The sequence below is a fragment of the Paenibacillus nasutitermitis genome, assembly GCF_014641075.1.
GTDB classification, from domain to species: domain Bacteria; phylum Bacillota; class Bacilli; order Paenibacillales; family Paenibacillaceae; genus Paenibacillus_Z; species Paenibacillus_Z nasutitermitis.
In genome coordinates, this window is record NZ_BMHP01000002.1 from 1,095,091 (window position 1) to 1,152,761 (window position 57,671).

Consider the following 57,671-nt stretch of genomic DNA (forward strand, 5'->3'; position numbering starts at 1 on the left):
CCTGTTCCGCCACCCATCCCTGCCGTGACAAATACCATGTCGGCTCCTTTGAGCGCGTTAGCGACGACTTCACGGGACTCCTCAGCCGCCTTTTTGCCTACCTCGGGGTTGGCACCGGCACCCAGACCACGAGTCAATTTATCGCCAATCTGCAGCTTCTGTTCGGATTGTGCCATATGCAGCGCCTGCGCGTCCGTATTGACCGTAATAAATTCAACACCTCTGACGCCGTTCTCAATCATTCTGTTGACGGCATTGCTGCCTCCGCCGCCAACCCCAATGACTTTAATCTGGGCCAGCTGTTCCATATCGAAATCGAATTCCAACATTCTATTAGTTCCCCCGATCAAATGAATTCACTGAACATATTTTTTAATCTTTCAAACAATCCGGGTTTATTAGACGAAGGAGCACTCGCTTTGCGTCCTGTACTCTTCTTCGGAGCCGATGAAATCCGGTTTCGCATATACTTTGAAACATACTGTATCATCCCTACCCCGCTTGTAAAGGAGGGATCCCGTACACCAATGAAATCGGGAACAGCAATTCTGACGGTGGATTCGAGCTCCAGTTGAGCCAGGGGAAGTGTACCCGGCATAATCACAGTACCTCCAGTCAAAACATAACCGTTTATCTTGTCACCGAATCCCAAACGGATCACTTCCTGACGGATCAGGTGGAAGATTTCCTGCATGCGGGGTTCAATAATATTAGCCAGATCGACTTGCGAGAATTCCTTCTCAACATTGCTGCCCATACGCATGACTTTGAACTTCTGATCTTCTGCTGCATCTTGAATAAGCGCACAGCCGAACTTTTGCTTGATTTTCTCAGCTTGTTCTGTCTGGGTACGTAATCCGTAGGAGATATCGCTTGTGACGTATTCGCCACCGATAGGTAATGTGGAGGTTGCAACCATGCTTCCCTGATCGAATATGGCAATCGTGCAGGAGCCTGCGCCGATGTCAGCAAGTACGGTGCCCATCATTTTCTCATCTTTGGTAAGCGCCATCTGTCCTGAAGCCAGCGACATGAGGATTACCCCTGCAATGCGCAGGTTCGCTTTCTCCACGCAGCGCACCAGATTATGGATGGCTGTTTTGGCCCCCGTTACGACTGTCGCTTCCACTTCAAGTCTTACGCCAATCATGCCGCGCGGATCGGATATTCCCTCAAGTCCGTCTACCAGATATTGCTTCGGAACCAGATTGATAATTTCCCGTTCAGGAGGCAGAGCGACCACTTTCGCTGCCTGCAGCACCCTCTCGATGTCCTCTTCGCCGATCTCCCTGTCCTCGTTGGATACGGCTACTACGCCATGATTAGTTTGAAGTGAAATATGATTCCCTTGAATGCCGACATAAACGTCGCTTATTTGAATACCAACCATGCGTTCCGCATGATCCACTGCATTGCGAATGGATTGCACGGTTTGGTCAATATCAACGATGGCCCCCTTGCGTATTCCTTCCGAGTCGGCAGATCCAACTCCAATAATATTAATGGCTCCATTGCTTACTTCGCCAATAATAGCACGAACTTTGGATGTACCGATGTCCAAACTAACGATGATATCGTTGCTGCTCAACCCGTGGCACCTCCGTTTCAAAATATTGTCTTGCATGTTTAAATTTTTCGATGTTCATCATCGAGAAGATTGGATCATTGGAATTATTGAACAACCTCGTCATAGATTCCATTATATAGAAACCGTATAAGGTCCATTCTCTTTGTGCATTTCTACTTATTCAACGTAGTTACTATTTTCCCTCTTTTTTCAACAATTTTTTCGGTGTATGTTAATATTTCCAGCTTGTGTTTTTCAGCTGGTGTTGAGCAAAGGAAATCTGTACAAAGATAAAAAGATGCATAATTAAAATTCTATCACTCTTTGAGTCTATTGAGTAGTATCTTTTTGGTCCCCGTCTTTATTTTCTCCCTCTTCCGGGCTAAAGGAAGTGTACGTATCAGCCAGAAGCATGGTAATCAATCCAGGCTCCTGTGTTTCAATCACCGCATTGAGTGCCGGAACCTTTTCCTGCAGCAGGGAAACCGCGGTAATCACTTCGAATCGCGTGCGCGTATAAATCTTTATCCGGTCCGGATAAGCCTTCGACGGCGTAGGTATTATTTCAGAGAAATCGGAAAGTTCCTGGGCGGACAGTTCAGAGAGCTGTTTGCAAAGCTCCGCTTTGACGGGATCATCCGTCTTCCATCCGGACAGCATAGGCTTGTCCACAATAATGTCTGTGCCGGAAGGAACGCTTGTCCCGTTCGATAACAGAGCGGTGACAACGCCCTGATCGGAAAGCTCGAAGGCAACACTTGGGAATTCTTGAACGATGATCCGTATGCTGCCGGGAAATGACTTGATCACCTCGACCTCGTCCACAGGGGAAAGCTTCTTGACCCGCTCTTCTATCGTACCGGCGCCCGTCCCCAGAAAGGCGTCCCCGACCCCGATTCCGGCTGCCTTTTGAACCTCTGAAGCTGTCGCAAACTTCTGCCCTTCCACGACCACGGAGGAGATTTTGCTTATATTCGAATTAAAAAACAAGACGCATAATATAACGATAAAGAGCAAAAAGAGCACTGCCAGCAGCTTTTTGCCGCCCCGCCGCCTTCGGACAGGTTCCTTTAGCACGGGCATCTTGTCTGGCATGACTTGTCCCCTCTTTCGTGCAGACGATAAACGGCAAGCTCGCCCGCCGTTCATGGTCTGTATGGCGCTTCATCCGTAAAAGGATGTTCAAATCATTCATGTTCATGGCAAGCAAGCTTTTTTTAGGAACTTCCTTTTATTAGACAATTTCAAACCTGGGAACCGGAAGATTGCCTTGTGATACGCGCCCCCAGACGGGAAAGCATCGTCTCAATCCGGTCATAGCCCCTGTCAATATGGTGAACCTGCTCTACGACCGTCTTGCCTTGCGCGGCAAGTCCAGCTATTACCAGAGCCGCGCCTGCGCGCAGATCCGTCGCTTCTACAGTAGCCCCGTACAATCTCGATACGCCACGGATAAACGCGGAATTCAAATCGACCCTGATATCGGCCCCCATGCGCGAGAGCTCGTCGACATGCTTGAAGCGCCCTTCAAAAATCGTTTCTTTCATGACGCTGACACCATCCGCCAAGGCCAGCAGCACCATGACCTGCGATTGCAGATCGGTAGGAAAAGCCGGATAAGGAGAGGTGACGATACGGTCAATCGATTTGCTCCGGCTCGAACTGCCGACTTTAATTATATCACCGTCAACCGTGATTTGAACACCTGCCCGGCGCAGCACATGAATGAGCGAGGTGAGATGGGACGGATACGTATTGTGAAGCGTGACCTGGCCGCGTGTAGCCGCTGCAGCCACCATGACGGTCCCTGTAACGATGCGATCCGGAATTACCTGATACCGGCATGGCTCAAGCTTCTGAACACCTTCAATGGTGATCGTATCCGTCCCGGCCCCGATGATTTTTGCGCCCATCGCACATAGAAACCGCTGCAGATCCTGAATTTCCGGTTCGCGTGCGGCATTGCTTATCGTCGTAAGCCCTTCCGCAAGTACGGCGGCCATCATAATATTTTCCGTTGCGCCGACGCTGGGAAAATCGAGATGGACCTCAGCCCCTTTCAGCCGGTCCGCAAAGCAGACAATCCGGCTTCCTTCTTCAACGATTTGTGCTCCGAGCGCCATAAGACCTCTCAAATGCAAATCAATCTTTCGTTCCCCGATCGCGCAGCCGCCAGGCTGATAAATCGTTGCTTTGCCAAATCGTGCTAGAAGCGGCCCCATCAAAAAAATGGAGGAGCGCATTTGACGCATAAGAGCTTCGGGAATATGCGAGGAATGCGCGATGGACGTATCAAGCATGACCGTTTCATCCACATGTTCCGCCCGGCAGCCGAGCTCGCGCAAAATGTTCAGCATGACGTCGATATCAAGAAGCATGGGCACATGATCGATCGTCACTTTTCCTTCTGCTAGCAGACTGGCAGCCAATATCGGCAAAGCGGCATTTTTCGCTCCTTGGATAACTATGGTTCCTGAGAGAGGTTTCCCGCCTTCAATCACCAATTTGTCCAATGTATCACCTCCGAATTACCGCTCACCCACCACCAGTACTTCCGGCACCAAATCGACTCCGAAACGGTCTTTAACGGTGCTGCGAATAGTTGTCATGAGGGTGAGGACGTCTTCGGCCTTCGCTTGACCGGTATTCACAATGAAATTGGCGTGCTGCGTCGATACTTCGGCATCTCCGCACCGCATTCCTTTAAGCCCCGCTTCTTCAATCAGCCTTGCGGCAAAATCATTCGGCGGATTGCGGAATACACTGCCTGCGGTATTCAGCTTGAGCGGCTGCGTGCGCAGGCGCCGCTCTTTGTAGGCGGACATCGAGGACGCGATCTGTTTACGATCTGCCAACGACAGCTCGAATGTCGCTCCCACTACGATTCCCGGCTGCTCGTGAAGAAAGGAATGACGGTAGGAAAAACCCATTTGTTCTTTGCCGCAGTGAACCAATTCGCCTGTTTCCAGTACAATGTCGGCCGATTTGAATATACGTGACACATCCGACCCGTGGGCCCCGGCGTTCATGTACACTGCTCCGCCGACCGAACCCGGAATACCCCCTGCAAATTCCAGTCCGGTCAGTCCTTCCTTGCCTGCCAGAACAGACAGCTTGATGAAGGAATAAGCCGCTCCCGCATGAACGAGCGTGCCATCAAATTGTGCATAATCGAATTCTTCTCCCGGCTGGATCACGACGCCCCGAATTCCCTTGTCGCTAACCAACAAGTTGGAGCCGCGTCCAAGATTTGTCCACGGCACTCCGTGTTTGTAGAGCAAACGGACCACGGATACCAGCTGCTCTTTATTTTGCGGAATAACCAGGATATCTGCCGGACCACCGATTTTCCAAGTCGTATAACCGGAAAGCGGTTCGCCAGACATCACGCTGCCTGAATCCAATTGCTTCAATTCCGCTAACAATTGCTCCATTTTTGCCCGTACCTCCTTTTGCTGTCAGCGATTGTCGAATGCTGGGGCGTGTTTCCTTCCAGCCAGGCAGCCCATCTTTGCAGAAATCCCTGCAAATCCAGGTCCCGCCAGGTGACGGTCACGATTATAGGGTATTCTATGCCTTCCCGCGCATGAGTGTGACAATCGCCTATATGATGCTTACCGTTTGTCCGTTAACCTCTTCAGCTCTTCTCCAATAAGGGCTGCCGACTGCGGCATTCCCAGCTTGAGGGCGGCAAGTCCCATCTTCGTCAACAAACCTTCGGCCTTGATCAATGCGGCGATCCGTTCGAACAGTACGCCCCCGTTTAATTCCTTTTCCAGAAAAATCTCCGCCGCTCCCGAAACTGCCAGGCTTCTCGCATTTGCTTCCTGATGATTATTGGTCACGTTGGGAGATGGTATAAGAATTGAAGGAATGCCCAGCGCCGTAATTTCGGCCAGCGATGAAGCTCCCGACCGGCTAACAACCAGCTTGGAAGCCGCCAGCACCTCGGGCATATTATGCAAATATGGCCGCACATGGAGATTAGCCGGCTGTTTGGGCAGCGCGTCCGTTATTCTCTTCGTTGTGCTTTCATAGTAGCTTTCTCCGGTCACAAATACAAAATGGACTTCAGGCAGCTGTTCAACCAGCCTCGCCATGTCCACCATCGCGTCATTTATCGCTTTTGCGCCTCTGCTGCCTCCGACAATTAATACAATCCGGCTGCCGGAGGGCAATCCGAGCGATTTGAAGCCATTCTCCCTGCTCGCGCGAACCACGTGGGACGCACAGGGATTGCCGGTATAAACGGCATGTTTCGATCGTTTGAACTGCGAGATTGAATCCTTGAAGCTAACCGCTACACAATCCGCATAACGGGTTAGAAACTGGTTCGTCAATCCGGAGACGGCATTCTGTTCGTGGATCAGTGTCGGAATGCCCAGTTTGGCCGCTGCATAGACAACTGGCCCGCACACATATCCTCCGGTTCCGACGACTACATCCGGCTTGAATTCCCGAAGAAGCTGCTTGGATCTTCGAACGCCTTTGAGAAATCGCATGATCGTCTTGACATTGTCGAACGACAGCTTCCTTCTGAAGCCCGTAATTTCAACCGGCTCGAAAGCGATACCCTGAGCGGGTACGATGCGGCTCTCCAATCCTTTGGGAGAACCGATATATAATACCGCGGATTCCGGGGCCTGTTCCGCCACCTGCTTGCCGATTGCGAGTGCTGGATAGATATGGCCGCCTGTTCCACCGCCGGTCAATACGATACGCATGACATGTTCACCTCGAATAACGGGATATATTAAGTAAAATGCCGAGTGCTGTAAGCAGCAGCGTCAGCGATGAACCGCCGTAGCTGACAAGCGGCAGCGTAATTCCCGTCACCGGCAGCATGCCAATGACGACTCCAATATTGATGAAAACCTGAACAGCAACTATTCCAACAATGCCCACTGCCAGCAGGCTGCCGAATGTATCGGGAGCCGATATCGCCGTCCGCATGCCGCGCCACAGCAAAATTGCGAATAGCAGAATAATAGCGCCCCCGCCGATAAAGCCCAGCTCCTCCGAAACGATAGAAAAAATAAAGTCCGTTTGCGGTTCAGGCAAATAATTGAATTTCTGCCGGCTCATCCCAAGTCCAAGCCCAACAAGTCCTCCTGGTCCGATGGCATAAAGAGATTGGATGATCTGATAGCCGGCACCCAGCGGATCAGCCCAAGGGTCCATAAAGGCGGTAATGCGCTGCATCCGGTAAGGCGCAGCCAGTATCAAACCCACAAACCCGGCGACCCCGAGCATGGCTAGCGACGCCAGATGCGCCATTCTTGCGCCAGCCGTATAAATGACAAGCAGGGAAGCGCCAACCATGACTGCTCCCGTCCCCAGATCCGGCTGCAGCATAATCAGGGCAAACGCTGCGCCCAGTATGCCAAGCGGAGGAAGAAGACCTTTCGTGAACAAGGTCACCGTCTGCTGCTTTTCGGACAGCATTTTGGCAAGGAAGATGACCATGGCAAGCTTCATGAATTCCGAAGGCTGAATGCCGAGCGAGCTGATGCCAAGCCAGCTTCTGGCTCCACCGCGGACAACCCCGATACCTGGAATGAGCACGATTACGAGCAGCCCGAAGCAGATAAACAGGGCGGGTCGGGACCATTTTTTCCATATCCCGTAATCGGCATTCATGGTCACGAGCATGGAAGCTATGCCAAGAACAGCGAAAATGGATTGGCGTTTGACATAATAGTATTTATCGCCGAATTCATGAAAAGCCAGCACTGCGCTTGCACTGTAAACCATCACAAGGCCGATGGCGAGAATACAGGATATGGAGACAATCATCCATACATCCGGGGCGGACCGGGCTTTTACCATAGCACAAACACCTCTTGCATGCGTAAGTAGGGACAAGCCCCCTACTTACAAGGTATGCGCCGATTGCTTAAACATGCGCCCCCGCTCTTCGTAAGACTTGAACATGTCCCAACTGGCGCAGGCCGGCGAGAGAAGTACAATATCTCCCGGCTCTGCAAAGGAGGCGGCTACGCGCACGGCTTGCTGCAGCGTCGCTTCGGCGTCCTCCACAGGTTCGACTGTTTTGACCTTCGTTAAACCTGCAAGCTCTGCAACCCTTGCGATCTTCTCGCGGGTCTCGCCCATTGCCACAACCGCCTTGACCTGATCTTTGAAGTGCGGCAGCAGTTCCATATAGTCGGAGCCCCGGTCCAATCCCCCGGCAATCAGCACAATCCGCGGCGGGAACGAGTGAAGCGCAATGATGGTCGCTGCCGGATTGGTCGCTTTGGAATTGTTGTAGTAGCGTATGCCGCCCCGCTCGCAGGTGAACTCCAGACGGTGCTCAACGCCGCTGAACGTCTTAAGCGGCTCAATCAGCGCCTCCAGCGGCGCATGGGCTGCCAGGCATGCGCCAATTGCGGCAAGCGCATTGGCTGCGTTATGCCTTCCCGGAATGCCGAGCTCCTCAACCGGCAAAATAACCTGTCTGTTCCCCTCTTTGTCCATCAGGACAATCTCCCTCGCGATTTCGTCCGGAGGAGCGGAGATATCCTCGGCATAAGGCGGATCAATAAAAAGACCATAAGGAAGCGTTTGGCATATCGCAAACGGGATGATATGGGCGATAATCCTGCCCTCATCGATCATTTGACGGCATATCGGATCATCCACGTTTATAACAGCAGCGTCATATTCCGTCTGGTTGGCGAACAGCTTGGCCTTGGACTGGACATAATCCTCCATCGTCCCATGATAATCCAGATGGGTCGCCGAAATATTGAGCAGCACCGAGATACGCGGACGGAAATGAACGGTGCCCTTGAGCTGAAAGCTGCTTAGCTCGGCCACCAGCCAGTTGCTGCCCTTTGCCGCCTGCGCCGCTTCGCAAAGCGGTGTTCCGATATTGCCTGCAACGATCGGATCGAAGTCTGCCGCTTCCAGCATTTCTCCGATCCAGGTTGTCGTCGTGGTCTTGCCGTTGGAGCCGGTAATGCCGATAATCGGCGCTTCGGAGATCTGATAAGCAATCTCGACTTCAGTGACGACCTTTATCCCCAGTTCTTTCGCCCGCCTGACCGGCGGCGCGCTATAGGGGATTCCCGGATTTTTGACAACCAGTGCGGTTGCTTGCGTAATCAGATCATCCGGGTGGCTGCCGCATATAACAGAAATACCCAAAGCGTCCAACTCATCCGCTTCGGGGCACAATTCGCGTTCCTTTTGATCATTGACGGTAACTTTTGCTCCCAGCTTGAGGAACAGCTTGGCGACGCTGACGCCGCTTCTGGCCAGTCCCAATATGACGATCTGCTTTCCTTGGTACAATACGGATTCCCTCCCTTTATAAATCCCCCCTAAATCCCCCTGAGGGGGACCCCGAGGGCCCCGGCCCTCTGGACACCCGGAATGGAATAACGTTGGCGCCGCCCACAAGCACACTAGTTACTGCCTGCTGAACTCGTTTACGTCCCTGTCGGGACCCACTTCCACTTTGGGCGCTCCCGAGGTGCCGGATGCCCCTGCCGGGACTGGAATAACGTCCGGGCTTCAGAGGCGGGTGGTATGATAGCGTGGCGTCTGGACCGCTTTCGTCCTTCGGACACGCTTGACTTTTGGAGCATGGCCGCCCCTTCCCGGGGCGGCTGTCGGCGCTTGTTGCGCCTTGTCCCTGGCGGGACCTTTTAAGGCTCGGCGCTTATTGCGCCTTGTCCCTTCCGGGACCTTAAAGGCTCGGCGCTTGGTGCGCCTTGTCCCTTCCGGGACCTTAAGCTATCGGCCCAGGACTAGGCCGATCGCCGCTAGAATGAGAGCGACAAACCAGAACGAGGTGACAACGCGCCACTCGCCCCAGCCGGACAACTCAAAATGATGATGTATCGGACTCATCTTGAAGATTCGCTTGCCCCGAAGCTTGAAAGAAGCGACCTGCAGGATCACCGACAGCATTTCAATAACGAATACGCCGCCGATCAAGACAAGCAGGATTTCAGTTTTCGTCAGGATAGCTACAGCCGCCAAGCCGCCGCCGATACCGAGCGAGCCGGCATCGCCCATGAATACCTTGGCCGGGTGAGCATTGAAGACCAGAAAGCCCAGCAAAGCGCCAATCATGGCTGCGGAGAATATGGCGGATTCATGCATGCTCGCATGTAGGGCCAGTATCGTAAAAGCACCGAAAGCAATCGCTCCCGTACCTGACAGCAATCCGTCGACTCCATCGGTAAAGTTGACGGCATTCGATGTGCCAAATAGCATAATGACTACAAATGGATAATAAAACCAGCCAAAATCAAACTGCAAGGTTGTACTTGGAATGCCGACTATGGTGCTGTGATTCATTTGATAAAGCAATATACAAACGATAATGGAAAAGACCAGTTGACCGAGAAGCTTTTGCCTGGCGGTTAACCCCAGGGAACGTTTGAATACGATTTTAATATAATCATCCAGAAAACCGACAATTCCAAATCCAAGCGATGCAACAAGCAGAACCCAGAAAGCCGGCGTAATCTCGGAAAATTTCAAAAAGCTCAGCAGCAGCGATAAAATGATGATAATACCGCCCATCGTCGGCGTGCCTTTCTTCTTCAAATGGCTCTGCGGTCCGTCCGTACGGATCTGTTGCCCAAATTTAAGCCTTCTCAGCAGCGGTATGAACAAAGGTCCAAGTAACACCGTGAGCAGGAAGGATGCGCCCATTGACAGCAAAATGACCTTGATGTCCATAAATCACCCCATCACACACGCTGCAGCGCGTGGACAATTTCTTCCATGCGCATGCTGCGTGAGCCTTTCACTAATACAAGATCCTCCGGCGATAATGAAGCGCGGAGGCACTCGATCAGTTCTTCTTTATCCTCGAAAGCGACTACGGCCGCTTCTGTTTGCGCAGATGATGGATCTGTCTTTGCCCCGATTTCCTCTGCCGCTCCCGGTTTCTTCTCAAATGACTTTGACGCAGCCGAGGCCGTATGGCGGGACAACGCGCCATACGTTAATACACGGTCCGCTTTATGCGGGGTAATGTAATCGCCGATATCGGCATGAAGCTCCGCATCCTGCGCACCCAGCTCCAGCATATCTCCCAGCACCAGCCATTTCCGGCGGTAGCCTGACAGCTGCGCTACCAGATCGACAGCGGCTCGGACCGCTGTCGGATTAGCATTGTACGCATCATTAAGGAGCATGGCTCCATTGTAGGCGCGAACCGGTTCAATCCGCATCCCTGTCAAACGCAATCCTTCAAAACCCTCGCGGATTTTCGCTGCCGGAATGCCGAGCGCCCTGCCCACTGCAATTGCAGCAAGCGCATTGGAAACATTATGATGACCGGGAACCGGCAGCGACAAGCTGGCGAAAGACTCGATCCCTTCCACATTGAAAGCCGACGAGATCGCGTCCACTTTGACATGAACAGCTTTCCAATCATTGTTTGCCTGTAAACCAAAGGTTTGGATGTGAATGGAACCGGGAAGCTGCAGGTTTTTCACTCCCGTATGAAGCAGCGGCTCATCGCCGTTGAATAGCAGCAGACCTCCGTCCCGCAGACCGGAGACAATTTCCAGCTTGGCTTTGGCAATGCCTTCGCGCGAACCCAATTGCAACAGATGAGCATCCCCGATATTCGTGATGACGACGATATCCGGCTTCGCAATGCCGGCAAGCAGCTCGATTTCGCCGAAACCGCTCATGCCCATTTCCAGCACAACCACGTCAATGGTTTCGTCCAGCTGCAGGACAGTGATCGGCAGTCCGATATGATTGTTCAGGTTTCCTTCGGTCTTGTGGACCCGGAACATGCCTGACAATACGGAAGCCACCATGTCCTTGGTGGTCGTCTTGCCGTTGCTGCCCGTAATCCCCACAACTTTCAGATTCAATTCCTCCCGGTAGGATGCAGCAAGGCGCTGCAGTGCCGTGAGCGGATCGTCGACCAGGAGCAGCGGCTCGTCTGCAAGTTCATCCGGTATTTGCCGGTTGGACTGCCAGATCAGCGCCGCGGCGCCGCTATCTAAAGCATTGCTGGCAAAATCATGGCCGTCAAAATTATAACCTGCCAACGGGATATAGAGCTGGCCTGGCTGTACATCGCGAGAATCCTTCGTAACGCCGGCTATGGCAATTTCGGCAAACCGGTCATCGGTCAACGTTCCACCGCACATATCGGCAATGGCGCCTAACGTTCGTTTTATCACAGTGTGAGACTCCTTATCGCTTCTTTGGCCACTACGCGATCATCAAAGTCATACGTATTGGAACCGATGATCTGATAGGCTTCATGGCCTTTACCCGCAATCAATATTACATCTTCGGGGCTGGCCATATCAACCGCTTTTTGGATTGCGGCGCGGCGGTCCTCCTGCAGCTCGTAACGGTCGCCCGGCACCCCATCCCCGATAAGCCCGACTTCCACATCCTTCAGGATTTGCTGAGGGTCCTCCGTGCGCGGGTTGTCTGAGGTGACGATAGCGTAATCGGCATAACGGCCGGCTATCGAGCCCATAAGCGGACGTTTGGTCCGGTCCCGGTCTCCTCCGCATCCAAATACACAGATAATTTTCCCGGTCGCTAACTCTTTGACGGCTGCCAATACATTCTCAAGTCCGTCAGGTGTGTGAGCATAATCGACGATAACAGCAAAGGGCTGCCCGGCTTTAACCGCCTCCACTCTGCCCGGAACACCATGCAGACTCTCCAGGCTTGCCTTGATCTGATCCAGTGGAACTTCTTCGATCAATGCGGCGCCCACAGCGGCCAGTGCATTATACACATTGAATTTCCCCGCCATCTGAAGGGTAATATCCGCTTCGCCTTTGAAGGTAGTCAGATGGAAAGACGTCCCGTGCGCCGTTATCCGCACATGGGTCGCACGAATATCCGCTTCCTGATCCACACCATAGGTTATGACCTCGGAAGATGTCGCTTTGGCAAATTGCTCCGAGATCTTGTCATCGGCATTCAGCACCGCATACGTGCGCTCAGCCTTGTTTTGCGCATAATCATTTCCCAGACGGGAGAACAGCAACTCCTTCGCCGCTGCATACTTCTCCATTGTAAAATGGTAGTCCAAATGATCCTGGGTCAGGTTGGTAAATATAGCAATCCGGTAGCGGCAGCCCTTTACCCGCCCCTGTTCCAGCGCATGAGAGGATACCTCCATGGCGCAATAATCGGTCCCCGCTTCCACCATCGCAGCCAGGCTGCGCTGAAGCACAAGCGCCTCCGGGGTTGTTCCGGACATGGGATATGACCGTCCACCATACCGTTGTTCAACGGTTCCAATGACGCCTGGCTTGAAGCCCGCATCAGCAAGGATCCGTTCTATCAGATAAGTCGTTGTCGTTTTTCCGTTCGTTCCCGTGACCCCGATCAGCTTCAGTTTGCGGCTGGGCTGACCATAGAAAGCATCAGCCAAGACGGCCATTGCCAGCCGGCAATCTTTCACCAGAATTTGCGGCAGCCCAATCGGCAGCAGCCGGTCCACCACAAGTGCAGCCGCCCCAAGCTCCTTGGCCTGAGGCGCAAAATCGTGACCGTCCTGGGTGTGGCCCGGCAGACATATGAAAAGGTCACCCGCCGACACCTTGCGGGAATCAATCTCAAGGCCACTGATTTCCGTGTTCTTATCGCCGCTCAGACGAGCGGTAAGCAAATGTTCAGCCAATTGTTCCAAACGCATTGGATCCGTCCTCCACCCCGGCCTGCTTTAGACAAGCTCCGGCCTAAAATTTATCATACATGAAATTGAAATCATGTCAGCCCTTCAAATATTGGAAGATTCAGCCAGACTCTTACCAGTATAGTCAAGGATGAGGGGTTTCATCATTTTCTTTTGCCAAATAAATACGGATCGTTGAGCCCCGTTCCACTCTTGATCCTGCAGCCGGCGCCTGCCGGATTACCGTGTCCCCGCTGCCCGCAGAAGTAAGATTGAAATTCATGTTCATGTCCTCATAGATATCCGATACTGTTTTTCCGACGAGATTGGGTACAGTGACAATCGGGGTCTCGCCATATTTGTATTGACGCTCTATCTGCTTCTCGCGCGGCCCGATCCCCATATAAGGCAGGGCGTCGGCAAGAATGTTATGCACGATCGGTGCGGCAACTACGCCTCCGAATTGAATGCCCTGGGGATTGTCGACTGCCACGTAGACGACGATTTGAGGATCGTCCGCCGGAGCGAAGCCGATGAACGAAACGATATGCTCGCTGGGCGAGTAACGGCCGTTGATTACTTTCTGCGCTGTTCCCGTTTTGCCGCCGACGCGGTAGCCGTCCAGAAAGGCATTGCGCCCGGTTCCTTTGGCTACCACGCTCTCCAGCGCTTGCCGCACCTGCTGGCTGGTTTTCTCCGATATGACCTTTCGGACGGCTTCAGGCTGGATGGTTTCCACCGTTTCGCCGGTTTCGGGATTGACCCAGGCCTTCGCCAAATGGGGCTTATACAAGGTCCCGCCGTTAACGGCTGCGGAAACCGCCGCGATCTGTTGGATCGGCGTTACGGAAACCCCTTGTCCGAATGCGGTGGTCGCCAGTTCTACAGGACCGACCTGACTCATTTTGAACATGATCCCATTCTCTTCGCCGCCAAGATCAATACCGGTTTTCGTGCCGAAGCCGAAGTCCTTGATATACTTGAACAAGGTTTCTTTGCCCAGCCGGTTGCCCAGTGCCACAAATCCGGGATTGCATGAGTTTTGGACAACCTCCAGGAAGGTCTGGGAACCGTGGCCGCCTTTTTTCCAGCAGCGCAGACGGGCTCCTCCCACCTCCACAAATCCGGGATCATAGAAATGGTCCGTGGCCAGATTTACTTTTCCTTCTTCAAGCGCAGCGGAGAGTGTAATAATCTTGAACGTCGATCCTGGCTCATACGTCATCCAGATCGGCAAATTGCGGTTGTACACCTCCGGATCGACATCCCGGTATTTATCCGGTTCATACGTCGGCCGGCTGGCCATGCCGAGAATTTCTCCCGTCTTGGGGTCCATGGCAATCGCCATAATATCATCCGCCTGAAACTTAACCATCGCCTGATCGAGCTCGCGCTCCATGATGGATTGGATCTGCTTGTCGAGGGTCAGCTTTAGATTTAGGCCATCCTTGGGCTTTAAAAATGAATCGGATGATCCCGGCATCTGGCGCCCTTTCGCATCGGATAGAAATGAAATATTGCCGTTAATCCCCGACAGCCTGTCATTGTATTTCGCTTCAATGCCCGTTAATCCCTGATTATCGATACCGGTAAAGCCCAGAACATGAGAAGCAAAGGTGCTCATCGGATAATAACGTTTGTTGTCCTCGGCTACCACAATGCCCGGCAATGCCAAATCACGAACCAATTGAGCCTTGTCCGTCGTGATTTTCCGGCCTCCCGGTTGAATGCGGACGATCAATTGTTTTTTCGTAATGGTTTTCAGTACGGGCTCTACCGTCATATCAAGGATACGGGCCAGCTCGGCTGCTGTTTTCTTAGGATCCTTGATTTGAGCAGGAATAGCCATTATCGTTGGCGAGCTTATATTATACGCAAGCTTGGTACCGTTTCGGTCCCAAATTTCGCCCCGCTTGGCCGAGAAAGGAATTTCCCGCCGCCAGGAGTTTTCTGCTTTGGACGCGAGCTCCTCGCCTTTCCACAATTGGACATATGCGAGCCTGCCTATGAGAAGCGCAAAAGAAGCAACTGCGATAATCAGCGCGGTAAACAAACGGCGCCTTACGGTAACATTCGAAATTTTCACCGGCAATCCCCTTTCGAATAGCACGTAAAACGGGAAATTACGCACATCCGTTTCCTAATCCCAGCCTATTCGATACAAAAAGGGGTTAGAACAAGCTATCTTGGCTCCATTTCGCTTACTCCGTTTTGGTTTCTTCCTGCTTTGACTCATCGCTGCTGTTCTGCGAGGATGGCATCGCGGGAGGAGAAAGCGTAAGCTTTAACACCTTCTCTCCTTTCAGCTTGGCGAGCATTTGCGAAGTGACATAACCCTCGCCTTCCGTGATGCATTTAATTTGCAGGAGCGAACAGATCTCCATTGCGTCGCGCAATGACAATCCGCTCATATTGGGAATCTCAATCTCGCTGCGGTTTTCCGTTATCAAATATACCCGCTGCGTCGGATTGACAGCAGAATCCGCTTTGGGAATTTGCTGTAAAATTTTATTGCCTTTGCCGACCACCTCAGGGGTCAGCGTACGGGCTGTAAGCTCGGCTTTCGCCTGGTCAAGCGTAAGATTGGTCAGATCCGGCAATGTGACCGTTACCTCTTTCTGGGCCGGCTTCTCCTTGTTCGGCTCTAACGTCGGGCTGACGCCCATATGGCGCAAGCTTTGCAGCACGATTTTTTTGAATACGGGGGCCGCTACCGTCCCTCCGCCCAGCAGTTTATTTTCCGGCGCATCCGCAACCACATACACGGCAATTCTCGGTTTCTCGACAGGCGCGTAACCGATAAAGGAGACGACATACTGATCGGTCGAATAAACCCCATTTACAACTTTTTGGGCTGTTCCTGTTTTGCCGGCGATCCGATAGCCTTCAATATATGCGTTCTTCCCGGTACCGATCTTCTGGTCCGATACTACCTGCTCCAGATACCCTCCAACCAGCTCCGAGGATTTCTCCGAAATCACCTGACGAACCATCTTGGGATCCGTCACTTTGGATGTACTGGTCACGGGATCTTCAACTTCCTTGATCAGATGCGGCTGCATCAGCTTGCCGCCGTTTGCTACGGCTGCAACGGCCGTAACCTGCTGAATCGGCGTAACCTGTACTTTACCTTGACCAAAAGTAGCCGTCGCTACCTCGCTATTGATGCTCGGGTTGAAGCTGATGGAACCTGTCGCTTCACCCGGCAGCTCGATCCCGGTTTTCTCATTGAAGCCGAATTTTTTGATGTAATCCATCAAACGGTCTGCCTTCAGTTTCTCAAAGCCAAGCTTGACGAAAGCGACGTTACTGGAACGTTTGAGACCTTCCAGGTACGTAATCGGCCCCCAGCCTCCCCGTTTGATATCACGGATGGGCGCTTTGCCTTTCGTCACTTGAATCGAACCGGACATGTACGTCTCGTTGGGGTCGAACATGCCTTCTTGAACTGCGCTCGCAAGCGTTACGATCTTGAACGTCGAACCCGGCTCATAGAGCGCCCTTACTGCACTGTTATAGAAATCCGGCTGCTGCGCTTTCCAGAACTCATTGGGGTTAAAGTCCGGCAGGTTGGCCATTCCCAAAATTTCCATCGTTTGCGGATCCACTGCGATCGCCGTAATACTTTTCGGGTGATATTCATCATAAGCTTCCTTAAGCGCCTGTTCGACATAATGCTGAATATCCGAATCAATGGTCAGCTTGATATTCTTGCCATCCACCGAAGGGTTGAATTTGACCGTCCCATTCTCCAGAATGACGCCATTTCCATCCCGCTCATAAATAATTTCGCCTTCCTGTCCGCTCAAATCCTTATCCAGGGATTTCTCCAGTCCCATAATGGGCACACCTTGTTTATCCACATATCCGATAATATGGGAGGCCATATTTTTTTTGGGATAATAACGTTTCTTGTCCTCAACCAGATAGATGCCGACATCCAGCTCTTTGGTCTGCTTCTTCAGCTCTTCTCTGTACTTATCGATCTTGTCCATGACTTCCTTATCCATCTGCCTGCCCTGCTGTTGGACCTCGCGGTTCACATAAAACTCACCGTTATTGTTCTTGGCCGTAATAATTTCCAGCAGATCGCTTTCCGATTTCCCCAGAATCGTATGAAGCTTGCTGACAATCTGGTCTTCCAGCTTGAGATCGTGGATCACCTTCGGATTAACGGAAAGATTGTAAGCCAGAACATCCATGGCCAGCACATTTCCGTCCCGGTCGGAGATCGTTCCCCTGGTAGGGATCAACTTCTCTGATTTGGACCAGACATCGCGTGCCTTATCCGCCCAATAATCGGCATTGACTACCTGAACCCAATAGATTCTGCCTACAAGGACAACAAAAAAGAGGGTAATGAACCCTCCGACCAGCAGCGTACGCAATTTTATCCTTTTTGTCATAGCTGATCACCTTATTCCTTATTCAATGCGGTTTCTGTCTCTTTGCTTCCTGTTTTGACTTTGATTGTATCGTTGGGGTCGTCTACCATACCCAGTTTTTTGGCCTGGTCCTGAATGGATTCCGGATTCTTCAGTGTTTCCACCTGCTTCTTAAGCTCTTTCATCTCGACTTCCATAGCCGAATAGCTGCGCGTCATATCTTTGATCTGCTTGTTCATTTCATAGATTTGCGCATAACGGAAAATAATGACCCCGGCAACAATAACACACAGGATAATGGTGAATAAATAGAGCAGCTTCTCTTGCACGGGTATTGATTTGCGTTTTACCTGAATCTTCTTCGTCTCGCGGAATGATTGCTTCGGATCCGGTTTGTGTTTCGGCTGAAGCGCCAGATTGCCATTTACATATGCCACTCGTGTTCCTCCCCATTGTCCCAATCGTGATTCTTGTGATCCCAACTTTGCAGCTGCAGTTCTATAATTTTTCCGCTATTCTCAGTTTTGCCGATCGTGACCTTGGGTTTTGTTCCAGCTCTTGCTCGCCTGGCAAAATCGGTTTGCGGTTAATCAGTTTCAAACGGCCGCTACGGCCGCATACACATATCGGAAAATCCGGCGGACAGGTACAGGTTTCTACATATTTCGCAAATATTTGCTTGCATATCCGGTCCTCCAGCGAATGGAAGGTAATGACCGATGCTCTCCCTCCGGATTTCAATACATTGATGGCTTGTTCCAACCCGGACTCCTCTGCACCCAGTTCATCATTGACCGCTATGCGCAATGCCTGGAAGGTGCGTTTTGCCGGATGCGGTCCGGTCCGCCTGGTTGCTGCCGGGATCCCGGACTTAATGAGCTCAACCAGCTCTCCGGTATTCTCGACTGGCTTGGTTTCTCTTGCCTGAATGATCTTGCGGGCAATGGAGCGGGAAAATCGTTCCTCGCCGTAAGTGGAAATAATGCGGGAAATCTCCCGTTCTTCCCATGTATTCACAATATCGCCTGCCGTCAAATCGCCTTGGCGGTCCATTCTCATATCAAGCGGAGCATCGTGATTGTAACTGAATCCCCGTTCCGCCTCATCCAACTGTGGACTGGATACGCCCAAATCAAAGAGTACTCCGTCAACCCCGTCAATGTTCAGCTCCGCCAGCACCTGCTCCAGGTCGCGGAAATTCCGTTTCACGAGCGTTACTTTATCCAGATAGGGAGCCAGACGGATTTTGGCATTATCATGAGCCCAGTCGTCCTGATCAAGTGCGATGAGTCTCCCGCCTTCACCAAGTTTGGCTGCAATACTTTCGCTGTGGCCGGCTCCGCCAAGTGTACAATCCACATAAATGCCGTTCTGCTTGATAGCCAGTCCATCGACTGCTTCTTCTTTGAGCACCGTTACATGTTGAAACAAGCTGCAGCCCTCCCGGCTCAAAAGGTACCTTTGCCGTTTAACTGGCAGGGGCCCGCATTTTTGGTGCATCCACTAAAAGTTAAAATCAACAAGCTTCTCCGCAATTTCATTGAAAGACTCTTCCGATTGCTGGAAGTAGCCTTCCCATATCGATTTGCTCCAGATTTCCACCCGGTTCGAAACTCCGATAACGACGCATTCTTTGTTAAACTTTGCATATTCACATAATGTATTGGGTACATTTACCCTTCCCTGTTTATCGAGCTCGCATTCAGTGGCTCCCGAGAAGAAGAAACGGGAGAACGCTCTTGCGTCCGATTTCATAAGGGGCAGCGACTTGAGCTTCTGCTCCAGTACACTCCACTCGTTCATCGGATATACAAATAAACAGTTGTCCAAACCACGTGTGATGATGAATTGATCGCCGAGGTTTTCGCGGAATTTGACTGGAATAATGATACGGCCCTTGTCATCAATGCTATGCTGAAATTCCCCCATAAACATGGCCGTTCACTCCCTTGGTCAGACATCACCACTTTGCCCCACTTTTCACCACTAGTGTTGTTCTATTCGCCACCTGAAATTGAATTCCTCTTTTTGCGGGCAATTATTAAAAATAATTTATGCAATTAAACTTGTTACACTTTTGAAACTATTTGCGAACCCGCTTCGTGTAAGCTAGAGCTATAATGTCCGCTTTAATGTCCACCATCTGAAAATAAAGGAGCGTCCGACGTAAAGCTATGATAAATAACGTCCATTACAAAATCGAGCTGTTACGCCCGGTCGAACTGCTCTGTTACCAAGTCGCCCACTATGTGCTGGGCAATGACTATGATGCGGCCGAAGCCAGCAAAGAAGCGCTGATCGAGCTGTATCAGATGCCCCAATTCGTCATTTGCAGTGAAGATGAACGACAGTCCCTTGCCAAAGCCGCCGCCGTCCGCAACGCCCTGCGTCATGCGGGCCAAAGGTCGACGGTCCAATAAAAATGAGCTGCACGTAGGGTCCCTATGGACCGCAATGCAGCTCAAACGCAAATCTTATGAAGACATCTTATTTACTCTTCCTTGTCCGGTATGCTTAGCTTTGATCCGCCTGCCGCTTGCAATTCCAGCGCCCGATGGCGTTTTCTCCGGTATAGGTAGTAAAGCGGAAGTCCGACGAGAAGAATCACAATCGCCACAGGAAGCGCTCCCGCAGCTACAACCAGCACACTCTGCACGAAATGTACCAAGAATGAGCTGCTTGCCTTCATCGCTTGAAGTGACCGCTCCCACACGGCCTCCTTCGGCTGAATAGCCGTATTAACAAGGCCGGCTGTCTGGTACATCCGCAGCTCGATGGTGGAGAAATCCACATTCTGATCCAGATAGCGCATTCTTCCCTTTAACCTCTCAATCTCCAACTGCACCGTACCCAGCTGTTCGGAATATTTCAGCAAATCATCCGCCCTCGTGGCTTTATCCATGAAACCGAGCAATCTCGCTTCCACTACCTGCCGGGCTTTAAGCCGGGATTCCAGATCCACATATTCCTCCGTCACATCCGTTCCCTTCATGCTGCTTTCATAATCCATATGCTTCAGCTTCTCCAATTGACTGAGAAAAGACTGGAACCCCGCGGCAGGAACCTTGATCGTGTACGTGCCTCCCAGTTCGTTTGCCGATTTCTGATCGCCGAACTGCAGAACATAACCTCCCGATAAATGAATGATGTTATTCAGCTCGGTTTGCGCTTGACCATAATCGGATACTTCCATTGTAACGTTCGCATGATAAATCAACTTGCGGCTGAATCCATCCGCGTCCGGCTCCGCGCCGCCAGGTATTCCCATGTCAGCGCTTTCACCATCCGCCGGCGCTTCGGTAGCGGTAGCTGCTGTTCCTGTGACCCTTTCATCCTTGGCTTCAAAATGGTCGGATACCGCTTCTGATTCGTTCATCGCCAAACTGCTTTTATCCGCTGCTTGTTCATCTTTGTTATTGGATGAGCATGCCGCCGACAATAACAGACTTACAGCGGCAGCAGCAGCAAACATCATTCTCAGCCATTTTTTCTTTTGCTTTACGCTCTTCATTCTCGTGCCCCCTTTTTTGAAAATTGTGGTTATTTTTTTGTTATTTTCTAGACGGCAGAACATTGAAATAGGTTGCACAGCGGGTGTGCGGGCGCCTCCTATTCCCCGGGGACTGAGAAACGATCACAAAAAAACCGTTTGCCGGATTCCGAGGAATCATGCAAACGGTTTTTTATTGAAGCTAGGCTTAATGCTCGGTCCAGCTTTCGAGATACGCCTTCTGTTCGGCAGTGAGCTTGTCGATCCCCATACCCAGAGCCTCCAGCTTGTACTGCGCCACCTGCTGGTCAAGCTCGTAAGGGACATTGACCACCTTCGCGCCGATTTCTTTATAGTTGTCGTTCACATATTTAAGCGAGATTGCCTGCAAGGCGAAGGTCATATCCATAATCTCCGCCGGATGTCCGTCCCCTGCGGCCAGGTTGACCAGACGTCCCTCCGCCAGGAGGTAAATACTGCGTCCGTCTTTTAATTTAAACTCTTCGATATTCCGCCTTACCGTGCGTTTGGTTGCTGTTAAGGCTTCAAGCTCAGGCTTGTTGACTTCGATATCGAAATGGCCGGCATTGCACAGAATTGCGCCGGTCTTCATCACTTCGTAATGCTCGCCGCGAATGACATCGCGATTGCCTGTGACGGTAACGAAAATATCGCCAACCTTGGCCGCCTCAATCATCGGCAGAACGGTGAAGCCGTCCATGTATGCTTCAACCGCGCGGATCGGATCAATTTCCGTTACCACGACATTCGCACCCAAGCCTTTGGCACGCATGGCGACACCTTTGCCGCACCAGCCGTAGCCGACAACAACGGCTGTTTTGCCCGCTGCTACCAGGTTGGTCGTCCGGTTGATGCCGTCCCAGACCGATTGTCCGGTACCGTACCGGTTGTCAAACAAATATTTACAAAACGCATCATTTACCGCGACGACCGGAAATTTCAGCGAATTTTCCTTTTCCATCGCCTTCAGACGCAAAATACCTGTCGTCGTTTCTTCTGCACCGCCGCGTACCTGCGCCATCAAATCAGGACGTTCCGCGTGGAGGATCGACACGAAATCGCCGCCGTCATCAATGATCAGATCCGGTTTGTTTTCCAGCGCCTTAACCATCAACGCTTTGTATTCCTTGGGATCCGGATTGTATTTCGCAAAAACGGTAATGCCATCCTCTACAAGCGCGGCACAGACATCATCCTGCGTGGACAGCGGGTTGCTTCCCGTTATCGTGACTTCAGCACCTCCGGCTTTGACAACTTTCGCCAGATAAGCGGTTTTGGCTTCCAGATGAAGCGAAATCGACACTTTAAGTCCCTTGAATGGCTGTTCTTTCTCAAACTGCTCGCGGATCCGGTTCAATACCGGCATATGAGCGGCAACCCAATCAATCTTCAAATGTCCTTCCGGCGCCAACGCCAGATCCGTTATAATGCTTGCTTTTTTTGATTCTACGGTCAATTTCTCCAGCATCCTCTCTATATATAAATAATTCGGTGTCCACCGCTGCGGTCCAGCGGCAGTTCAAGCAGCCGTTCAAGCCAGCTGCGGCCATATAAATTCCAGTATACCAATGCATTCACGACCCGCTCCTGCGGTTGTCCGTCCGGCCAAAGGCTTCCGGCTATCCGGTCCAACTGCCGGGTAACCGTTTCAAACCGCCTGGCATGAGCCTCTTTCGTTCGCTTCTCCAAATATTCGATCTGCTCGTTAATACGCCGCTTGTTGTCTTCGCCCAATACGGTAAGTCCCGGCTCAATGGAACCGATCGTGTCCAGTAAAGGATCGTACATCTCGGCAAAATATCGTTTCGCCTCTTCAAAACGGCTGTCAATATCGATATGATCCTGCTCTTTCAGCCATGTATTCTTCCTCTCCGTGAAGCGGAAGGCCACATCCTCCAGTGTTAAATCGAATTTCAACATATGCTTGGAGACGGCCCCTTCCATCAAAGTGAAGGACATTCGGGGCAATATTACCGGCATTTGCATATCCAGCAGGCTGAATGCCGGGGCTGTAACCGCCCAATAGGCAATTTCACCGGCCCCCAGCACCGCGGCCAGAACAGGCAGCACATAATCCTGCATCAGCGGGCGCGTCAGCACATTGTTGCTGAGCCGATCAGGCGTTTCATCCGCGATGGACAGCAATTCTTCACGCGAGCAGGAAAAGGTCCCCTTGCGGTTCTCAAATCTTCCGCCGCGTTTGTAGAGCAGGGTTCTCTCCGGATTGCCGGTATCTTCTTCTCCTTCCGGCACATCCATAAACAGGAATATATTCGCGCAGCCCTCCTGTGCATCCGCCTGGGGCGCGAAACCCAGCCCGCTGACGGTTTCCACACCGGCTAAATAAGCTTGCTCCAGCTCATCGTTGCGCTCGATCATCCGGCGGAACATCGGCGCCTCCAGCTCTCTGAGGGCAGGATCATCCGAATCCAGAAGAACCAGGCCCTGCTCTCCGAACATCCAGCCCATCATCAGGGCAAACAAATCCGTCATCGAGCGGGATTGTTCGCCAAACGCGGCCATTTTGCGGATCAGCTCGGGTTTGAAGGCGGTATCCGGCAAAGATTCTTTTAATTCTTTGATGAGTGCGTCCAAAGCTGCAGAAGTTACCTCCGTACGGCTGACGGATGTCCGCGAGCCCGAAGGACGGTCTACGGCGATTTTGCGGATTTCGTTCTCTTCATCATAAACAAAGGCATGATTGGCCTCATCCCAGTCATGATCTTCTCCCGCTATCCAGAAAACCGGCACCACTGTCTCACCCGTGAGTCGCGAGGCCTCCCTTGCCGCAGCCAGAATCGTAACCGCTTTATGTATGACCAGTAGCGGTCCTGTCCATAGCCCGGCTTGCTGTCCTCCCACGACGACGGATGCCCCTTTTGCAATAGCGGCAATATTAATCATTACGGAGCTATTCGCGTTGAATCTTGTATTATAGCGCTCCAGCATAACCGCCAAACGGTCGGCCGGAATTCGACGGGTTTCATGTGCTTTCAACTGGTTGAGCCTATTCGTCCATGCCTTGTCATCTATAGGGTGACTGCCGAATATTCCCTCCACTTTCGGGTTTGTCCGTTTCACATATTGTTCGGTTAACGGCTGACCGAAAGGCAGCTGCACCGATTCCATTTCCATGTACAGTGTCAACCTTCCCTCTATTCATCGTCTGTGTTCGTAATATATACCTGCAACTTAAACAAAGCACTATAGAAAAGAAAGCATTTTTTCTCATTGTACACAACCCGGAGCGCACCGTCAAAAAGAAAATCGCCTCCCGCTGACAGGGAGACGACTCACTTTATTATAGCCTCCAATTTAAGCGGTAAATAGACTTTTGCCTATTCCGATGCACATCAGCAGCACATATAAAATAGCCATCAGGAAAAATCCCAGCCGCCAGACCGCTCTGCCGACACGCTTGAAATCAAGGATACCTTTAGCCCTGTACTGCACATTGCCGAGCAGCCCTCCGCCCAGCAGGAAGACCAGAAGAATCCCATACAAACCGAAATTGCTGTGAAAGATCCGATTGAACAAAACCGCCACACAGCCGATCAACAACGCTGTCGTGGCATCCATGGCCAGACGGAGCGCCCGCTTGCGGTCGCCGCTTATGGACGCGTAGCCAAAATAAATGAGAATAAAAGGCACGACCGGAATCATGGCCAGCGCGGCATAGACATTTTTGACACTTTCCCAAAGCAATTGTATAACGGCCGACTCCTCTCGCCATTAGCTCATGGATAACGATTTGACCGCAGTCGTTACGGCATCATTTAAAGGAGAAGGCAATCCTTGCCTCCTTGCAATCAAGGAAATCCCTCCATTGATCCAGTCGATTTCCGTTGTCCGGCCGGCTTTAACATCCCGCAGCATGGAGGATTCATTTTCCGCCGTTTGCTTGCAGACCTGCAGCAGACGCTGCCAGGAATTGCTATCGGCTTTCATTCCCGATGCAAGCAGGATCTTCTCCGTTTCGGCATGCAAAGCTGCCATCTCTTCTTTCAATCGGCCATCCTCTGCCAGTGCCCCGTTACGAATACCATAAATCGCGGTAAGCGGATTTATAACCGCATTCATTAATAATTTCTCATAGACCCGATTACCCATGTCATTCGACAGTTCCGCCTCAATTCCTGCCGCATAGAGCGTTTTCAACAACATTTTTTGCGGATTGCGATCTTTTTCGGCCCCTTTTGGCCATTTGCCAAAAGTAATCACGCCATGTCCGGTATAACGCACATGCCGCTCATTCACACGCAGGGCGCCTTCTGTAGTCACCGCGGCATAAAGCGGATTGCCAGGGAAAGCGGCCTCCAGCCGCTCCATATGTCCAATACCATTCTGCAAAGCAAGCAAGGAGGCCTCTCCTGCCAGCAAGCCGGAATCTTTCAGCTTGTCCATAAACGCATCATTCAAATGCGCCTGCTTTACCGTAAGCCATATCCAATCTCTTGCAGACGGCTGCAAAAGAGAGCCTGCTTGATCCAAGCTTGCAGCGGGTACAGGACCACTTATGCTCTGGCGGTCTGCTTTGTCCAGGCAAATTCCGTCCCTGAGCGCTATTGCCTGCTTCTCCCCGCGCGTGATCATTGCCACTGAAGCTCCGCCGGCCGCCAGCCTGGCGGCATACATCAGCCCAAGCGAGCCGGCGCCTATAATTATGATTCGCATCGCTTTACTTCCTTCTCTGTTCATTGTACGTGTATCGTAACATCCCGGCAGCAAAAAATCCCGCCATTCCTGATCGGATAGGCGAGATTTCTTTGTCGCGGATATTGTGTTATTCAATACGCTCGAGATTGCCGTTGGCATCCATTTTAAACCTCGGCTTGGATTCATCATCCTCCGTCAATACGGTCAGCCTTCGGGCACGGTCCATAATCTGGATCAATGTTTTGTAATCGTCATTGACCGTCCGGTAGTCCGTCTGAGCGCTGTTGACTTCAAGCGACAGCTTTTGATTTTGTTCACGCAGGGTGTACAGTTCTTCATCCTTCTCCCGGACATCCCGCTCCAGCGTTTTAATTTGCCTTGTGAGCTCCTGATAAGTCCCTTTCCATTGACGAAGAAAACGAATGACCATATCAATGGATAGCGATTCTTCCGTCAGCGGTTCATTCTTGTACGTGCGTTCTTCCCCTTCAATCACGGCAACCGACGACACATGGGGAGCCGCCATAAACGTTTGTTTTTTCATATAGTTCCGTTTTTGACGCTGTTGTTTTGCAATTTGTATCGCTTCTTCATAACGCTTGCGGACGCAACTGTTCCAACGAAAACCACAGGCGGCTGAAGTCCGGGCGATCCGTTCACCCACTTCATCGAAAGCGGCCAGTTGTGTGCTGCCTTCGCGAATATGACGCAGGGTAACCTCGGCGAGGATGAGATCGTCATCCGGGCTCCATGCATCTTGTCTGACTGCTGTCATGCAACGAAAACCTCCTAACATTAGGCGCTTACTTTATCTCTATGCTCTTGGTAGAGTTCATAGAATCTATCGGATACTAAATTGTATATCCATTTTTTCAGGAGCTCATACATGTTTTTGCCGGATTTGTCTCAAACTAAAGACCAAGCATGACCGAAAGGTTATAAAGTTTGCCATTTCGTCACGGGTAACCGGTTTACAGCGGTTTCCCAAAACGATATAATGGGCAATAGAAATCGGGTCTTGTACTTGCGAGAGGGGGATGAAATCATGGCACGTATGTTTCGGGTGCTCGGCTTTTGGACGCTTGTCATTGCGCTGATGGCGTTTGCCGGCGACATGAACGAGATGGCGTTGTTGTTCTTTATCCAAACGGTCGTGTTTGTCCTGTTAGGCTATCTGAACTTTTCTGAAAAAACCTACATGCTGATGTTCTGGGGTTATATGTTTATCTCATTCGTCGGCTTCACGTATTGGACCGTATTCGTAATGGGCAACCCTTTCTAATCCTTCCTGTCGTGGGAAGACGAACCGGCTATTGCCATCTTGACGGAGGAATGTGTTTCTCCACCGATAATATCAGGCAAGGCGCAGGCCGAACGTAACCATCCTGGTATTCGATCCATAAGCAAAAAGGCTGCTGACGCCAGACAGGAAGTTCTGGGTGTAGCAGCCTTTTTTCTGTTTCTTTAATCCTTAACAAGCACCAGCACCTTGAAAATATCGCTCATCCCATCTCCCAGAAGAAGCTGTGCGATTGACCGGTTCCTTCTGGCTTCCTCGCCGAAGGGGTTGCTCCCGTCATGTGCAGCCAAATCATCCAGAATACCCTGATCGAGAAGGAAGCGTTTTTGCGTATCGTAATAGCCGACCCGCCAGCCTGTCCTGCCCGCAGCCCGCATAATGGCGGTAAAGTTCACATGGGCCGTGATATCCTGCTCTCCGACGGAATCAAAAGGATTCTCATGCGCGATATGATTCTTATAGCATCGCAGCGTCCCGTTCATCCGGTGCGGCGATTGAAGTTCAGCCGCCTCATGACCGTAATCCGCAATCACAAGTGCCCCCCTCCCGATGAGTGCGCCCATAACCGCAATCCAGCGCTCTGCGTCAAGATTGACTTCAAACACCTGTCCTTCCTCCAGCTCCACATCATCGCAGGCCAGCGATTGTGCAAGGAGCGGATCGGACAAGGGCATATAAGCGTATTGAAAGGCGGCGGTACTGCCACTGTCCGCAATCGGCTCCAAGCCCACACTAGCAGCACCCAGCTCCCACAGCTTCCCTTCCACCTTGACGAGCCGATGCACGGGAAACGCATCAAGCAGCTCATTGGCCGCAACAACGAGCGGTCTTGGCCCCCACTGTACCATTTCAGCTTCAATAGGAGTCATAAATTGCAGGCCGGAAAATACGTGTTGCACCTGCTCCATCTCTACCCTTGCCGCAGATAGGTGGACAGGATTCATATCCACGACCGTATATGTCATCTCCGCCAGTGGCAGCTGCCCGCTACGTTTCCAGGCATCTGCCATCTGACGGGATAATCTCCCCGTCCCGGCCCCCCACTCGGCTACATCGATACCGCCTCCAAAAGACTCCGCAAGACGGCCGATGAACGCCGCCAGCTTCTCCCCCATGACCATGCCCAGAAACGGGCTTGTATAAAAGTCTCCCGATTTGCCTACCCGTATGTCTCCGGAGCGGTAATAGCCCCATTGCCCGTCGTAAAGGCAAATCTCCATGTAATCGCGAAACGGGAGGCAGCGAACTGTCTTTTTGCTGCGGTTCCCGTTATCCCAGATCCAGCCCTGTACACCTTCGTTTTCGATTTTGCCGGCAATCCGCATTCGCAACAGCTCTTCTGCGTTCAATAGTGCTTACCTCCATGACCTCCATGAGAAGGACAAAATAGCCATTTCAAGATATAATAGAAAATTATACCGCATATATTAAGGCAGCATAAATACATTTGTTTGGTGCAGCCGTGTATAGATTCACAAAGGGGGAGCTTTGCCGTTGAGAGCAACAAAACGCCGCCGGCTCCTGGCTTTCGCCGCCAGCGCCTTCGCTGTCTGGCTGACCATCTTTCCCGTTCTCGCCCAGTCGCCGGAAGATGAAGAAATAAGGCGCATTATGGAGAAGAGCCTGTCCGTCGTTGAGCTGGACAAGGAAATCGCCCGCATTGCGGACCAGCAGAAGACGATTTCCGGTCAGCTGGATCAGACCCGCACGACGCTTGCGGACCAGGAGCAGGCGATGGACAAGCACAGGAAAGATGCCGGCGCTATACTGCGCGCCTATTATACGGGAGAACGCGATATTCTTATGAACGCCGTTCTGAATGCAGGCAATTTAACCGATCTGCTGACGATGCTGGACTATTTCAATTTTATTTTTTCGAGCGACAGGCAAACCATGAACCATTACAAGGAGCAATACCGCAGCCTTCAAAAAGGCGTTCAGCAGATGGATAAAGAATCCCGGCAGCTTGCGGATGTGGAAACGCGTTTGAAAGAACAGCGCGAACGCGTTCTCGCTCTCACCCGGGATGTGGACAGCAGCTTAAGCGGACGATCCGATGCCGACAGGCTGCGCCTGATGATTTCGGAAATGACGGATTTCTGGAAAAATGTTGGCCTGTTTGAGGTCAGAAAATATTTCAGCGCATTGGCCAAGGCGATGAAAAACTTGCCGGATTGGGTTCAAAATGACAAGGACCTGCTGCAAATTGACGGTTTTAACTATACGCTGACGATACCCGAAGAGAAGCTGAATGCTTTTTTACGCCAGCAAAATGAATTATTCCGCAACTTTGCATTTTCTTTTTCCGGCGGCGTCGTAACGGTTACCGGCCAGCGCGACGGACTGGAGGTCAAGCTCACGGGACGTTACACGGTAGAAGAAACGGATGAAGGGACCGCCATTTTGTTTCATGTTGAAGAACTGGTGTTCAACGGACTTGCCCTCCCTGATACAACCAGACAATCGCTGGAGGATGAATTTGATCTGGGTTTCTATCCACAGCGGATAGTCTCGTTTCTCAAAGCAAAATCCGTATCGATTGAAGATGGCAATCTCATCGTAAAACTGGCGGTTAAGCTTTAATTCCCTCCCTAACTCCCTCCATAGGAGGGACCCCAGAGGGGGCCGCCCCTCTGGACTCCCGGAAATGCAATAACGCTTACGACTGCAGAGAATCGGTTGTGAGTTACCTTTCGTGCTTGGATCGTTTTCGTCCTACGGACACACTACCTTTTCTCTGCTCCCGTGCCACCTGACTTCGTCCTTCATAACGTTATTGCCCAAAAGACGCGTTTTGCTTTTTGTTCGAGGAGAAAGCTTATTTCACGATGAGCAATCTTACTTGAATATGAAAGTTTACTTGATAAGTAAGTTCCTCTTCCTTTCACGAAGGAACACTCGTCAGATCGGGTGCGCAAAAGTGGGGAACTTTCCGATTTAGGGGCGAACTTAGGCCAATATATCAAAAAAGCAGCCTGTCATGACGAACCATTCCAATCCCGGATGATCCGTTCCATGTCCAATTCTTGAGCAGGCTGCTGCGCCGCCGCATTCCAGAGGCTGTTCCACTTCTCCCAGCGCCCGGACCAGGCTGGATCAGGCATAAAGGCTTTGTTCTTGAATAAACCTAGGACCCAATACGGCGGTTTGCTCTCTAAATTATCCGACTCGAATTCCACTCCATAAACAGATTTTCTGACAGGCAGCATGCCGAATTTCTCATAACGGTCCAGATTAGAGCCTTTAATAACCATTTCGTTCATCCATAAGCGCGCCTGCTCCGGCCACAGAGACTGCGCCGACAGGGCAAAGCTCCTGCCCCCTGTCCAGGACAAGGGGCTGTGTCGTGCTACACTGAAGTCCCCTTTGCCGGAAAGGATCATAGTCCGGTATTCCGACCAGGGCATAACCGCTGACAACAGCTTGCCCGATTGGAATTTAGCTGCTGCTGAGTCCCCCTTCACTCGCCCTTCTTCTGTGAGCGTTTTGCTGAACATGTCCAGGAAGAGGAGCTGGTCTTTCATTTCATTGTTCAAAGGCTGCAGGTTAGCCGCTGTCTGCGCATTGGGCTTGAATAGCCCCAGCCAGGCCACTACCTGCCTGGGGTCGGACAGCTCCAGATTCACGGGGCCAACCGCAGGCGAAGCAGCCTGAAGGGTTGCGAATCCTTTCACAAACGATGTCCATCGCTCCGGCGGCTCGCTGAGACCCGCCTGCTTCAACAGCTCATTCTGCCAAATGACGAGCATGGGGTCGCAGTCCAGAGGAACACCCCACATGGAACCATTCCATTTCAGTAAATCTGTTAACGCTTCCAATTGATCCGCCAGCGAATCCCCGGTAAAAATATCATCGGCGGGAAGCAAATAGCCCTGCACCGCAAACTCCCGGACACGATTGCTGTCCAGCAGCAATATATCAAAAGGCTCACCGCTGTGAGCCGTATCCTTCCACTTGGCATAAGCATCCGGCTCGGGGAAATTCGTCCATGCGACTTTGATTTGCGGAAACCGGGCTTCAAATTGTTCGTTGCCGGTCTGCCAATAATCGAACTCCTCTTCATTCATGGAGACGGCTATGCGGATAGTCGCCACATCCTCGCTCCCATTATCAATCGTTAAAGGCTGCTGCTCGGACGGCAATCCGCCGGAAACCGTTTTGGACGTTCCTGTCTTGCCAAGCATCGGAACGAGCAGCGCTGCGCATATTGTGCATATGCCCAGCAACAACACAACCTGTTTCCTGCGAGACACTTCTCCCACCCTCAATCAGCTTTGACTTCAACTCGAACCAAACCTTATACTACCTATAGTTTAGCAAGAAAGCGCTTCGTTGTCGCCTGTTGATTATATGCCATTCGCTTAGTATGGAGGAGACTGCCACTGATGAAAATTGTCCACAGCGTTGAACTTCACCTGCCGGAAGGCAAGCTGCCCGGTTTTTATGCGCAAATCGTAAAAGGCATAGCCAACATCGTCACCCTGCTGGACAGGGACAAAACCGTTCTGTTTGTATCCAGTGAAGCCGAAGCTGAAGCCATTGAAGCATTTGTCCGTCATTACCGCGTAGAAACGGACCGTGGGTTATGGGCTGGGCTTGATCAGCAGTGGCTTCTTGATGAGCGGAAATTCGGAGATTATGGCATTCAGAGCCGCTCCGGCAGCCGATATCTGGATCTGGGTCTATCCGCTATTATGGAAATAGCTGCCGCTGGTGAGAGCTCGGAGCTCGGACAAGCGCTAGAGCAATGCGAGGAACACAGCGTGGCCCGGCAAAATAAAGACGGCCGACAGCTGCTGGCTGTCGACCGTGAACAAACTGAGTTGATTGCAGGTATTGCCAGAGCATACCGCTGCCAGGCAGAGCTCCTGCTGTAAATTATGGTTCCACTGTTCTTTTGGAGCACCCTGCTGCCCTGCAGAGGCTTTACAGGAGATCGGCAGCCAGTTGGGCCAGCTTGGAGCGTTCGCCTTTCTCCAGGGTCATATGGCCGCTTATATTCTCCTGCTTGAATCGTTCCACAATATGAGTCAGTCCATTGCTTATTGAATCCAGATAGGGATGGTCAATCTGCTCGGGATCTCCCATCAGGACAATCTTGCTGCCTTCCCCCACACGGGAAACGATCGTTTTGACCTCATGTCTCGTCAGATTCTGGGCTTCATCGATGATGATGAATTGACCGGGAATCGAACGGCCGCGGATATAGGTCAATGCTTCCACCTGAATACTTCCGAGCCCCATTAATATTTTGTCGATATCGCCGGACTTCTTCGTGTCGAACAGAAACTCAAGATTATCGTAGATGGGCTGCATCCACGGACGCAGCTTCTCTTCCTTCTCACCCGGCAAATATCCAATATCCTTGCCCATAGGCACGACGGGCCTTGCAATCAGCAGCTTCTTGTATTTATGTTCGTCCTCCACCTTCATGAGCCCGGCCGCCAAAGCCAGCAGGGTTTTGCCGGTCCCGGCCTTCCCGGTCAGCGTCACCAGCGGAATATCATCGCACAGCAGAAGTTCAAGCGCCATCCGCTGCTGGGCGTTGCGCGCCGTAATCCCCCAAACCGGATCGTTGCTCAGATAAAGCGGCTCAAGGCGTACCCCATCCTGCGTGACCTTTAGCAGCGCGGATTTGGAAGTGCCCATCTCATCGCGGAGAATGACAAATTCATTGGGGTGAAGCCTGGTGCCAAGCTGCAGGTTCTTAATGGTCAAAAAACGATAGGTGTAGAACTCGTCAATAACGCTGGGATGGACAAAAAGTGTAAGATAACCCGCATATTCCTCCGAAGGCGACACTACACGATCGGACAGATAGTCCTGCGCGGCGAGCCCCAGCACATCCGCTTTGATCCGGACCAGCACATCCTTGCTGACGATCACAACCGCTCTCTTCTTCTCTTTGTTTTCCTCTTCCAGATGATAATTCAGAGCCACCGCCAGGATGCGGTTGTCGTTGGACATTTCCCCGAACATTTCCTGCACGCGGAGGAAGCTGCGGTGATTCAGCTCCACCTTCAGAAGCCCTCCGTTATCAAGCCTTATCCCCTCATGCAGCCGGCCCTTTTCACGCATTTGGTCAAGGATTCTGGAAACGGAACGGGCATTTCGCCCCAATTCGTCCGCCAGTCTTTTTTTCGAATCTATTTCTTCCAACACCACCGCGGGGATAATCACTTCATTGTCATCAAATGCGAAAAATGCTTGTGGGTCATGCAGCAGCACATTCGTATCTAACACGAATATTTTTTTCATCGTGAGCCCTCCTGGCGTTGAAATTCCGTACCCAAGGCATACATAGCGACACCTGATTTGGGCAAACTATGCTCGAACAGATGAAAGCGTGACTAAGAAAGGTCAGGTGGCGATAATGAGTAAGTGGCTGGCATCGGCTGTGATCCTTTGCTTGCTTGCAACAGGCTGTGGCACCGTCGCTCGCAATGAGACATCACCCTCTCCACAGAATAATAAAGGTGTCCGTGTGCAGCAGACCACGCCCCGCAAGGAACCCATCAACAGTCCAAAGGAAGTCGCTGCCCATCTGGAATCCTTGGCTAATCGTGTTCCAGGCGTTGATGGTGCCCACTGCGTCGTGTTTCAAAATACGGCCGTAGTCGGAATCGATGTTGCCGGGGATCTTGACCGCTCCCGCGTCGGGACGATCAAATATGCGGTGGCCGAAGCGTTCCGGAAAGATCCGTACGGTATCGATGCCGTTGTAACCGCAGATATGGATATCTCCAGCCGTTTGAAACAAATGGGTGCGGACATTAAACAAGGGCGGCCTCTGCAGGGATTTGCCGAGGAGATGTCCGATATTATCGGTCGTATCGTGCCACAGCTGCCGCGTGATATCCAGCAGCCGAACGAGGAACCCCAACGTACAAATCAAGCTTCGCAGAACCGTCAGCCGCATCGGTCCAAATAAAGACACAAAAAGCCTAGTACATGTTGCGCTAGGCTTTTTTCATGGCGTTAAACACCTGTATATCCAATTTGTCCGCAGCTCGCTTATCATAGGTTTTCTCATACTCCGGCATAACGGACAAGCGTGACCCGTAGAACATCGCATCACGGATGTGCATAATTTCAATATCGAAGCAGACCAGCTTGAACGGGACTTCATCCAGCGCTTCAGCTACCAGGCGGGCAGTGCCGTAAACCGTTTGAACGCTGCCGGATATGAAGACCGTAACGCTCACCTCTGCCTTGGCCCGCATATTCGCAGCCAGTCTGGATCTGCCGTCTATGGCAAACCGCAATGTGGAGTAATCGGCTGCATAAATCCATGAAACCGCGCTGGATGTCGGCGAACCGGTATCCGCGTCAATGGTATGCAGCAATACGAAGGGTTCCTTTTGCAGATGATTGTACATGGATTCAGAGAGTGCCGTAACGGTTTCGGTCATCCGCATAACCTCCTTCGGGGTGATGATGATGATATTGCGTATATGTCCATTATAACATAGCGATGAATGCTCATACCACCCGTCATTCCGCCAGTTTTGCCTCCAATGCCGCTTTGGCTTCAGCCAGCTTCGCATCGTTCAAATGAACATATGGACTCCTCCACTCACCCTCAAGCGGGATAAACTCAATATCGCTGCGGCCGATTCCAAAATACGTCGTCATCATGTTCTCTACTTCGTTCGAAGGAACATCCATACGCATATTGTTGCCTACCGCTTTGATTACCCCTCCGATCCGGGTTACACCGGAGAAAGACTTCATTTTATCCGCGATCTCACCCAAGACCAGGCTTTGCCTTTGGTTGCGCTCAAAATCGCTGGACATATTTTTGCCGTTATTGGATTTGCGGTATCGCACGAAATCCAGGGCTTTCTTGCCGTCCAGCACCTGCACGCCCTTAGACAAGTTTATGTTCGTGCCGTCCGCTTTATCCACATAACGCATATCGATATCCACGTCGACCTCAACTCCACCCAGCGCATCCACCACATCGGCAAATCCTTTGAAGTTGATCGTCGCCGTGTAGTCGATCGGAATGCCTAGAAACTCGCCGAACATCTTGCGCATTCCCTGCTTCGCTTTTTTCTCCGCTTCTTTTTGGGCAAGGCCTTCCTTCTTGGCACTGGACAGAAATGCCGCATAATAGCCGTTCGCCTTCCGGATCTTATAGCCGTCAACATTAATCTGCGAGTCCCGGGGAATGGAAACCACGGTCGCCGATTTGCTGGTGGGATTGAAGGAAGCAATCATCATTACATCCGTGTTGAGGCTTCCCGTCGCTTCTCTTGTATCAAAACCAAGCAGCATGAAGGTGACCGGCTTCACTTTGACCGATTCCTCAGCAGGGACCTCAATTCCGGGCTCTGCATCCGTTGTGATGCTGCCGAGCGTATCTTTATAAAGCCAATACAGATATCCGGCGACCGCTACCAACGCGAGCAAAATGACGATCATAATACGACGCATTATACGGCCGCGCTTCTTGGTTTTTTTTGTGCTGCCAGATTTGGGCTCGTCCGCTTTCCTTGAGCCTCGCGAAGACGATCTCGGCGGCAAAGAGGATTTGCTCATCGTTTCCACCTTCAATCAATTATATTTCGGGTTCTCGTTGATGTCATTCAGCAGCTGTTCACCCGCTTCACGAGGGATCATTTGAATTTTACTGCTTCCTTCTTTCCGGTAACGAACATGAATCATGGAATCATCCGTCTTCTCGATAACGATATCCGTAACATGGTGGTCTTCCGTCAAAATCTGCAAAAAAAAGTCTCGGGTATCGGCTGCTGCGCCATCATCTGGTCTTCCTTCCGCAACAAGCTGAATTTGCAGCCAATTAAACAAAGCATCTTCAAATCGCATGCGTAGCTGAACCTCCCATTCCTTCAGGGGAATCGGTATCGCGTTGCCTTTATGGAGTCTGCTTATTGCCAGCATCCGCCGGGGGATCCGCTTGTGTGCCTTTCCCTTTCAACTTATCGTACAGCTGCCGTCCGCGCAGCATTAGCATCATGATTACCGCAACCGACATACATTGAATAATCGGCAGCTTGTCAATCTGGAATATCGTCAGTACAAATGCCCCGATAGCCATTACCAGGTGGACGAGAATTTCTTTGACGATCGGCAGACGCTGAACGCGAAACACCGAATTAAAGATATAGATGACCAGACACAAAATGATAAGGTACGTTATGACCGGATGGCTGTGAAACCAGTTCTGCATCTTTTTCGCCTCCTCCTTCTTCATCATCATCCTATAGTTGCGAACTAAAAACGGCAGGGTATTCGAACCAATAACCGGTCCGTCCACCCTGCCTGTTAAGAGCTCATGAGCAGAACATCCACGGACCTAGACGCCCGATTGTGCTGTTTTGCGCTGCTTATCAGCACGTTCGCGTTCGCTCTTGTTTAATAATTTTTTGCGCAGACGAATGGATTTCGGCGTTATTTCGCAATATTCATCGTCATTCAAATATTCCAGTGCCTGCTCCAGCGAGAACAATACCGGTGTTTTCAAGCGGACCGTATCATCCTTGGAGGCGGTACGGATATTGTTGAGCTGCTTTTCTTTACAGATGTTGACGATAATATCGCTGTCGCGATTATGCTCGCCAACGATCATGCCTTCATAGATTTCAACCCCCGGCTCAAGGAACAGCAAACCGCGGTCTTCAACCCCAAACATACCATAGAAGGTGGAAACGCCATTCTCACTGGCAACGAGAACCCCCTGGTGACGTCCGCCTACGTTTGTGCCGACAAAGTCCCCATATTTATCAAACGCATGGTTCAAAATCCCATACCCGCGCGTTAATGTCAGGAAGTTCGTACGGTAACCGATCAGACCGCGCGCCGGAATAATAAATTCCAGACGAACCTGCCCGGTTCCGTTATTAATCATGTTGACCATCTCCGCTTTGCGCGTTCCAAGGCTTTCCATGACCGATCCCGTGCTTTCTTCCGGTACGTCAATCAACAGGCGCTCGTATGGCTCCATCTTCTTGCCATCGATTTCCTTCACGATAACTTCAGGCTTGGATACCTGCATTTCAAAACCTTCACGGCGCATGGTTTCAATCAGGATGCTCAAGTGAAGCTCTCCGCGGCCCGATACGATAAACGCATCCGGGCTATCCGTCTCATCGACGCGCAGCGCAACGTCGGTCTCCAGCTCCTTGAACAAACGCTCGCGCAATTTACGCGAAGTTACCCATTTGCCTTCACGACCCGCAAACGGGCTGTTGTTGACGAGGAAGGTCATTTGCAGCGTAGGCTCGTCGATCTTCAGAACCGGCAATGCTTCAGGATTGGCAGGATCGGCAATGGTTTCACCGATATTAATCTCGCGGATACCGGCAATCGCAACGATATCGCCAGCGCCTGCTTCCTCCACTTCAATACGCTTCAAGCCCTGGAAGCCGAACAGCTTCTCGATCCGCGCCTGCTTCACAACGCCTTCACGGTTGATTACAGCGACCGATTGGCCCTGACGGATCTTTCCGCGGTTGACGCGGCCGACTGCGATACGACCCATGTATTCATTGTAATCCAGAAGCGTGACGAGGAATTGAAGCGACTCGTCAATGCTTTCTGTAGGTGAAGGAATACGGTCGATAATCGTTTCATACAAGGCCTGCATGTTATCGTCTTGTTTCTCCACATTCAAACTGGAGGTCCCCATCAAGGCCGATGCATACACAACCGGAAAGTCAAGCTGCTCGTCATTGGCGCCCAGCTCTATAAACAGGTCCAGTACTTCGTCTACGACATCCGAAGGGCTTGCGTTGGGACGGTCGATTTTGTTCAGAACGACAATCGGCGTCAACTGGCTTTCAAGCGCTTTGCGCAGAACGAATTTGGTTTGCGGCATACAGCCCTCAAAGGCATCGACCACAAGCAGAACGCCATCAACCATTTTCATAATCCGTTCCACTTCGCCGCCGAAATCAGCATGACCAGGCGTATCCATGATGTTAATCAAATAATCCTTGTAGTTGATCGCCGTATTCTTGGCGAGGATCGTAATTCCGCGTTCCCGTTCCAAATCATTGGAGTCCATCGCCCGTTCTTGAATAGCTTCATTATCCCGGAATGTGCCGGACTGTTGAAGCAATTTGTCGACAAGCGTCGTTTTACCATGGTCTACGTGTGCAATAATCGCGATGTTCCGTAAATTTTTTCTGTCTTGCATGTTCAGTACCACTCCACTTTGTTTAGATTAATTTCTTTCTTTAGTCTTGCCGTTCACCGTCATCGCGCACTTACCAGCGGGTCTTTCTCCCGGCCACCAGCCAGGCACCGATCGCAATAAGACCTGCCGCAACAATATATAACCCCCAGCCCCAGAAAGCCATGATTACGAAGAAGGATACCGCAATCAGCGCCAGCGTAATAGCCAGCGTCAATGGAAATTTGGGATGAGTCATTTCAAACAGATGGAATTCGTACAATCCGACCGCAGCCCCTAAAATAAACAGGGGCCATAAGTACTGCATATTGTCCCATCCGAATGCAATACAAAAGAAAAAAATCAAGGCGCTTATCGACAAAATCGCCCCAGGCACAAGTACAAATGTGGGAAGCAATCTGCCGAAAAACAGCACGTGCAGCAATATGCCTGGAATCAACACGAAAAGAGGCCAGAAGTTTGTCCCGATAAACGCAAAAAGGCCAAGCTTTCCGAGCAGAATTACAACGCCGGCGAATAAAAAAAGAAAACCGACGGTGTATTGATTTTTCGACATGCCCAAAGTTCCTTTCTCTCGACACTTTTTATCATTACTATAGTGTACTGGAATGGAAGCCAAAAAACCAGTGCAATACACCAAAATACACATAAAAAAAACACTGCCTCATCTTTTCAGACGTAGCAGCGCCACAATTATGGCAAAAGGAACGCATAAAATAGGGATTGCTTGCTGCCAGACAGGATCGTTATGCAGCCAAATTCCGGCAAGTCCCGGATCATGGACAAGCATTTCGCCTGCCGCGTAACCAAGCAGACCCCCTCCCGCATAAACAAGCACCGGATATCGTTTGAGCAGTTTGCCCAGCAGCTGGCTCCCCCAAATAATGATCGGTATACTAAGCGCGATTCCGAGCATAATCATAACAGGCTCGCCCTCGGCAACGGCGGCTATCGCAAGCACATTATCCAGACTCATGATAAAATCGGCAACCACAATCGTACGGATCGCTCCTGCAAGCGAGCTCGTCTTGTGTACATGATGATTTTCCGTCAAAGGAGACGCCGCATCGCTAATCAGCTTGACGGCAATCAAAAACAGCAGTAAAGCCCCTGCAGCTTGAAGATAAGGAATTTGCAGCAGCGTGATCGCTACAAGCGTCAGCAGACATCTCAAAGCGATGGCTGCAAAAGCTCCCCACCAAACTGCCTTGCGCCGCTGCTGTGGAGGCAGCTGCTGACTGGCCAATGCGATGACGACCGCATTGTCGCCGCTTAACAGCACATTAATGAACATGATCTGGATAAAGATCAACAGGCTGTCCATTTAAATAGGCTTCCCCCCAACCCTTCCCAACATTTGTCCTCTCTGAAAGGTATGTCCGGGGAGGTAGGCGTATGTCTAAAAAATAAATAGAATTAATCGTAAAAATGGAGCGTATATACTAAAAACTGGTAGAGGCATTTGAAAGGAGAGATTAATGGATGGATTTTTTTTCGCTTGAATTTCTTTCGGCCTTGATTACCATTGTATTTATCGACCTCATTCTTGCAGGAGACAACGCGATTGTAATTGGATTGGCCGCCCGCAAGCTTCCTAAAATCCAACAGAAAAAGGCCGTTATTTGGGGTACGGTAGGCGCGGTGGGGATCCGAGCACTTGCCACGATACTGGTTGTATATCTGCTTGATATTCCATGGCTGATGCTGACAGGCGGTATCCTGCTCCTATGGATTGCGTACAAGCTGCTGGTGGATGAGAACAGCCATGAGGACATTAAGGCGGGAAATAATCTTTGGCAATCCATACGCACGATCATTATCGCCGATGCCGCTATGGGTATTGATAATGTCATTGCCGTTGCAGGCGCAGCGCATGGCAATATTACTCTCGTTATACTCGGTCTTCTCATCAGTATTCCCGTTGTTGTATGGGGCAGCACCTTGTTTATCAAAATAATCGAGCGGTTCCCGTGGATCATTTATCTCGGCTCTGGCGTACTTGCCTACACCGCCGCGAAAATGATCACCCATGAACCCAAAATCGACCAACTTTTTGCCAGCAGCCGCTTGTTCGAATGGTCCTTTCTGATCCTTGTCGTGGTTGTGATTATCGTCGCAGGACTTTGGAGAAATACCGCCAGAAGCCGCAGAGCGGCTAACGAAAAAAGCAGGGGAACCCTTTCTTGACGGGACCCTGCTTTTTTTATCAGAACCAGCTGTCTTCGCCCGAAGCCTGCGCCCCAAGCTTGTATTCCGGAGCAATTTCCATAGTTTGCTTGCCTGCGACCGCTCGGGCCTCCATCTCTTCAAGCTCCGGCACAAAGGATTCCACCTTGCGCACGACGTTCAAATTGGGATTGGTGCTTGGCGATTTCGGCAGAAACAGCGTGCAGCAATCTTCATAGGGAAGAATCGATGTTTCATAGGTACCGATCCGCTTCGCAACCCGGATAATGTCATCCTTGTCCATCATGATAAGCGGACGAAGCAGAGGAAGCTCCATGCTTCGCCCGATCACATTCATGCTGCTCAGCGTCTGGCTGGCGACCTGACCCAGACTGTCACCCGTGACTACGCCAAGCGCCACCGCCTCTTCGGCGAGCTGCTGTGTAATGCGAAGCATGGAGCGGCGCATCAGCGTAATGATCAGATTATCCTGTTTAGCCTGTGCCAGAGCCGTTTGAATATCGGTAAACGGGATGAGATGCAGCTTGATCGGGGACCCGCTGTACTGGGCTAGCGTTCTTGTCAGCTCGATTACCTTATCTTTTGCCTGCTCGCTTGTGAAGGGGTAGCTGTAAAAATGGACGGCTTCAATCTCAAGACCTTTGCGCATCGACAAATAGCCTGCGACCGGACTGTCAATGCCGCCAGACAGCAGCAGCATCGCTTTTCCATTGGTGGCAAACGGATAACCTCCCGCAGCCTCGATGACTTCACTGAATATATAGGTGCCCTCAGGCTGGATTTCCACTCGCAGTTCCACTTGCGGCTCCCTTACATTCACCTTCAAGCCGGGCATAGCCCGCAGTACATGCGCCCCTACCAGATGATTCATCTGCTGGGAATCATGAGGAAACGATTTCTCCACACGGCGTACCGACACCTTGAAGGTTGCGGGTTCAGCGGGAAGCCCCAGCATCACCTCAAGCGAAACCGCCTGTATGGCTTCAAGCATGTTGTCTGCCCGTTTCACCGGGCTGAATGAGCCGATGCCAAATATATCCTTTAAACGCCCGGCAATGGGCGCATAAGGCTCTCCATTTAACGTAATGTAAATTCGTCCATAGCTGCGGCTTATCGATGCACTGGAATACGGCGCAAGAACGGTTCTAATCTGCTGGATCATGCGTTTCTCAAATTGGCCCCGGTTTCGTCCTTTAATGGTATGTTCCCCGAAGCGAATCAGAATCAAATCTGGTATCATGATCGAATATCCTTCCTTTCAAGCGGCTTCAGCTTGTCTACGGTTTTTTGCAGCATGCTGCAAAGCCATTCCAGTTCGGCATTCCCGTGCTCGTCGCCAAAGCTCACGCGAATTCCGCTCGAAGCGCGCGCCTGTCCGACACCCATCGCCTCGAGCACACGGCTTGGCCTGTTGTCTTTGGAAGAGCAGGCCGATTTGGTGGATGCCGCCACGCGGTGCTTCTCTAATAAATGGATAAGAACTTCCGGCTTCATGCCCGGATACGAGAAGCTCACAATATGGGGCGCCATTTCATCAGCCTCTCCCCCGTTCAGTACAAGCTCGGGGATCTGTGCGATCCCGGCGACAAGACGGGCTCTGAGCGCCCTCATCCGCTGGTAGCGTTCAGGCTGGCTTTCCATTGCCAGCCTGAACGCTTTGGCCGATGCGACAATAGCCGCCACATTTTCCGTCCCGGAACGAAGACCAAATTCCTGGCCGCCGCCAGCCATAAGAGCCGCAAGCTTGATCCCGTTTCTCCGGTATAACAGTCCCACTCCCCTTGGTCCTCTTATCTTGTGCGCGGAAGCACTGAACAGATCGATGCCGCTTCCAATCAGGTCAATTGGCAGCTTGCCGACGCTTTGAACGCCATCCACATGAAAAAGCACCGGCCGCTGTCTTTTTTTGAGCATACGCCCGATTTCGCCAACCGGCTGAATGGAACCGACCTCGTTATTGACATGCATAATGCTGACGAGTGTGGTTTCTGCTGTAAGTTGAGCTTCCACATCTGCAATGCTGACGGCACCGCTGCGTGATACAGGGAGAAAGCTGAGCTTGAATCCTTCCTGCTGGAGCTGCAAGCACGCTTCATACACGGAAGGATGCTCGATGGCAGTCGTAATAATATGTTTTCCTTTATGCACATTCGCCCTGGCTGCGCCAAGTAAGGCAAGATTATTGCTCTCGGTCCCGCCTGACGTAAATATCCAATCCTTGGCTTGCGTCCCGAACAGGCCGGCTATTGCGCCCCGGGAACGCTCCAGAAGATGGCGGGCTTCCATACCGCCCCGGTGCAGCGACGAAGGGTTCGCATAATGTTTTGCCATCACCTCGGTAAGCGTACGGATCACTTCCTCGTGAGGAGGCGTGGAAGCGCAATGATCAAAATAAAACATCTTCCCTCTTCCTCTCTTTCATGGCCAAAATAAAAAGATCAACGATTGAATCCGGCCAGCGAATTCCTTCGCCCCGGCATTCTCCCGCGATCCTATACATTCTTGACGAAATAACATCCTTTTAATATACAGAGGAAGTATTATATTGTCCCAAAGCCTTCTGAACCTTGCCCACATAACGCTGGGTCTCAGTAGGCAGGGATCCAATCTTTGCGGCAAAATCCGCATCGCTATGGATACCGGCACGATCAACACGGCCCGGACCTGCGTTATATGCGGCCAATGCAACCTGCTCGCTGCCCCCGTATTTGTTCAGCAAATAAGCAAGATACCGGGTGCCGCCTTCAATATTCTCCCTGGGATCGAACGAATCACTGACTCCCAGTCCACGGGCAGTTCCGTCCATCAGCTGCATGAGCCCTTTCGCGCCAGCGCTGGATACGGAGTTTGGGTCAAAGGAAGATTCCGTATCAATCACAGCTCTAATCAAAGAAGAATCAACCCCGTATTTGGAAGAGGCTTCTTTAATTAAGGTATCAAATGCGGTTGGCTGTTGAACGGTTGATGACGAATCACTTTCTTTATAAAAAGGCAGCGGCTGTTTGAATAGGGAGGAAACGGCAGTCATATCCCCGGTTATGGCTCCCAGATTTGTATCCGCAAAGGCATCAGCGCTTCCGGACAACATCTGGGACAACAAGGTGCCAAAAAGAGAGGTGCTATCCCCGCTTCCAGAGGACAAGATATTCTGACCGCTGCTGCCGGTCAAATCCAGACTGGGCATCAACTGCAATTGAAGCAAAGTTTTCATAATTCGAGGATCAATGCTCATCAAGGGCCTCCAGTAGGTAGTGCATTGCATGAAATGACAGCTTTTGCATCTATTTTACATGCTTTTGCCCTGAACCGCCAGTATGATAATAGTCCTATACGCAAAAAAACGGCAGGATTTCTCCCGCCGGTAAAGGTTCAGCTTATCGGGTGACCATGAAATAGATGGGTATAATTACCAAATAGGCCAGAAAAGAAATCAGACCGAGTACCATCGACCATAAACCAAGGCTTTTTGCGCCTTGCCGGTACGCAATAAATCCAACGACGGCACCAGTGGCTCCCAGAAGCAAAGGCCATACAAACCAGGATAGCAAAGACAAGACCAGAGCTGCCCAGCCCGCGGCGCGCCCCGCTTCAGTTGTTTCCTCTACTGCCTGGTGCACCTTCGTTTGATTCTCTGTCCGCTCCAGACGGCCTACAGGTGCAGCCAGCTCCGCAGACATTTCTTCATTATACGGATGATGGTCTGCCTTCGTTTCATTCTCTACCCGTTCCTTACGGCTTATCGGCAGAGCCAGCTCAGCAGATACTTCTTCATTATACGGACGATGGTCAGTCCCATCAGAGTGAGGGTTTTGACCGGCATCCTTCGGTTCATGCTCTGTACGCTGATCCATCAGTAGCCTCACTCCTTTGGTTTGAATGTGTGGCAGCAGGTGGATCCCGATTCAACAGCGGAATCCTTATGGTTTTCCTGAAGGTCTCCGGCAAATTCGCTCTTGTAATCCATGTGTGCATGACTGTCGATATCGATCATGATTTGATCGGCATTGCATTGATTGCCTTGTCCCCAGAAGGAACAGTTTGCAACGCTGCAGCTGACGCCTTTCGGCATAAAAATCACCCCCGGTATCAATTTGCCCGCACCGGGGGTGTGTTATGCCTGCCTTATTTTTGTCCTTGCATACGACGCTGCGTCATGTAATCACTTTCGTAATAGGACAGATCGTCACGAAGCTCTTCATATATCTTCGATACGGACAATACGGTTTCACGAGCCACACGGATCGGTTTTTTGCGGAACCGGATTGCATCCTGGCCTGTGTATGCATAACGTCCATCTTCGGAATAACATTCGTTTTTGGGATAGAAAAAGGCATTCACGCACTGATGATACACTTCATAAAGAATTCGAGCGGCGAAATCGTCATCAAAATTCGGACGTCTGAGAGCGACTCCAAGCTTCTCGTAAGCGACTTCCGAAAAAACAAGCAAATGCCGCAAGTCCGACAGCAATCCTTTATAGAAAAGCTCCGCTTCGTTATCCTGATCTTCCGTTAAAAGCTGTGGAAGCGCATGCTGGTTTAAAAAAGACTCCAATTGGCCGATGGCATGTTTTAACTTGTCCCTTGTCGATTCGCTCAGCGATTTCACATTTGTCGATGGCATGATCGGTAGATCCCCTTTCGTTCTTCAAAACAAAATACTTAAACCATCAACATCGTACCACAAAACGCATACGGATGGTACTGTCGTTTGTACTTGCCCCCGTATATTTTTAACCCCTTCACCGAACTCTAAAGGCATGCAGGTTCGATGTGCCCCGAAATGAACTGCAAATGAAGGAGGCAGCCTTATCTATGCAACGCAAATGGATCGGATGGTTCGCCGCGCTTGCCGCTGCGGCATTATTAATTCCCTTCTCCCCCTGGTTCGGCACGACTAAACAACAGCCGGGAAAAAGCGCTGCTCCGATGAAATCGGCAGCGGCTTCGCAGGAGCATTCGATAAAGATGAAAACGATAAACCGGGATATGACAGCAACAGCACTTTTATGCACAACGGAATGCTCCAGGAATCTTCATAAGATGATCCAATCTTCAAACGGCAATCCCAATAAAAAGCATTTGGACGAAATGATGCAAAAACACAAGCAAATGGTTTATCTGGTTTGGATGCATGAGGGCATAGCATCCACCAGGGGCAAAAAACCGAAGGATGACAATAAGGAGCTCCAGCATCATATGGCTTCCGCCAAAGCAAGTTTGAGCCGGGGAGAAGCTTATACCTCCACCTCGCTTAAGCTGCAAGGACACCGTTACGCCCTGGTGGCTGTTCCGGACAAACGGAAGAAAGGCGATGGCATTATCGGCGTTATCCTTCAGGATCTCATTACGCAGGTGGAACGCCATCAGAAGCGCAACTTGCGAATTGTGCCTTACCCCGCTGAGGGCCAATATAAAATCGAGTCCGTACTCCCCAACACAACAACCGATATTACAGTCGAAAACGGAGAAGACAACGGCAACGCCAGCCATTACCATATTAATGAGGTCGTAGTGAAATTCCAACAGCCGCCCTCAATAGATCAGCTGGAGCGGATGAAGCAGGATATTGGAGCGATATCCATGCGCAAGCTTACCCGAACCTATATTTTCCGCTCCAAAAAAATGGATGCCGATAGCATGATGGCCTATTTTAAAAACAATTGGCATATTGAGTATGTGGAACCACATTATTTGTATATGACCAACGATGTGGCCGATAATTCCCCAATTATCCCTAATGATGCACTCTATTCGGAATACCAGTGGAATTTGCCGACCATTGAAACGGAGAAAGGCTGGAATCTCACCAAAGGCAGCGACCAGGTTCTGGTAGCCGTGCTTGACACCGGAGTTCAGGCCGGACATCCCGACTTAAAGGGTAAAACGGTCACCGGGATTAACCTGGTCAGCGAGAATGACGCCCCGGATGACGATGTCGGTCACGGAACGCATGTGGCAGGCATCATTGCCGCCAATGTCAATAACGGCGAAGGCGTAGCGGGCCTCTCCTGGTACAATAAGCTGCTGCCTGTTAAGGTTCTCGATTCCAGCGGCGCAGGCTCTACCTATACAGTCGCACAGGGTATTATTTGGGCGACGGACAATGGAGCCAAAGTCATCAATATGAGTCTGGGCAACTATGCCGAGGCGGAATTTCTTCACGACGCCATTAAATATGCTTATGACCACGATGTCGTGCTGATCGCAGCAAGCGGAAATGATAATACCGACCGTCCCGGATATCCGGCAGCTTACCCGGAAGTGTTCGGCGTGGCATCCACCGATGCCGACGGGTCAAGGTCGTCATTCTCCAATTATGGCGACTATATTGATGCCGCTGCTCCGGGAGCCAGTATCGCCAGCACCTACCCTGGCAGCCAGTATGCCGCGTTATCGGGTACCTCGATGGCGTGTCCCCATGTTGCCGCCCTGGCAGGTCTGATCCGTTCCATCAATCCCGACCTGACCAATATTGAGGTGATGGATCTGATGCGCAAATCGGCAACCGATATGGGCGATAAAGGAAAAGACATTTATTTCGGCTATGGGCAAATCGATATTGCCCGCGCTCTGGAGATGGCCAGCCAATCGAATATGTCGCTGCAGCAGTTCCAAAAACAGGTGGAGCAGCGGCTGGCGAAAATCAAAAATAAATATGCAGCGGAATTAACGGCAGCCAAAAAGTAAGCGCCGAAAAATTGAAAACAAAACTTCCCCGCAAACAAAAAACTGTTCCTTCTGCGCTCCTCAAAAAGAGCGGCAAAAGGAACAGTTTTTTTAGGAGCATGCGCCCCGTTGACTGTACTTAAAATCGTTGCGGAAAGCTTGCCGTAAGCCGGGTTCTGTGCTTCCGGTGGTCCGAACGGGAACGACCCTCCCACTATCGAAGCGACAATCATCTATCTAGGCCGTTCATTGCTGAGCGGCTCAAGCAACCAACCCGAACGCTCCCCGGGCAAGGGTGCAGCTTCTAGGACAATGCCGCCGCAAGAAGCGGCGGCATGCCAACAAAATCTGCTGCGTTCTCTCGGTCTTGCTCCAGATGGGGTTTACCAGCACCGTTGTCACCAACGGTCCTCGTGGTCTCTTACACCACGGTTCCACCCTTGCCTGTGCTGACTGTGAAGCCAGCCATCGGCGGTCCATTTCTGTGGCACTTTCCTTCGGCTCGCGCCGACTGGACGTTATCCAGCATCTCTGCCCTTCGGAGCCCGGACTTTCCTCTCGCAGCCTCACAGCTGCCAGCGATTGTCTGTCAAACTTTCCGTCATCTAGCTAGTATACTAAGAAGCAGCCAAAAGCTCAAGGTCGAAAGCCATCCAGATTTACTTTATTATTCAAACTGCCGCATAAGAAGCGGTTAAATGAAGCGGAACGGTTCCGTATCCTCGCCGGACGCAATGGCTGTGGTTTGGTATTTGCGTTTGCCCAGTTCCGCGCTTAGCCAATCCGCTACCCGCGGCTTCATGATTTTCTCCACATTATGACCCGGATCAATAATGGACAAGCCAGCTGCCAGCGCGTCATGCGCTGTATGGTAGTCGATATCGCCTGTTATCAGTACATCCGCTCCGGCAAAAAGGGCGTGTTTTACGTACCGGCCTCCCGAACCGCCAAGGACCGCGGCTTTACGCACAACAGAATCCGGATCTCCTACCAATCGAACCGCCGGAACGTCAAATGCTTGTTTAACAAGCTCTGCGAGTCCGCCCAGCTTGATCGGCTCCGGAAGCTTCCCGACTCGGCCCAGTCCGTAGGAAGTGCCCGTATTCTCAAGCGGAAACAGATCATATGCGACCTCTTCATAGGGATGTGCCTTTATCATCGCCTGGACGACTTTCCGCTGCAGACTCTGGGGGACGATTGTCTCCAGCCTCACTTCAGCGGCATGCTCCAGCTGCCCCTGCTTGCCGATAAACGGTTTTGCATGATCGCCAGGCAGGAATGTACCTGTGCCTTCGGATGAGAAGCTGCAGCAGCTGTAATTGCCCGTTGCTCCCGCGCCGGCATTCCAAATCGCCTGTTGAACAGCTTCCTGATGCGGTGCAGGCACATAAACGACCAGCTTGTACAGCTTGTCCGTATGCACAACCTCCAGACTCGCGCGTCCCTCCCGGACTATTCCGACCAGATCGGCCATCCAGTCATTGATCCCGCCTTCGGCTGTATCGAGATTGGTATGCGCAATGTAAACCGCAATATCATGCTTGATCAGCTTCTCGTACAGCTTCCCGGCCGGCGTTGAAGTATCCAGCTTCGCAAGCGGTCTGTATATAATGGCATGATGAGCAATAATCAGCTCTGCACCAAGGGCGATCGCTTCATCGACCACCTTGTCGGTCACATCAAGAGCAATCAGCACCTTACTTATTTCTTTCTGCAGCGTACCCAGCTGCAGACCGATTTTATCGTTCTCCATGGCTAAATGTTTGGGAGCCAGCTGCTCCATTATTTGTATGACGGTTTGACCATGGGCAAACATTCAAGCACCTCCTCAATCTGCTGCATTTCGCCAGCAAGCACTGCTTGTTTATCTCTGGATTCATCAAGCGCCGACAGGGAAAGCTGCCTCCGGACGCGCTCCAGCTTATCAAGCTCCATGCGCCATTTCTTTCTCAGCAGCTCCTCGCCGTTATGCAGCAGGTACGGTCCCATCCGGAACAGCCATTCCTTTCGGGAAGCATCAGGCATCTTCAGCGGGAGTGATGAGACATTGTACAAGCGGCTGTTGCATGCCTGTGCCTCCTGCTGATCCCCGCAGACAAGCGCATGCAGCACCTCATAGATACGTCCGTCTTCCTCAATAATTGTCTCTTCCTGGAGTACATAGTCGCGGCTGACAAGCCAGCGCCGTACATGATCCTCCCCGACGTTGGGCTGAAGCACCAGCTCGCTGACTCCGTTTAACCGGCCAGCGGCCCAGCCTGCTTCGAGAATGTCGGTCATCAGGCTCCCGCCCATGCCCGCAAGGATAACCGTATCCGCTTCTCCAGGGGACAGGACGGAGAGCCCGTCTCCTTGCCGGACATCGATCAATGCCGTCAGACCGGCTTCAGCGGCTCCCTTCCGGGCAGCCTGGAAAGGACCGATATTCAGCTCGCCGGCAATAGCCGTCGGGCATTTGCCGCTCTGCACCAGATATACCGGGAGCAGGGCATGGTCTGAACCGATATCGGCAGCCCGTGCGCCCGCTCGCACGAAATCAGCGATGGTTTGTAGCCGTTTGGATATTTTTATCATATTAAGCAACCCACGCAATCCATTGTTTTCTTAATCCGAAAAGAAGGAAACCTCCGGTAATGATTTTAATGATAAGCTGAAGCTGCAGCCAGATTTGATCCTTGGCAAACACAGCGGAGTATAATTCCGGCATAAACCAGATTAACGCTCCAGCCGCAAACAGCACAGCCGATGCCGGCCTTGACCAGCGGTGAAAGAACCAACTGCACCAGCCAAATACAAACGCCGCCGGAAGCCAAAAAAGCTGAATCTCATACCACTCGGGGGCACTGAAATTATTGAACAGCACCCAGGCGTAAACAAGAAATGAGGCGATCCAGCCGCATAGATGGAGCAGAGGGATCCGGGCACTGATGCCAAAAACGATCCACACCAGTGAACATAGGGCAAGCAGCCCCGCTTTCCAGCCCCAAGCCTCCAGCTCATGCAGCTGAAGCATATACATCCCAGCACCAAGCATGAGCAGCATGCCAACCCCGATCAAGCCAATACCGGCAGATTCATTCTTCTGGCGGTAGCGTTGTCCAAAAAAGAGAAATCCAAGGACTGTTGATAAGACGAGGCCAATTTGCAATAGAGGATGAAAAAAGCTAAAATAAAGGACAACAAAACAAATCAAGGAAAAAATTCCAAAAGCAAGGAACCATATCTTCCAGGATGCTTTCGCAGCAGCCTGCGCCGCTTTACCAGTGAGCGTCGAAGGCGCTCGTACCGCCCCTTCATCCACATATAAATTAAGCAAAAAATCGCAATATTGTTCCGGCAGCAGCTTGCTTCGCTGCCAGTGCTCAATTTCTTTTATAATCGTTTTGCGCCGGTCCTGCTCCATGTTGACCCTCGTTCCTTTCGGGCGGCATATTTCCAAACCTTCAGCGGGTACATCATGATGGGATTAAATGCTGCAAGAAGTTCTTAGAAAAAAGACCTCGCTGCCGCAGCAGAAAGGTCCTCAGCTTTATTCGAGAAAATCCTTCAACCGCTTGCTGCGGCTTGGATGTCTTAACTTACGCAGCGCTTTGGCTTCAATTTGACGTATCCGCTCGCGCGTAACGCCAAACACCTTGCCTACTTCCTCAAGCGTACGGGTTCGACCGTCATCCAGGCCAAAACGCAGACGCAGCACATTCTCCTCGCGTTCAGTCAAGGTATCGAGAACATCTTCAAGCTGCTCCTTGAGCAATTCGTACGCAGCCGCATCCGCCGGAGCGAGAGCTTCCTGATCTTCAATGAAGTCCCCGAGATGCGAATCGTCTTCTTCACCAATAGGTGTTTCCAGCGATACCGGCTCCTGGGCTATTTTCATAATTTCCCGAACCTTCTCTGTACTCAAATCCATTTCGGCTGCTATTTCTTCGGGACTTGGCTCCCGCCCGAGCTCCTGCAGCAGTTGCCGGGATACTCTTACCAGCTTATTAATCGTTTCTACCATATGAACCGGAATCCGGATCGTCCGCGCTTGATCGGCGATAGCCCTTGTAATGGCTTGGCGAATCCACCATGTTGCATACGTACTGAATTTGTAGCCTTTGGTATGATCAAACTTCTCAACTGCCTTAATCAATCCCATATTCCCTTCCTGGATCAGGTCGAGAAATAACATGCCTCTTCCCACATACCGCTTGGCAATACTGACCACAAGCCGGAGATTGGCTTCAGCCAGACGGCGTTTCGCTTCCTCATCGCCGTTCTCGATCCGTTTGGCCAACTCTACCTCATCATCCGCGGATAAAAGCGGAACTCGTCCGATCTCTTTCAAATACATCCGGACGGGGTCGTTGATTTTAATTCCTGGCGGGAGTGCCAAATCGTCGTCGAAATTGAATTCGTCGGGTTCTCTCTCCTGATCTTCCCTGTCTCTGCTTGTCGGGAGATCATCATTTTCATTTAAAACTTCAATTCCGATATCATCGAGCTGTTCGAAAAATTCATCAATTTGCTCCGGATCCTGATCAAACGGCGAAAGCTTCTCCATGATCTCTTTGTAGGTTAAGGAGGATCTTTTCTTGCCGTGTTCAATCAGCTGCTCTTTGACAATCTCCAGCTTCTGTTCGATATCCAGTTCAGTATGTTGATCATTCGCCATATTCCGACTCCCTCCTCCCTAGAAACGATCATCCTACTGTCCTTTAAGCTGTCTCTCTAGGGCAATAATCTCACTTGCAATTCGAGCCGCCAACAATACGTCGCCGGATCGTTCCGCCTGCACCATTTCTTCTTTCTTATGCTCGATTCCACGAAATCGCGGCACTTTTTGAATTTCCATAATATAGTGAGCGAGCAGCTGCTCGTCGAACGGAAAATCATCGTCCATCATTAAGATTGAAGCTGCCGTCCTCTCCAGACGGTCATCCTGGAGCGAAGCGATAAATCGGCTGATATCCGGATCATGGCCTTGCGCATAATAGGCATATAAGTAAGCAGCAAGCGCTGCGTGATCCTCCACGTTAAAAGCTTCCCCGAGCTGGTCGTGTACCGCTTGCGCCGTTTCGCTATCCTGCAGCATTCGGGCCAGAAGCCTGCGCTCTGCTACCTGATAGGCCGGAAGGACAGACGGCGAAGAAGGCGTACGACGGATTTCATTCCTACCATTATTCCACGAATTGTCGTTATTATCCCTTTGAGGTTTCAATTTCTGATGCTGCTGTCTATGATGAAAGCAGTCTTGTTTAAGGGACTCTAGAGATATATCGAACTCCCGGGACAGTTCTTTGAGATAAAACTCCCGCTCGGTCGAAGAATCCAGCTCGGCAATGATGGCGACAGCCTCGAGCATGTAATTCTTCTGGCCCTCTTCTTCTAGGAGTATATGGTTTTTCTTCGCATATATTAGTTTAAATTTCGTGACCGAGACAGGACGCTCAATCGTCTCCCGGATAAAAGCCTCGGCCCCTTTGCGTTCAATAAATTCATCGGGATCCATGCCTTTGGGGAGCATGGCCACCAACACGCGAAGACCGGATTTTTCGAGCAAAGGAATGGTTTTGAAGACCGCAGCTTGTCCGGCACTGTCGCCATCGTAGCAAATTAGCACTTCATCGACGTTCCGTTGAAGGATCATGGCATGGTTTTCCGTCAGCGAGGTTCCCATCGTGGCTATGCCGTTCGTTACACCAGCCGTCCAGGCCTTGATCACATCCATATAGCCTTCAAACAATACAGCGCGTCTTGTTTTGCGCATGGCAGCTCTTGATTGATGAAAATTATACAAACTGCGGCTCTTGTTGAATAACATGGTTTCCGGCGAATTCAAATATTTGGGCTGTCCCTCGCCAAGTATTCGTCCTGCAAGAGCGATCGCCTTGCCTTCACTATTGCGGATTGGAAACATGATTCGGTCCCGGAACCGGTCAATATATCCGCTGCCATCCTGCTTTGCGATCAGCAGGCCGCCCTTCTCCATGGCTTCCGCCTTGAATTCCCGCTTGTCCAGGAAACGAACGAGCGTATCCCACTCCGGCGGCGCGTAGCCGATCATAAACTGGTCAATCTGTTTGTCGCTCACTCCTCGCGAACGCAGGTATTCCAAAGCCGGTTGACCGTGGGAGGTATTCATCAGCAGATAATGATACAGCTTGGACGTAAGCTCATGTGCCTCAATCAGCTTGTCGCGTTCGCCTGACTGGGCCGCATCATAGCTGTCGGCATTCCCTGTCCACGTTACCGGAATCCCGGCATCCTCCGCCATGATACGTACGGCCTCGGGAAACGAATAGCTTTCGATTTCTTCGACGAATTTAATCGCATTCCCGCCTTTACCGCACCCGTAGCAGTAAAAGATCTGTTTCTCCGGTGTAACGGTGAACGAAGGCGTTTTCTCTGAATGAAAAGGGCATAGCCCCTTCATATATTTGCCTTGTTTCGACAGGCTGACATACTTCCCAACCGTCTCTACGATATCATGATGACGCAGCACCGCTTCAATGACGGAATCAGGTATTTTAGCGTAAGCCATACACCCCCACCTTCATCCTAAACATGTTTAAATATTCGCTAAGATTCATCATTCTCCTGCCGGTCATGTAAAACTTTTGTCAGCTTTTGCTGAAAACGGATCCGATCCTCGGCTGTCATTGCTTTGGGGCCTTTCGTTTTGCCGCCGCTTCTCCTGCGTTTGGCCAGCTCATGCCGGCGTTCCATGAGATAATCAATATTGCTTTCATCATACTGCTGTCCGCGATTCGACAGCGCAATAGCCCCTTTAGCCAGCACAATTGTTGCCAGTCCGAAGTCCTGGGTAACCACGATATCGCCTCGTGCGACGTGGTTGGCAATATACAAATCAACCGATTGATCGCCTTTATCCACCTGTACAACCGAAATTCCCGCCCCTGGCTCCAAACGATGATCGTATGAAGCGACCATCAGTACGGGGATTGACATCATCCGCGCTACTTCTACAATCTCGCGTTTGACCGGACAGGCATCGGCATCCACAACAATAGTCGGGGTATTTGCCACCTTATTGCATCACCGCATCCTTAGGATAAGTACTGTACTCTGTTATATACGGCAAAAGATAAAAAAATCCTGCTACATCAGTTGGAATGGATACATTCCATTATGAGGCTGGCTGTTTCTTCCACCGCCCGATGGGAGACATCGATCACAACACAGCCGATTTTCTTCATAATTTCCGCAGCATAGGCGAGTTCCTTCTCGATTCGCGCTGTTGTCGCATAAGCGGCACTGTCCGGCAGCCCAAGCGCTTTCAGCCGTTCTTTTCGGATAACGTTCAAATAATGGGTGTCAATCGTCAGACCGACCACTTTTTCGCGTGGAATGCTAAATAGCTCTGCCGGCGGCTGCAGCTCCGGCATCAAAGGTACATTGGCAACTTTATATTTCTTGTGTGCCAGGTACATCGACAAGGGCGTTTTGGAAGTGCGTGATACCCCGACGAGCACGATATCTGCTTTAAGAATTCCCGACGTATCGCGCATATCATCATACTTGACGGCGAATTCAACGGCCTCCACCTTTCGGAAATAATCCTCATCCAGCACATGATTAAGCCCTGGCTCCTTGCGTGACTGCCGGTTGGTCTTCAGCTCCAGGCTTCCAATCAGGGAACCCAGCAGGTCAATGGCTACAACAGAATGTTCCAGCGAGAACTTGCTGAGCACATCCCGAAGCTTCGGAATCACCAGCGTGTACAGAATAATCGCATTATGCTCCTTAGCCTGAAGCACCATCCGTTCAACTGCGGACTCATCCTGCACAAAAGGAGCCCGGCGTATTTCCGCGTAAATGGGATGGAACTGGGCAACCGCAGCGCGGACAACCAGCTCGCCGGTATCCCCGGCGGAATCCGAAACCACATAAATAATTACATCTGGATGCAATCCGGTTGTCATTTTTTGGTTTCCCCCTAAGGTGATTGCGTAAGCAATCACTGCTTCGTAAGCTTTTACTCTGGTGATTGCGCAAGCAATCACTGCTTCGTAAGCTTTTACTCTGGTGATTGCTTCGCATGTGCAGACTCGTGAGGACCCGCCCATTCCATATCGGGCGGATCCTCACGTTGTTACCAAACCAGTTTCGAGAAATCGGCAACCTCGCCGACGCCATCGGCGATAATAGCCAGCAAGGCCAGGCGGTTCGCACGGACATCCGCTTCTTCAGCCATTACCATTACGCTGTCAAAGTAAACATTAATCGTATCCTTTAATCCGGCAAGCTTGGCGATTGCACCCGATGCATCAAGGTTCTTGATATTTGCTGTGACGCTCTCACTTAAAGCTTGCCAGGCGGCATACAATGCCCCTTCGGCTTCGTCTGCAAACAAAGACGTCTTCACTTCTTTAGACGCAGCTTTGGCAGCAAGGTTGCTCACCCGGTTCAAAGCGTCGACTGCGAGTTTGAACTCGTCGCGCCGTTCGCCCGCGGCGTAGGTCGTTAACGCTTGCGCCCTGTTTACGGTTTGACGAAGATCATTATAACCGGCAGCCATTACCGCATCTACGACATCGTAGCGGATTCCCTGCTCAGAGAGCACATTTTTTACCCGCAGCGCGAAAAATTCATGCAAATCAGACCGGATTTCGCCCGCTTCGCGTTTCAACGGCTTACCGCTGTGAACCTCCAGTGAAAGATCAAATAGTCGGTCCAACGGCAGCTTCAGGCCATGTGCGAGAATGATCTGGATAATCCCCGCCGCCTGTCTGCGCAGCGCATAGGGATCCTGGGAGCCTGTCGGGATGATTCCAATCGAGAAGCAGCCGACGATCGTATCGATTTTGTCAGCCAGACTTACAATCGCGCCTGTCAGCGAACCCGGAGCCCGGTCACCGGCAAAACGTGGCTGGTAATGCTCATTGATCGCTGCAGCAACCGCCTCGCGCTCACCTGCTTTGCGGGCATAATCCTCGCCCATCACACCTTGCAGCTCCGGAAACTCGTATACCATCTGGGTGACCAGATCGAATTTGCATATCGCGGCCGTCCGTGCTATGTCATCTGTCGTTTGGGCATCAAGGCCAAGGAAATCCGAGAGCTTAGACGCGGTGATCTGAATGCGGCGGACCTTGTCCGATACCGTTCCGAGCTCCTCGTGATAAACGATTTTTTCAAGTTTGCCCAATGATTCCACGATCGGCGTTTTCTGATCCTCCGCGTAGAAGAACCGCGCATCGGAAAGACGTGCACGCAGCACTTTCTCGTTGCCTTTTGCAACCTGCTCGATAGAATTGCGGTCGCCATTGCGTACCGTCACGAAGAAAGGCAGCAGCTTGCCCTGATCGCTCAGCACCGGGAAATAACGCTGATGCTCGCGCATGGAAGTAATCAGTACTTCCTGCGGGATTTCCAGAAAAGACTCGTCAAACGTTCCAAACAGCACGCTTGGATATTCCACGAGGAACAGAACCTCTTCCAGCAAATCCGGCTTCACGTCGATTTTCCAGTTTTTCTCCGCAGCAAGCGCCTGGATCTGATCCAGAATCAGCTGCTCGCGCTCGCGGACATCGGCCAGTACCCGTTGTCCGCGGAGTTCTTCCACATAATCGGACGGTGACGATACCAACGCTTCACCGCCCAGAAAACGGTGACCCCTGGTCTTATTGCCGCTTTGTACGCCCGTGATCTCAAACGGGATAACCGTTTCGCCAAACAGAGCGACCAGCCATTTGATCGGACGGACGAATTTCAGCTCGTAGCTGCCCCAACGCATGTTTTTAGGAAATGACATCGAAGTGATCAGGCTAACAAGGCCCTCAGGCAGCACATCGGCGGTCACGGTACCGATACTGCTTTTATTCACATAAACGTATTCAACCCCGCCAAGTTCCTTAAAGAAAAAATCTTCCGGCTGAGCGCCCTGGCTGCGGGCAAAACCAAGGGCCGCTTTGCTCCAGGCCCCCTGCTCATCAAGAGCGATTTTACGGGAGGGACCTTTGACTTCCTCACTTACATCGGCTTGTTTCTCTTCCACATCACGGATAATCACCGCAATCCGCCGGGGCGTTGCGTAAGCTTCCACTTCTCCATGACCGATTCGCGCGGTATCGAGCCATTTGGCCGTTTTTTCCTTAAGCTGATTCATCGCTCCGCGCACAAAGCGCGCAGGAACCTCTTCCAAACCGATTTCCAGCAGCAGATCCTTAGCCATTAGCGCTCACTCCTTTCTTCAGTAACGGGAAGCCGAGCCGTTCGCGCTCCTCCAGATAAGTGGCTGCACATGCGCGTGCAAGGTTGCGAACACGCGTTATATATCCAGTACGCTCCGTCACGCTGATCGACCCCCGGGCGTCCAGCAGATTAAATGCATGCGAGCATTTGAGCACATAATCATAAGCCGGGAAAACAAGATTCTCCGCCAAAGCGCGCCGAGCTTCCTCCTCGTACATCGTGAATAAGGAGAAAAGCATATCTGCGTCAGAAGTTTCAAAGGTATATTTGGAATGCTCATATTCCGGCTGCAGGAAGACATCCCCGTACGTCACGCCATCCACCCATTCCAGATCAAACACATTTTCCTTGTCCTGAATATAGGAAGCCAGCCGTTCCATCCCGTAAGTCAGCTCCACGGCTACTGG

The 57,671-nt window shown here is 51.3% G+C and carries 54 protein-coding genes and 1 other RNA gene (2 of these 55 only partly in view); 7 read left to right on the top strand and 48 right to left on the bottom strand.

Annotated features, from left to right (window positions below):
• The 16 genes from ftsZ to mraZ form a co-directional block, all read right to left on the bottom strand.
• A protein-coding gene (gene ftsZ, locus IEY46_RS15305) for a cell division protein FtsZ (RefSeq protein WP_188992838.1) crosses the window boundary here: on the bottom strand, positions 1 to 329 show its start. It extends 817 nt beyond the left edge of the window; only the first 329 of its 1,146 coding nucleotides appear in the window; it begins with the start codon at positions 327 to 329; its stop codon lies off the left edge, out of view.
• 17 nt (positions 330 to 346) lie between these two features.
• Positions 347 to 1,588: a cell division protein FtsA gene (ftsA, locus tag IEY46_RS15310; protein WP_188992839.1), complete on the bottom strand. Its 1,242-nt coding sequence runs from the start codon at positions 1,586 to 1,588 to the stop codon at positions 347 to 349.
• A 309-nt stretch (positions 1,589 to 1,897) separates the two neighbouring features.
• Positions 1,898 to 2,662, bottom strand: a complete 765-nt coding sequence (locus IEY46_RS15315; RefSeq protein WP_188992840.1) for a cell division protein FtsQ/DivIB — start codon at positions 2,660 to 2,662, stop codon at positions 1,898 to 1,900.
• A 149-nt stretch (positions 2,663 to 2,811) separates the two neighbouring features.
• A complete protein-coding gene (gene murA / locus IEY46_RS15320) occupies positions 2,812 to 4,080 on the bottom strand; it encodes a UDP-N-acetylglucosamine 1-carboxyvinyltransferase (protein ID WP_188992841.1) in 1,269 nt (422 codons plus the stop codon).
• Between the two features lie 15 nt (positions 4,081 to 4,095).
• The gene (murB, locus tag IEY46_RS15325; RefSeq protein ID WP_188992842.1) at positions 4,096 to 5,001 is read right to left on the bottom strand and encodes a UDP-N-acetylmuramate dehydrogenase; all 906 of its coding nucleotides are present in this window, start codon (positions 4,999 to 5,001) and stop codon (positions 4,096 to 4,098) included.
• A 180-nt stretch (positions 5,002 to 5,181) separates the two neighbouring features.
• A complete protein-coding gene (gene murG / locus IEY46_RS15330) occupies positions 5,182 to 6,291 on the bottom strand; it encodes an undecaprenyldiphospho-muramoylpentapeptide beta-N-acetylglucosaminyltransferase (RefSeq protein ID WP_188992843.1) in 1,110 nt (369 codons plus the stop codon).
• Positions 6,292 to 6,298: 7 nt separating this feature from the next.
• Positions 6,299 to 7,396 carry a stage V sporulation protein E gene (spoVE, locus tag IEY46_RS15335; RefSeq protein WP_188992844.1) on the bottom strand — a complete coding sequence of 366 codons (1,098 nt, stop codon included), beginning with the start codon at positions 7,394 to 7,396 and terminating at the stop codon, positions 6,299 to 6,301.
• A 45-nt stretch (positions 7,397 to 7,441) separates the two neighbouring features.
• Positions 7,442 to 8,863 carry a UDP-N-acetylmuramoyl-L-alanine--D-glutamate ligase gene (gene murD / locus IEY46_RS15340; RefSeq protein ID WP_188992845.1) on the bottom strand — a complete coding sequence of 474 codons (1,422 nt, stop codon included), beginning with the start codon at positions 8,861 to 8,863 and terminating at the stop codon, positions 7,442 to 7,444.
• A 444-nt stretch (positions 8,864 to 9,307) separates the two neighbouring features.
• Positions 9,308 to 10,264 carry a phospho-N-acetylmuramoyl-pentapeptide-transferase gene (mraY, locus tag IEY46_RS15345; protein WP_188992846.1) on the bottom strand — a complete coding sequence of 319 codons (957 nt, stop codon included), beginning with the start codon at positions 10,262 to 10,264 and terminating at the stop codon, positions 9,308 to 9,310.
• Positions 10,265 to 10,275: 11 nt separating this feature from the next.
• Positions 10,276 to 11,733, bottom strand: coding sequence for a UDP-N-acetylmuramoyl-tripeptide--D-alanyl-D-alanine ligase (locus tag IEY46_RS15350; protein WP_188992847.1), 1,458 nt, complete (start codon positions 11,731 to 11,733; stop codon positions 10,276 to 10,278).
• Complete coding sequence (locus IEY46_RS15355) at positions 11,730 to 13,217, bottom strand: UDP-N-acetylmuramoyl-L-alanyl-D-glutamate--2,6-diaminopimelate ligase (RefSeq protein ID WP_188992848.1); 1,488 nt, start codon at positions 13,215 to 13,217, stop codon at positions 11,730 to 11,732. The genes IEY46_RS15350 and IEY46_RS15355 overlap by 4 nt, the downstream gene beginning before the upstream one ends.
• Positions 13,218 to 13,341: 124 nt before the next feature.
• Positions 13,342 to 15,282, bottom strand: coding sequence for a stage V sporulation protein D (locus tag IEY46_RS15360; RefSeq protein WP_188992849.1), 1,941 nt, complete (start codon positions 15,280 to 15,282; stop codon positions 13,342 to 13,344).
• A 115-nt stretch (positions 15,283 to 15,397) separates the two neighbouring features.
• Positions 15,398 to 17,602, bottom strand: a complete 2,205-nt coding sequence (locus IEY46_RS15365; protein ID WP_188992850.1) for a PASTA domain-containing penicillin-binding protein — start codon at positions 17,600 to 17,602, stop codon at positions 15,398 to 15,400.
• An 11-nt stretch (positions 17,603 to 17,613) separates the two neighbouring features.
• Complete coding sequence (gene ftsL2, locus IEY46_RS15370) at positions 17,614 to 18,018, bottom strand: cell division protein FtsL (protein ID WP_188992851.1); 405 nt, start codon at positions 18,016 to 18,018, stop codon at positions 17,614 to 17,616.
• A 61-nt stretch (positions 18,019 to 18,079) separates the two neighbouring features.
• Positions 18,080 to 19,012, bottom strand: a complete 933-nt coding sequence (rsmH, locus tag IEY46_RS15375) for a 16S rRNA (cytosine(1402)-N(4))-methyltransferase RsmH (protein WP_188992852.1) — start codon at positions 19,010 to 19,012, stop codon at positions 18,080 to 18,082.
• A gap of 72 nt (positions 19,013 to 19,084) precedes the next feature.
• Complete coding sequence (mraZ, locus tag IEY46_RS15380) at positions 19,085 to 19,516, bottom strand: division/cell wall cluster transcriptional repressor MraZ (RefSeq protein ID WP_188992853.1); 432 nt, start codon at positions 19,514 to 19,516, stop codon at positions 19,085 to 19,087.
• 239 nt (positions 19,517 to 19,755) lie between these two features.
• On the opposite strand from mraZ, the gene IEY46_RS15385 reads away from it, so the two are divergent.
• Positions 19,756 to 20,001: a hypothetical protein gene (locus IEY46_RS15385; protein WP_188992854.1), complete on the top strand. Its 246-nt coding sequence runs from the start codon at positions 19,756 to 19,758 to the stop codon at positions 19,999 to 20,001.
• Between the two features lie 71 nt (positions 20,002 to 20,072).
• Here the strand turns inward: IEY46_RS15385 and IEY46_RS15390 are convergent, their stop codons facing one another.
• From IEY46_RS15390 to IEY46_RS15415, 6 genes are all read right to left on the bottom strand, one after another.
• The gene (locus IEY46_RS15390) at positions 20,073 to 21,092 is read right to left on the bottom strand and encodes a DUF4349 domain-containing protein (RefSeq protein WP_188992855.1); all 1,020 of its coding nucleotides are present in this window, start codon (positions 21,090 to 21,092) and stop codon (positions 20,073 to 20,075) included.
• Between the two features lie 187 nt (positions 21,093 to 21,279).
• A complete protein-coding gene (locus IEY46_RS15395; protein ID WP_229750311.1) occupies positions 21,280 to 22,548 on the bottom strand; it encodes an adenosylhomocysteinase in 1,269 nt (422 codons plus the stop codon).
• A 17-nt stretch (positions 22,549 to 22,565) separates the two neighbouring features.
• Entirely contained in the window at positions 22,566 to 24,227 is a 1,662-nt protein-coding gene (gene bshC / locus IEY46_RS15400) for a bacillithiol biosynthesis cysteine-adding enzyme BshC (protein WP_188992857.1), read from the bottom strand.
• 180 nt (positions 24,228 to 24,407) lie between these two features.
• Positions 24,408 to 24,797, bottom strand: a complete 390-nt coding sequence (locus tag IEY46_RS15405; RefSeq protein ID WP_229750312.1) for a DUF3397 domain-containing protein — start codon at positions 24,795 to 24,797, stop codon at positions 24,408 to 24,410.
• Between the two features lie 27 nt (positions 24,798 to 24,824).
• Positions 24,825 to 25,766, bottom strand: coding sequence for a ketopantoate reductase family protein (locus IEY46_RS15410; RefSeq protein ID WP_188992858.1), 942 nt, complete (start codon positions 25,764 to 25,766; stop codon positions 24,825 to 24,827).
• 109 nt (positions 25,767 to 25,875) lie between these two features.
• Positions 25,876 to 26,523 carry an RsfA family transcriptional regulator gene (locus tag IEY46_RS15415; protein WP_188992859.1) on the bottom strand — a complete coding sequence of 216 codons (648 nt, stop codon included), beginning with the start codon at positions 26,521 to 26,523 and terminating at the stop codon, positions 25,876 to 25,878.
• 270 nt (positions 26,524 to 26,793) lie between these two features.
• Between IEY46_RS15415 and IEY46_RS15420 the strand changes: the two genes are divergently transcribed.
• Positions 26,794 to 27,030 (top strand): DUF2626 domain-containing protein, encoded by a 237-nt coding sequence (locus IEY46_RS15420; RefSeq protein WP_188992860.1) that lies wholly within the window; start codon positions 26,794 to 26,796, stop codon positions 27,028 to 27,030.
• Between the two features lie 182 nt (positions 27,031 to 27,212).
• Here IEY46_RS15420 and IEY46_RS15425 read toward each other — a convergent pair whose 3' ends face one another.
• Positions 27,213 to 28,397 carry a class I SAM-dependent methyltransferase gene (locus IEY46_RS15425; protein ID WP_188992861.1) on the bottom strand — a complete coding sequence of 395 codons (1,185 nt, stop codon included), beginning with the start codon at positions 28,395 to 28,397 and terminating at the stop codon, positions 27,213 to 27,215.
• 145 nt (positions 28,398 to 28,542) lie between these two features.
• Here IEY46_RS15425 and IEY46_RS15430 point away from each other — a divergent pair, with 145 nt between their 5' ends.
• Positions 28,543 to 29,631, top strand: a complete 1,089-nt coding sequence (locus IEY46_RS15430) for a coiled-coil domain-containing protein (protein WP_188992862.1) — start codon at positions 28,543 to 28,545, stop codon at positions 29,629 to 29,631.
• Between the two features lie 395 nt (positions 29,632 to 30,026).
• Here the strand turns inward: IEY46_RS15430 and IEY46_RS15435 are convergent, their stop codons facing one another.
• The gene (locus IEY46_RS15435; protein WP_188992863.1) at positions 30,027 to 31,301 is read right to left on the bottom strand and encodes an extracellular solute-binding protein; all 1,275 of its coding nucleotides are present in this window, start codon (positions 31,299 to 31,301) and stop codon (positions 30,027 to 30,029) included.
• Positions 31,302 to 31,433: 132 nt separating this feature from the next.
• Here IEY46_RS15435 and IEY46_RS15440 point away from each other — a divergent pair, with 132 nt between their 5' ends.
• Complete coding sequence (locus IEY46_RS15440; protein ID WP_188992864.1) at positions 31,434 to 31,925, top strand: hypothetical protein; 492 nt, start codon at positions 31,434 to 31,436, stop codon at positions 31,923 to 31,925.
• 49 nt (positions 31,926 to 31,974) lie between these two features.
• Here the strand turns inward: IEY46_RS15440 and IEY46_RS15445 are convergent, their stop codons facing one another.
• Entirely contained in the window at positions 31,975 to 33,306 is a 1,332-nt protein-coding gene (locus IEY46_RS15445; protein ID WP_188992865.1) for a PhoH family protein, read from the bottom strand.
• Between the two features lie 115 nt (positions 33,307 to 33,421).
• Between IEY46_RS15445 and IEY46_RS15450 the strand changes: the two genes are divergently transcribed.
• A complete protein-coding gene (locus tag IEY46_RS15450; RefSeq protein WP_188992866.1) occupies positions 33,422 to 33,979 on the top strand; it encodes a YhcN/YlaJ family sporulation lipoprotein in 558 nt (185 codons plus the stop codon).
• A gap of 28 nt (positions 33,980 to 34,007) precedes the next feature.
• Here the strand turns inward: IEY46_RS15450 and IEY46_RS15455 are convergent, their stop codons facing one another.
• The 7 genes from IEY46_RS15455 to IEY46_RS15485 all read right to left on the bottom strand — a co-directional run bounded on the left by IEY46_RS15455 (position 34,008) and on the right by IEY46_RS15485 (position 39,533).
• The gene (locus IEY46_RS15455; RefSeq protein WP_188992867.1) at positions 34,008 to 34,460 is read right to left on the bottom strand and encodes a pyridoxamine 5'-phosphate oxidase family protein; all 453 of its coding nucleotides are present in this window, start codon (positions 34,458 to 34,460) and stop codon (positions 34,008 to 34,010) included.
• An 82-nt stretch (positions 34,461 to 34,542) separates the two neighbouring features.
• Complete coding sequence (locus tag IEY46_RS15460) at positions 34,543 to 35,592, bottom strand: LCP family protein (RefSeq protein ID WP_188992868.1); 1,050 nt, start codon at positions 35,590 to 35,592, stop codon at positions 34,543 to 34,545.
• 15 nt (positions 35,593 to 35,607) lie between these two features.
• Entirely contained in the window at positions 35,608 to 35,880 is a 273-nt protein-coding gene (locus tag IEY46_RS15465; protein WP_188992869.1) for a hypothetical protein, read from the bottom strand.
• Positions 35,881 to 35,929: 49 nt separating this feature from the next.
• Positions 35,930 to 36,244, bottom strand: a complete 315-nt coding sequence (locus IEY46_RS15470; protein WP_188992870.1) for a YlaH-like family protein — start codon at positions 36,242 to 36,244, stop codon at positions 35,930 to 35,932.
• A 126-nt stretch (positions 36,245 to 36,370) separates the two neighbouring features.
• A complete protein-coding gene (gene typA / locus IEY46_RS15475) occupies positions 36,371 to 38,212 on the bottom strand; it encodes a translational GTPase TypA (protein ID WP_188992871.1) in 1,842 nt (613 codons plus the stop codon).
• A 70-nt stretch (positions 38,213 to 38,282) separates the two neighbouring features.
• Complete coding sequence (locus IEY46_RS15480; RefSeq protein WP_188992872.1) at positions 38,283 to 38,765, bottom strand: hypothetical protein; 483 nt, start codon at positions 38,763 to 38,765, stop codon at positions 38,283 to 38,285.
• Positions 38,766 to 38,873: 108 nt separating this feature from the next.
• Entirely contained in the window at positions 38,874 to 39,533 is a 660-nt protein-coding gene (locus tag IEY46_RS15485) for a TerC family protein (RefSeq protein WP_188992873.1), read from the bottom strand.
• Positions 39,534 to 39,691: 158 nt separating this feature from the next.
• Here IEY46_RS15485 and IEY46_RS15490 point away from each other — a divergent pair, with 158 nt between their 5' ends.
• Entirely contained in the window at positions 39,692 to 40,396 is a 705-nt protein-coding gene (locus IEY46_RS15490) for a TerC family protein (RefSeq protein WP_188992874.1), read from the top strand.
• 19 nt (positions 40,397 to 40,415) lie between these two features.
• On the opposite strand, the gene thiI is transcribed toward IEY46_RS15490, so the two are convergent.
• The 6 genes from thiI to IEY46_RS15520 all read right to left on the bottom strand — a co-directional run bounded on the left by thiI (position 40,416) and on the right by IEY46_RS15520 (position 45,019).
• Positions 40,416 to 41,636: a tRNA uracil 4-sulfurtransferase ThiI gene (thiI, locus tag IEY46_RS15495; protein ID WP_188992875.1), complete on the bottom strand. Its 1,221-nt coding sequence runs from the start codon at positions 41,634 to 41,636 to the stop codon at positions 40,416 to 40,418.
• Positions 41,633 to 42,796 carry a cysteine desulfurase family protein gene (locus tag IEY46_RS15500; RefSeq protein ID WP_188992876.1) on the bottom strand — a complete coding sequence of 388 codons (1,164 nt, stop codon included), beginning with the start codon at positions 42,794 to 42,796 and terminating at the stop codon, positions 41,633 to 41,635. Before IEY46_RS15500 ends, thiI begins: the two co-directional genes overlap by 4 nt.
• Before the next feature lie 121 nt (positions 42,797 to 42,917).
• Positions 42,918 to 43,628: a lytic transglycosylase domain-containing protein gene (locus tag IEY46_RS15505; protein ID WP_188992877.1), complete on the bottom strand. Its 711-nt coding sequence runs from the start codon at positions 43,626 to 43,628 to the stop codon at positions 42,918 to 42,920.
• A gap of 142 nt (positions 43,629 to 43,770) precedes the next feature.
• Positions 43,771 to 44,247 (bottom strand): DUF4190 domain-containing protein, encoded by a 477-nt coding sequence (locus tag IEY46_RS15510; RefSeq protein ID WP_188992878.1) that lies wholly within the window; start codon positions 44,245 to 44,247, stop codon positions 43,771 to 43,773.
• A gap of 8 nt (positions 44,248 to 44,255) precedes the next feature.
• Positions 44,256 to 44,465, bottom strand: a complete 210-nt coding sequence (locus IEY46_RS15515) for a DUF1540 domain-containing protein (RefSeq protein ID WP_188992879.1) — start codon at positions 44,463 to 44,465, stop codon at positions 44,256 to 44,258.
• A 53-nt stretch (positions 44,466 to 44,518) separates the two neighbouring features.
• Positions 44,519 to 45,019, bottom strand: coding sequence for a YpuI family protein (locus IEY46_RS15520; RefSeq protein WP_188992880.1), 501 nt, complete (start codon positions 45,017 to 45,019; stop codon positions 44,519 to 44,521).
• A 191-nt stretch (positions 45,020 to 45,210) separates the two neighbouring features.
• On the opposite strand from IEY46_RS15520, the gene IEY46_RS15525 reads away from it, so the two are divergent.
• Positions 45,211 to 47,085 carry a S8 family peptidase gene (locus tag IEY46_RS15525; protein WP_188992881.1) on the top strand — a complete coding sequence of 625 codons (1,875 nt, stop codon included), beginning with the start codon at positions 45,211 to 45,213 and terminating at the stop codon, positions 47,083 to 47,085.
• 129 nt (positions 47,086 to 47,214) lie between these two features.
• On the opposite strand, the gene rnpB is transcribed toward IEY46_RS15525, so the two are convergent.
• The 10 genes from rnpB to glyQ all read right to left on the bottom strand — a co-directional run.
• Positions 47,215 to 47,662: RNase P RNA component class A (gene rnpB, locus IEY46_RS15530), an RNA gene on the bottom strand.
• 96 nt (positions 47,663 to 47,758) lie between these two features.
• Positions 47,759 to 48,880 (bottom strand): Nif3-like dinuclear metal center hexameric protein, encoded by a 1,122-nt coding sequence (locus tag IEY46_RS15535; RefSeq protein WP_188992882.1) that lies wholly within the window; start codon positions 48,878 to 48,880, stop codon positions 47,759 to 47,761.
• On the bottom strand, positions 48,847 to 49,638 hold the full coding sequence (locus IEY46_RS15540) for a tRNA (adenine(22)-N(1))-methyltransferase (protein ID WP_188992883.1): 792 nt from the start codon (positions 49,636 to 49,638) through the stop codon (positions 48,847 to 48,849). Before IEY46_RS15540 ends, IEY46_RS15535 begins: the two co-directional genes overlap by 34 nt.
• Before the next feature lies 1 nt (position 49,639).
• Positions 49,640 to 50,467 carry an NfeD family protein gene (locus IEY46_RS15545; RefSeq protein ID WP_188992884.1) on the bottom strand — a complete coding sequence of 276 codons (828 nt, stop codon included), beginning with the start codon at positions 50,465 to 50,467 and terminating at the stop codon, positions 49,640 to 49,642.
• 126 nt (positions 50,468 to 50,593) lie between these two features.
• Positions 50,594 to 51,721, bottom strand: a complete 1,128-nt coding sequence (rpoD, locus tag IEY46_RS15550; protein WP_188992885.1) for an RNA polymerase sigma factor RpoD — start codon at positions 51,719 to 51,721, stop codon at positions 50,594 to 50,596.
• 33 nt (positions 51,722 to 51,754) lie between these two features.
• Entirely contained in the window at positions 51,755 to 53,590 is a 1,836-nt protein-coding gene (dnaG, locus tag IEY46_RS15555) for a DNA primase (protein WP_188992886.1), read from the bottom strand.
• A gap of 38 nt (positions 53,591 to 53,628) precedes the next feature.
• Positions 53,629 to 54,096 carry a YaiI/YqxD family protein gene (locus tag IEY46_RS15560; RefSeq protein WP_188992887.1) on the bottom strand — a complete coding sequence of 156 codons (468 nt, stop codon included), beginning with the start codon at positions 54,094 to 54,096 and terminating at the stop codon, positions 53,629 to 53,631.
• Positions 54,097 to 54,173: 77 nt separating this feature from the next.
• Positions 54,174 to 54,992: a pyruvate, water dikinase regulatory protein gene (locus tag IEY46_RS15565; protein ID WP_188992888.1), complete on the bottom strand. Its 819-nt coding sequence runs from the start codon at positions 54,990 to 54,992 to the stop codon at positions 54,174 to 54,176.
• 170 nt (positions 54,993 to 55,162) lie between these two features.
• Positions 55,163 to 57,244: a glycine--tRNA ligase subunit beta gene (glyS, locus tag IEY46_RS15570; RefSeq protein ID WP_188992889.1), complete on the bottom strand. Its 2,082-nt coding sequence runs from the start codon at positions 57,242 to 57,244 to the stop codon at positions 55,163 to 55,165.
• Positions 57,237 to 57,671, bottom strand: the 3' end of a protein-coding gene (gene glyQ, locus IEY46_RS15575; protein ID WP_188992890.1) for a glycine--tRNA ligase subunit alpha. It continues 453 nt past the right edge of the window; the window shows 435 of its 888 coding nt (coding positions 454-888); the start codon falls outside the window, past its right edge; it ends in the stop codon at positions 57,237 to 57,239. The genes glyS and glyQ overlap by 8 nt, the downstream gene beginning before the upstream one ends.

What these genes read in the sequence shown, in the direction of transcription:
- IEY46_RS15535 (WP_188992882.1), bottom strand. Translation starts at nt 48,880, where the DNA reads ATGTTTGCCCATGGTCAAACCGTCATACAAATAATGGAGCAGCTGGCT.
- IEY46_RS15455 (WP_188992867.1), bottom strand. Translation starts at nt 34,460, where the DNA reads ATGACCGAAACCGTTACGGCACTCTCTGAATCCATGTACAATCATCTG.
- IEY46_RS15565 (WP_188992888.1), bottom strand. Translation starts at nt 54,992, where the DNA reads ATGACAACCGGATTGCATCCAGATGTAATTATTTATGTGGTTTCGGAT.
- IEY46_RS15520 (WP_188992880.1), bottom strand. Translation starts at nt 45,019, where the DNA reads ATGCCATCGACAAATGTGAAATCGCTGAGCGAATCGACAAGGGACAAG.
- mraZ (WP_188992853.1), bottom strand. Translation starts at nt 19,516, where the DNA reads ATGTTTATGGGGGAATTTCAGCATAGCATTGATGACAAGGGCCGTATC.
- IEY46_RS15540 (WP_188992883.1), bottom strand. Translation starts at nt 49,638, where the DNA reads ATGATAAAAATATCCAAACGGCTACAAACCATCGCTGATTTCGTGCGA.
- IEY46_RS15440 (WP_188992864.1), top strand. Translation starts at nt 31,434, where the DNA reads ATGAAAATTGTCCACAGCGTTGAACTTCACCTGCCGGAAGGCAAGCTG.
- IEY46_RS15480 (WP_188992872.1), bottom strand. Translation starts at nt 38,765, where the DNA reads ATGTCGAAAAATCAATACACCGTCGGTTTTCTTTTTTTATTCGCCGGC.
- IEY46_RS15510 (WP_188992878.1), bottom strand. Translation starts at nt 44,247, where the DNA reads ATGGATCAGCGTACAGAGCATGAACCGAAGGATGCCGGTCAAAACCCT.
- thiI (WP_188992875.1), bottom strand. Translation starts at nt 41,636, where the DNA reads ATGATACCAGATTTGATTCTGATTCGCTTCGGGGAACATACCATTAAA.
- IEY46_RS15465 (WP_188992869.1), bottom strand. Translation starts at nt 35,880, where the DNA reads ATGCGATTTGAAGATGCTTTGTTTAATTGGCTGCAAATTCAGCTTGTT.
- IEY46_RS15385 (WP_188992854.1), top strand. Translation starts at nt 19,756, where the DNA reads ATGATAAATAACGTCCATTACAAAATCGAGCTGTTACGCCCGGTCGAA.
- bshC (WP_188992857.1), bottom strand. Translation starts at nt 24,227, where the DNA reads ATGGAAATGGAATCGGTGCAGCTGCCTTTCGGTCAGCCGTTAACCGAA.
- IEY46_RS15410 (WP_188992858.1), bottom strand. Translation starts at nt 25,766, where the DNA reads ATGCGAATCATAATTATAGGCGCCGGCTCGCTTGGGCTGATGTATGCC.
- IEY46_RS15415 (WP_188992859.1), bottom strand. Translation starts at nt 26,523, where the DNA reads ATGACAGCAGTCAGACAAGATGCATGGAGCCCGGATGACGATCTCATC.
- IEY46_RS15490 (WP_188992874.1), top strand. Translation starts at nt 39,692, where the DNA reads ATGGATTTTTTTTCGCTTGAATTTCTTTCGGCCTTGATTACCATTGTA.
- IEY46_RS15545 (WP_188992884.1), bottom strand. Translation starts at nt 50,467, where the DNA reads ATGGAGCAGGACCGGCGCAAAACGATTATAAAAGAAATTGAGCACTGG.
- IEY46_RS15450 (WP_188992866.1), top strand. Translation starts at nt 33,422, where the DNA reads ATGAGTAAGTGGCTGGCATCGGCTGTGATCCTTTGCTTGCTTGCAACA.
- IEY46_RS15470 (WP_188992870.1), bottom strand. Translation starts at nt 36,244, where the DNA reads ATGCAGAACTGGTTTCACAGCCATCCGGTCATAACGTACCTTATCATT.
- dnaG (WP_188992886.1), bottom strand. Translation starts at nt 53,590, where the DNA reads ATGGCTTACGCTAAAATACCTGATTCCGTCATTGAAGCGGTGCTGCGT.
- IEY46_RS15355 (WP_188992848.1), bottom strand. Translation starts at nt 13,217, where the DNA reads ATGCGTTTGGAACAATTGGCTGAACATTTGCTTACCGCTCGTCTGAGC.
- spoVE (WP_188992844.1), bottom strand. Translation starts at nt 7,396, where the DNA reads ATGGTAAAAGCCCGGTCCGCCCCGGATGTATGGATGATTGTCTCCATA.
- murB (WP_188992842.1), bottom strand. Translation starts at nt 5,001, where the DNA reads ATGGAGCAATTGTTAGCGGAATTGAAGCAATTGGATTCAGGCAGCGTG.
- IEY46_RS15460 (WP_188992868.1), bottom strand. Translation starts at nt 35,592, where the DNA reads ATGAGCAAATCCTCTTTGCCGCCGAGATCGTCTTCGCGAGGCTCAAGG.
- IEY46_RS15485 (WP_188992873.1), bottom strand. Translation starts at nt 39,533, where the DNA reads ATGGACAGCCTGTTGATCTTTATCCAGATCATGTTCATTAATGTGCTG.
- IEY46_RS15500 (WP_188992876.1), bottom strand. Translation starts at nt 42,796, where the DNA reads ATGTTTTATTTTGATCATTGCGCTTCCACGCCTCCTCACGAGGAAGTG.
- glyS (WP_188992889.1), bottom strand. Translation starts at nt 57,244, where the DNA reads ATGGCTAAGGATCTGCTGCTGGAAATCGGTTTGGAAGAGGTTCCTGCG.
- IEY46_RS15525 (WP_188992881.1), top strand. Translation starts at nt 45,211, where the DNA reads ATGCAACGCAAATGGATCGGATGGTTCGCCGCGCTTGCCGCTGCGGCA.
- IEY46_RS15515 (WP_188992879.1), bottom strand. Translation starts at nt 44,465, where the DNA reads ATGCCGAAAGGCGTCAGCTGCAGCGTTGCAAACTGTTCCTTCTGGGGA.
- IEY46_RS15390 (WP_188992855.1), bottom strand. Translation starts at nt 21,092, where the DNA reads ATGAAGAGCGTAAAGCAAAAGAAAAAATGGCTGAGAATGATGTTTGCT.
- typA (WP_188992871.1), bottom strand. Translation starts at nt 38,212, where the DNA reads ATGCAAGACAGAAAAAATTTACGGAACATCGCGATTATTGCACACGTA.
- IEY46_RS15420 (WP_188992860.1), top strand. Translation starts at nt 26,794, where the DNA reads ATGGCACGTATGTTTCGGGTGCTCGGCTTTTGGACGCTTGTCATTGCG.
- rpoD (WP_188992885.1), bottom strand. Translation starts at nt 51,721, where the DNA reads ATGGCGAATGATCAACATACTGAACTGGATATCGAACAGAAGCTGGAG.
- murG (WP_188992843.1), bottom strand. Translation starts at nt 6,291, where the DNA reads ATGCGTATCGTATTGACCGGCGGTGGAACAGGCGGCCATATCTATCCA.
- IEY46_RS15505 (WP_188992877.1), bottom strand. Translation starts at nt 43,628, where the DNA reads ATGAGCATTGATCCTCGAATTATGAAAACTTTGCTTCAATTGCAGTTG.
- IEY46_RS15315 (WP_188992840.1), bottom strand. Translation starts at nt 2,662, where the DNA reads ATGCCAGACAAGATGCCCGTGCTAAAGGAACCTGTCCGAAGGCGGCGG.
- IEY46_RS15365 (WP_188992850.1), bottom strand. Translation starts at nt 17,602, where the DNA reads ATGACAAAAAGGATAAAATTGCGTACGCTGCTGGTCGGAGGGTTCATT.
- IEY46_RS15445 (WP_188992865.1), bottom strand. Translation starts at nt 33,306, where the DNA reads ATGAAAAAAATATTCGTGTTAGATACGAATGTGCTGCTGCATGACCCA.
- mraY (WP_188992846.1), bottom strand. Translation starts at nt 10,264, where the DNA reads ATGGACATCAAGGTCATTTTGCTGTCAATGGGCGCATCCTTCCTGCTC.